This is a genomic window from Luoshenia tenuis (genome assembly GCF_014384745.1).
Lineage (GTDB): Bacteria > Bacillota > Clostridia > Christensenellales.
On the sequence record NZ_JACRSO010000003.1, the window covers coordinates 288,358 to 344,972 of the forward strand.

Below are 56,615 nucleotides of genomic sequence, written 5' to 3' on the forward strand. Positions count from 1 at the left end.
GCTGCACGCGCAGATCGAGCCGGGGCTGCGGTTGCCTATATCCGCGCTGAACAGCCTGCGCAAGGCGGCTTTAGAGGAGCTGGAAACGCTGCTGGGGCAGCCGCCGGTGCGGGAGATCATCCCCCTGCGGCTGGAAAAGGCGCCCTGCGCGCGGGTAGAGGATGGAGAGGGCGCGCCCCGTCTGCGCATCCGGCTGGAAAAGGCGGAGCAGCTTTCACAGGAGTTGGTTATCGCGGCGGAGCGGTTGATCCTGCCGCTTAACGAACTGGCGGCGCACCCGGAGCTGTTGGACGCCCTGGGAGATAAGTTGATCGGCGAGATCCCGATGGCGGTGTTCCCGAATGATGAGGAGCGGACAGCGGCGCTTTTGGCGGCGCTAAAGCGCCAGGGACTGGCCGGTGCGCAGGCCGAGAACCTGGGGGCGCTGTGCATGGCCCGGGAGTTGGGGCTGCGCGTACACGGCGGCTATGGGCTGAATATCCTGAACAGCTTGGCGCTGGAAGAGGCGGGGCGCTTGGGCGTGGCGGATCAGACGATCAGCTTTGAGGCGAACCTGCGGGATATCCGGCATTTGCAGCGCCATGTTCCCTGCGGCGCGATCGCCTATGGGCATCTGCCGCTGATGACGCTGCGCGCCTGCCCGATGCAGGGCGCGCGGGGCTGCGGGGATTGCGATGGACGCAGGGCGCTGACCGACCGCAAGGGCGAAAAATTTACCGTTTTGTGCCGGGAAAGGCGATATTCCCAGTTGCTCAATGGCCACGTATTATCCCTGGCGGACCAGCAGGCGCAGCTGCAGGGGCTGGATTTTGCGACGCTGTACTTTACCCTGGAGGATCAGCAGGCCTGCCGGCGTGCGCTGGAGGATTACCTAGCCGGGCGCATGCCGCAGGGGCAATATACCCGCGGGCTGTACCTGCGCCAGCTGCAGTAAAGGGGCTTTGCCTTTCGAACCGTAAAGGACTATACTTTGGATATAAAACGACAAACGACAGCGCAGGGCGGCTGCCCTGCCTGAAGAAGGGTGGTTTTTGATATGGCACTGGATTTTGACCGCGTGATCGAGCGCCGGGGCACGGACGCCGCCAAATTTGCCGGCCTGGCCCAGGAGTATGGCAGGGAGGATGTGATTCCGCTGTCGGTGGCGGATATGGACTTTGCGGTCTTCCCGCCGATCCTTGAGGCCATGCAGGCCCGGCTTTCGCAGGAGATATTTGGATACCATACCCTGGAGGAGCCGGCTAAAGAGGCGGTATGCCGCTGGTATGCGGCGCGGCATGCCCTCAAAGTCGCCCCGGAAGCGGTGGCGATGCTGACCAACGTGGTCTCCGGGTTCAACCTGGGGGTGCAGGTCTTTTCCCAGCCCGGGGATCAGATCGTGGTACAGCCGCCGGTATACGGCCCCTTTTATCTAGGCCCCCAGCATGATAGGCGGGTGGTGCACAACCCCTTAAAAAAGGTGGGGGACAGCTGGAAGATGGATTTTATCGATCTGGAGCGGCATTTTAAAGCGGGCGCCAGGGTGATGATCCTGTGCAACCCCCATAACCCGGTGGGGCGCAGCTGGCGCCCGGAGGAGCTGGGGCAGCTAGCCAAGCTGTGCCAGCAATACGGGGTGTTGGTGCTGTCCGACGAGATACACGGGGACCTGACCATGCCGGATTACCGGCATACCCCGATTCTGTCAGTCCCCGGGATGGAGCAGCATGCGATCCTTTTTTCCTCGGCATCCAAGACCTTTAACCTGGCGGGGTTGAGCACGGCCTTTGCCGTCATCCCGGACGAGGGGCTGCGCAAGCGCTTTACTGATGCGCTGCGCGTAGTACACGCGGGCAGCAACATTTTTGGCCTGGTGGCGCTGCAGGCCGCCTTTGACCGGTGTGGCCCGCTGCTGGACGAGCTGCTGCAATACCTGCATGAGAACCTGCATAGGACTTGCGTGCGGATCAATGCCATCAGCGGTCTACACACCCGCATGCCGGAGGCCACCTATCTGCTTTTTATCGACTGCGCAGGGTTGGGCGTACAGGACCCCCACAGGCTGATCGCCCAGGCGGGCGTGGGGCTGAACAAGGGCAGCTTTTTTGGGGAGGACTACAGCCAGTATGTGCGGATGAACGTAGCCTCGCCCCGGCCGGTGCTGATGGAGGCGCTGGACAGGCTGAGCGCGGGGCTGGTTCGGAATCGATAGGACGATAGGGAGGTTGAATACGATGGAACCACAGAATATATATAAGGTAGAGCTGCATGCCCATACCGATGAGACCAGCCTTTGCGGGCACGTACCGGCGGCTGGCCAGGTGGAACTTTATCTGAAGGGCGGCTACCAGTGCCTGGTGTTGACGGATCACTACTTTCCGGACTTTTTTACCAAGTTTTATCCGGGCAAAAGCTGGGATGAGTATGCCGATATGCTGCTGGCCGGATACCGGGCAGCTAAAAAGGCGGCCGAGGGCACGGCGTTGACCGTTTTGCTGGGCTTTGAGCTGCGCTCCTATGAGGGGATGGAGGACTTTCTCTGTTATGGGATGACCGAGGAGGACGTGTACCGGTATCCCATGATCTGCCAAAAATCCGTCAAAGATATGTGCGACTTTGCCCACGAAAAGGGTTGGTTGATCAACCAGGCCCACCCGTATCGGGATGACTATGCGCAGCTCCACCCGGTCAAGGATCCGACGCTGATCGACGCGGTGGAGGTGTATAACGGGACCCCGTATGTGCACAATCACAACGAGCTGGCGCTGGAATGGGCGCGCAAGCACCATGTGCCTGCGCTTTCCGGCTCGGACGCACACCGGGATTACGGCGCTTGCCGGGGCGGCATCGCCTTCCCATATCCGATCTACTCCTCTCAGGCATTGATCGAGGGCATTAAAAAGCAGGATTATACCCTGCTGCGCACCCAGGACGAGATGCAATATTAAAGAGAAATAGGAGGGAAGCTTATGCCGCTTTACGAGCTGTCAAACGCGGTCCGCCGCTGCCAGAATTTTGAATACCGTAGCGACCGGCCGGGCGACGGCGCCCGGGAAAACCGGGGCTTTAAAGGCCACGCGTATGACCGGCTGCCCGCGGGCGAGCGGGTGACGCTGCTGGATGCTGCCGGCCCGGGCGTGGTGGATCATATCTGGATCACCTTTAAAAACCGGGAGGAGATCGCCCCGGCGCATTTGCAGCGGGCGCTGCGTCTGGAGGCCTATTGGGATGGGGCAAAGACCCCGGCTGTGGCCTGCCCGTTGGGAGATTTTTTTGGCGGCGCCTTTGGCGAGGCGGTTTCCTTTGAAAACGAGCTGTTCTCTTCGCCGGGGGGCAAGTGTTTTAACTGCTTTATTCCTATGCCGTTTTTAAAGCGGGGGCGGATTGAACTGGTCAACGAATCGGATGAGGATATCAACCAGCTCTTTTATACGGTCAATTACCGCAAGCAGGCGCTGGAGGGCGAAAAAATCGGCTATTTCCACGCCTATTGGTCCCGCACCATGCCCCCGGTGGGGCAGGATGTGACGATCCTGCCGCAGGTAGAGGGCGCGGGCCGCTTTTTGGGCTGTGCCATGCAGGTGGCGACTCACCCGCGCTATGGCGGGGCCTGGTGGGGCGAGGGCGAGGTAAAGGCTTTTATCGATGGGGACGGAGATTATCCCTCCTGGCTGTGTACGGGGACGGAGGACTATCCGGCTACCGCCTGGCTGCTTAACCCCTTTGCCCACCGGTATACCGGGTGCCTGTTGTGCGACGAGGCGGGGGGACGCTTCCAAATCTACCGGCTGCACGTGCCGGACCCGATATATTTTAACCAGCGCATCCGCGTGCAGGTCCAGCAGATTGGCGGCTGGCAGCGCGAGAAGCTAAAAGAACTGTTTACGCCGCAAAACCAGCCCCAGGTGATAACCGCGATCAACATGCAGGATGGTTCCTGGCGCAACGCCTTTGCGCCGGAGCAGACCCTTTCCCTGTTTGACGAGGACATCCCCGGGGACAGCTGGATGAACTTTCTGCGCCAGGACGACTGGGCCTGTACAGCCTGGTTTTATCTGGACCGGCCGGAAAATGGCCTGCCCGCTTTGCAAGCCTACCCGGAGCGGAACCAGAGCCTGTTTGAAAAACAATGAGGCTGTAAAGCAAAAGCCCCCGCCAAACGCGGGGGCTTTTCTAGACGAGATGGCCCAAAAGTGTAAAAAAAAAGGCGATCTCCTCAGCCAAATGCTGATGGTTCACGCCAATGAAGGGGGGACAAAATCAAATCTCACCGCGCCGGCCGAGCCGGACAGGGGCGAGAAGGCGTAAGGCCCGAGAGCCGAACGCGCTCCCCCAACGGATGCCAGGCATCGAGGGGGAATCATTTGCAAACAAACGAAACAAACGTTCGTTTTTCCTTTGCACGCTTATCATACGATATTTGTCGAATCCTGTCAACAGAAGGCGAGGCATTTCACAAAAGTTTCACAATTATGTGACAAAGAAACTTCACATTCCTGTTTGTTTTAAGCGTTTTGGCGATATAAAAGGCATATAATCAGCCAATATAGCCGAATGTTCAGTTTTGTGTGCGCATTTGAGCACAGGCCATCCCCAGCGCTGCGCACAGCGCCTGCACGGTTTGCTCCAGCGTTTGTCCTGCGCAATCCACCGTTAAATCCGCATATTTCTCATACAAGGGGATGCGGATGCGGTACAGGTCCGCAAGGGTCTGCCCCGGGCCCATGGCGATGCCTCGGGTGGCGATATTTTGCACCCGCCGCTGGATTTCATCTAAGGGCAAGCGCAGATAGACCACTTTGCCGCCTTTTTTAAGGTGGGCCATGGCCTTTTCGCTGTACACCGCGCTGCCCCCGGTGGCGACGACCTGGCCGCCGGGAGCGACGGTCAACAGGGTCTGCTCCTCCTGGCGCAAAAAGGCGTCGATCCCATCCTGATCGACGATCTGCTGCAACAGATGCCCAGAATGGGCCTGCAGCAACAGGTCGGTATCCACAAAGCCGCGCCCAAGGGCTTTGGCCAATAGCACGCCTACGGTACTCTTGCCGCAGCCTGGCATGCCGATGAGTACGATATTCTCCTGATCTGTCGATTGCATATTACCCTCCCCTATAAACAGCAAGCCCTTGCGCTTAAAGCGCGGAAACCCTGCCAATATGCGGCCGCAAAACCCCGCCCGGCAGGGACGGGGGCGCGGAACCGGCAATGGCCGCCCATTATTATACCATATATTTGGGCAGGCAAAAAGGCGCCTTACAGCGCCTTTTGAAGTGCCCGCTATTCGGCCTTTGCGCCAGCCTCTTGCACGAAAATGGCAATGGCCTGCTGCATAAACGCCGCTAGCCCGGGTGCGAACCGCTCATAATAAGCGGTAAACCGCGGATCGCAGGCGTACATCTGGCCCAGGCCCGCGTACATCTCGTAGGTATAATGGATGCCGAAGTGCGCGTTGAGGTAGGCGTAGTGCCGCGCGATGGCGGCCTGGGTCTCCTGCGCGCCCGCGCCCTGGGGCATGCAGGCGGCAATGGCGGCTGTTATCGTCTCGCCCTCCTGCATCATGGCCTGGTATTGCGTTTTGTTGAGCTTGGACAGGGCGGCGTTGCTTTGATCCACTGCCTTATCGCCATATTTTTGGCGTATCTCACGGCCATAGTTTTGTTCGTTTTTCTGGGCGGCCGCCTGGCCGAGGCCCTCGAATCGTTCCTGATCGGACATGATTTCTCCTCCTTTCCATTCTTGCAGGGTCCTGTCGATATTGCCGATCAGCTTTTCCAGCGCCGTTAGCTTGCGGCATAGCGATTGGCGGTGGCAAAGCAGGGCGGCGGCCCGGTCAAACTCCGGGTCGTCCAGCAGCAGGGCGATCTCCTTTAGGGGGATGCCCATCTGCCGGTAAAACAGGATCTGCTGCAGGCGGGCGACCTCGGACGAGCCATACCGGCGGTAACCGTTTGGCAAGCGCTCCGGGCATAGCAGCCCCAGGCTGTCGTAGTAGCGCAGCGCCCGCTCGCTGACGCCCGAGAGCTTAGACAGGCCTCGTACGGTATATTCCATCTTTCGTTCGCCTCCTGATAATAGAATTGTAAGGGATGACGTAGCGTCAAGGTCAAGGGTTTTTAAATAAAAAAGCGGCGCATCGCGCCGCTGGTATCAGATTCAGAAATTACGCTTCGGGTTTATTGGAAGGATCGATCATATGGTCGAGCGCGTAACGGCAGCACTGTGCCACCAACGCGTTCATGGATATTTTGTGTTCGGAAGCGCATTTGGCCAACTCTTCAACCAGCGTTTTGTTGAGCCGAAAGGTTTTATTCACAAACTCTTCGCGCTTTACCTCAAACATGCCCTATCCTCGTTTCGCTTATTTACAAATATTATACTGCTCATTATAATTGCTATATACACCATAAAATTGCACTGTGATTAAAGAGCGTAAATGAACTGGAGGCGTATGACATGCGCTGTGACAATTATTTTTGTGCTTATTGGCGCGAGGGTCACTGCATATCAAAGGAGATCGCCCTAAATATTCAGGGTATCTGTCAGGAATGTATCTACATAGAATTTCCAGATAAAGTGCTGGAAGAGAATAGAAAAAAGACGCTGGAGCATCTATAAAAAACGGGCAAGCTTAAATGCTTGCCCGTAAAGCCATAAGCGAATTTTACAACCGCCCATTCTCGTCCTTTTGCAAGGCCTCATCCAGCAGGTGGGTAAAATCGAAAGTGGCAAAGTAATCCCGCGGGGTCTCGGCCCGGCGGATGAGCGTGGCCTGTCCGTCCGCGCCCAGCAGCACCTCGGCTGAGCGCAGGCGGCCATTGTAGTTATAGCCCATGGCAAAGCCGTGCGCGCCGGTATCGTGTATAACGACCAGATCGCCGATCTCCGTCTTGGGCAGCATCCGGTCGATAGCGAACTTATCGTTATTCTCGCACAGCGAGCCGGTCACATCATATTTGTGGTCGCAGGGCGCAGATTCCTTGCCCATGACGGTGATGTGATGATAGGCGCCGTACATGGCCGGCCGCATGAGGTTGACCGCGCTGGCATCCAGGCCCAGATAGTCTTTATGGGTCTTTTTCTCATGGATCACCCGGGAAATCAGGTACCCGTGGGGCCCGGTCATAAACCGGCCAAGCTCGGTATTGATGGACACCTGGTGCAGCGGCGAGGGGACGATGACCTCTTCATAGGCCTTTTGCACGCCCGCGCCGATCTTGAGGATATCCGCGCCCGGCTGATCCGGCAGGTAGGGGATGCCCACGCCTCCGGAAAGGTTGATAAACGTTACCCGGCCGCCGGTTTCCTCGTAAAGCTCCACCGCGGTCTGAAAAAGCAGCCGGGCCAGCGCCGGATAATAGCTATCATCGGTGGTATTGCTGGCCAAAAAGGCGTGCAGGCCAAACTCTTTTACCCCTAAGGCCATCAGCTTTTTAAACCCTTGGGTCAGCTGGGAGCGGGTAAAGCCGTATTTGGCCTCGCCGGGGTTACCCATGATGGTATTGCCCAGCTTAAAGTCCCCGCCGGGATTAAAGCGGCAGCTGATCTTGTGGGGGATGCCGCCGTTTTCCTTTAAAAAATCGATATGGCTGATATCGTCCAGGTTCACCGTGCCGTCCAGTGCGCGGACCTTGCGAAAATCCTGGGCGGGCATATCGTTGGCGGAGAACATGATCTCCCCGCCGGCAAAGCCGCAGCTCTCGGCCAGCATCAGCTCCGTATAGGAGGAGCAATCCACCCCACAGCCCTCTTCGCGCAGGATCTTCAAAATAAAGGGGTTGGGCAGGGCCTTGACGGCGAAAAACTCCTTATAGCCCTTATTCCACGCAAAGGCTTTGTGCAATTTGCGCGCCGTATCGCGGATGCCGCGCTCATCATACAGATGGAAGGGCGTGGGATACTGGGCGACGATTTTCTCCAGCTGTGCTTTTGTAAAAGGTACCGTCTTCATTCTCTTTAGCTCCTTGCCTGGTGCAAAGCCCCGTATATTATAGAAGGGCCTTCTCCTATGATGGGGTTTATTTTAAAGGGTTTGGCCGTGCGTGTCAATCATCTTTACGCGCCCGTAAGATAAAAACCGGCATTTTTTCGCCATTTTTACGGTCACAGGGCCGCAGGCGAATTGACAAGATACGCAAAAAAGATTAAGATAAATAAAATTGAATTTTGCGGGGGGACCATTGGTTGAGAAGGCGTAAGAGCCTGACCCTTTGAACCTGTCAGTTAAGACTGTCGTAGGGAAGCAAACATTTGTTTAGGCCTTGGCCAAACGGATTATTTGCCGCTCATCTGCGAACCGCAGAATTGTGAGCGGCTTTTTTGCATCCCCCCAGGCGGGCTTTAAAAAGGAGGAATTATGATGCAGCAGTACACCACGCAGATGGACGCGGCCAAAAAGGGCATAATTACCGAACAGATGAAGGCGGTGGCCGAGAAGGAAAACCTGGATGTGGAAGTGATCCGCGCGCGGGTGGCCGCGGGCACCATCGCCATACCGGCCAATAAAAACCACAAAGCTTTGGATGCGCAGGGGGTAGGGCAGGGCCTGCGCACCAAGATCAACGTGAACCTGGGCGTTTCGGGCGACCTGGCCGATAACGAGATGGAGTGGCAAAAGGTGCAGACCGCCATTGAGCTTGGGGCCGAGGCGATCATGGACTTAAGCAACTTTGGCAAGACCCACGCCTTCCGCAAGCGGCTGATCGACGCGGCCCCGGCCATGATCGGTACCGTACCGGTATATGACGTGGTGGGGTATACCGGCAAAATCGTAAACGATTTAACGTATAAAGATTTTTTGGCCGTGGTGGAAAAGCATGCCAAGGACGGGGTAGATTTTGTGACCATCCACGCGGGGCTGACCCGGCATACCGCCCAGAAGGTGCTGGACAACCCCCGGCAGACCAACGTGGTATCCCGCGGCGGATCGGTGCTTTTTGCCTGGATGGTGCACACCGGCAACGAGAACCCCTTCTTTGAGCATTACGACGAGCTGCTGGATATCCTGGCCAGGTATGATGTGACGCTCAGCCTGGGGGATGCCTGCCGCCCCGGCAGCATTGCCGACGCCACCGACGCCGCCCAGATCGAGGAATTGATCACCTTGGGCGAGTTAACTCGTCGCGCCTGGGAGAAGAACGTGCAGGTCATCATCGAGGGGCCGGGGCATATGGCGCTAAATGAGATACAGGCCAATATGATCTTACAAAAACGGCTGTGCCACGGCGCGCCCTTTTATGTACTGGGGCCCCTGGTCACCGATATCGCCCCGGGGTACGACCATATCACCTCGGCCATCGGCGGGGCCATCGCCGCGGCCAGCGGGGCGGATTTCCTTTGCTATGTGACCCCGGCCGAGCACCTTCGGCTGCCGGATGTGCAGGATGTGCGCGAGGGCATCATCGCCAGCCGCATCGCAGCCCATGCGGCCGATATCGCCAAGGGCGTGCCCGGCGCGCGGGATTGGGATAACGCCATGAGCCGCGCTAGGCAGGAGGTCAACTGGGAGAAGATGTATGAACTGGCGGTAGACCCCAAAAAGGCCCGGGAATACCATGATTCCTCCCGCCCGGCGCAGGAGGACACCTGCACCATGTGCGGGGAGATGTGCGCCATGAAGACCATGAACCGCATCCTTTCCGGCGAGGCGGGGTGCGTGAAGCTCTAATGGCTAAGATCGTAACGGCTTTAAGCATCGCGGGCAGCGACTGCAGCGGCGGCGCGGGCATCCAGGCGGATCTCAAGACCTTTGCGGCGCTGGGGGTCTATGGGATGAGCGCCATCACCACCGTAGTGGCGGAAAATACCCAGGCGGTTTTTTGCCGTCAGGACATCGCGCCGGATGTGCTGGCCGCGCAGATCGAGGCGGTGCTGGGCGATATCCCACCGGACGCCGTCAAGATCGGCCTGCTGCCCAGCGCGGCAGCGGTGCGCACGGTGGCCGCAGCGCTGAAGGGCACTGCCCTGCCCGTGGTTTTGGACCCGGTAATGGTGGCCTCTGCCGGGCAAACGCTGCACGGGGCGGATATGCTGGAGGCTTTAAAGGCAGAGCTGCTGCCTCTTGTGACGTTGATCACCCCTAATTTGGCCGAGGCGGCCGCGCTGAGCGGACTGCCGGTAGAAAACCACTTGCAGCGGCAGGCCGCGGCGCTGAAGTTAAAAGACCTGGGGCCGCGGGTGGTATTGCTTAAAGGCGGCCACCTGGATGGGGCGGCTGAGGACCTGTACTACGATGGGGAGGGCTTTTGCGCCTTTACCAGCCCGCGGATCGACACGAAAAACACCCATGGTACCGGCTGCACCCTGTCCTCGGCCATTGCGGCTTACCTGGCGCGGGGCTATGCCCTGGCGCAGGCGGTGGAAAAGGCCAAGGCGTATATTACCGGCGCCATCGCCAACGGGCTGGCGCTGGGCAGGGGCGCGGGCCCTTTGGGGCACTTTTACTTGCAAGATGGAAAACAGGAAGAAGGCAGTTAGATGGCAAATGAATATACGCAAAGGCTGGCGGCGCTGCTGGGCGCAGTGAAGGAGAAGCGGCCTTTGGTGCACCATATCACCAATTATGTAACGGTAAACGACTGCGCCAATATCGCGCTGGCGCTGGGGGCCTCCCCGGTGATGGCGGACGATATCGGCGAGGCGGCGGAGATGACGGGCGCGGCCCAGGCGCTGGTGCTCAACATCGGCACGCTGAACGCGCGCACGGTGGAGGCCATGCTGGCATCTGGCCGCAGGGCCAACGAAAAGGGCATCCCCATCGTTTTGGACCCGGTGGGCGCGGGGGCGACTGCGTTGCGCAACCGCACGGCGGAAAAGCTGCTGGAGCAGCTTAAAATATCCGTGGTGCGGGGCAACCTTTCGGAGATCAAATTCCTGCGCGGCCTGGGCGGGGAGACCCGGGGCGTGGACGCGGCGGACCAGGACGGGCTGCCCGCGCGGGTTGCCCTGGCAAGGGAATTGGCGCAGATGCTGCACAGCGTGGTGACCATTACAGGGCCTACGGACGTGGCCTCGGATGGGGAAAAGGTGCTGCGGGTGGATAACGGCTGCGCGCTGCTCTCGGGCGTGACGGGCACGGGCTGCATGTCTACCACGCTGGTGGCCGGATTGTGCGGCGCGGCGCAGCCGGAGGATACCCTGCTGTGCGCCGCCGGCGGCGTGGCGCTGATGGGCCTGGCGGGCGAGCTGAGTTTGGAAAGAGAGGACGGCCGGGAGCTAGGGCACTTCCATATGGGGATCATCGACGCGATTGGCCGCATGGACGAAAAGACGCTGCTGGAGAGGGTGAAGATCGATGAAGCCTGAGGTGGATTATACGCTCTACCTGGTGACCGACCGGGAGCTGATGAGCACAACAACGCTGGATGAGGCGGTGGCCCAGGCGGTAAAGGGCGGCTGCACGCTGGTACAGCTGCGGGAGAAGGATTGCACCTCGCTGGAGTTTTACCAGCAGGCCCTGCGGGTCAAGGCCATTTGCGATGCGGCGGGGGTGCCGCTGATCATCAACGACCGGGCGGATATTGCCCAGGCCGTGGACGCGGCGGGGGTGCACCTGGGCCAGAGCGACCTGCCCTGTCAGGTGGCGCGGCGCATGCTGGGGCCGGATAAGATCATAGGCGTATCCGCCGGGACGCTGCCCGAGGCTCTGAAGGCCGCGGCGGACGGGGCGGATTACCTGGGGGTGGGGGCCATGTACGCCACCGCCACCAAGCAGGACGCGGACGTGACCACGATGGAGGAATTAAAGGCCATCCGCGCGGCGGTGGAACTGCCCATCGTGATCATCGGCGGGGTCAACGAAAGCACGCTGCCCCGCTTTGCCCATACGGGCGTGGATGGGGCGGCGGTGGTCTCGGCCATCATCGCCCAAAAGGATATTGCCTCTGCGGCGCGCAGGCTTTATCCTTTGGCGGCGAAACTAAAGTAGGAGGGCCGGATGATAGTAGATTTTAAGGGCGCGATCTTCGACCTGGATGGAACGATACTGGATTCCATGGGCCTTTGGGGCGAGATCGACGAGGTATTTCTGGCCCGGCGTGGCATCCCCATGCCGGTGGATTATAAGCAGGCGCTCCAGCCCATGAGCTATGCCCAGGCGGCGGATTACACCATCGCCCGGTTTGGGTTAAAGGAGGAGCCGGCGGCCATCATGGCGGAGTGGGACGAGATGGCCCAGGAAGCCTATGCGCACACGCTGGCGCTCAAGCCCTTTGCGGGGGAATATATCCGCCGGCTAAAGGCGCTGGGGGTACGGGTCGCGCTGGCGACGGCCTCCGCCCGCAGCTTGTACGAGCCGGCGCTGCGCCGCCACGGGCTATATGGGTGCTTTGACGCGCTGACGGATCTAAGCCAGGTGCGGGGGGATAAGCGCGGGCCGGGATTGTTCTGGCTGGCGGCGGAAAAGCTGGGCGTGGAGATCGCGGACTGCATGGTTTTTGAGGATTCGTTACACGCGGCGCAGGGGGCCAAGGCCTCCGGCGCGAGGTTGACCGTGGTGCAGGATGCCTATGCCAAGAGCGATGAGGCCGCCCTGCGCAGGCTGGCCGACCGCTACGTGGCAGATTTTGGAGAGCTGCTGGAAAAAGGCGTTGAGGCCTGAAACCCGATGTTTGTCGAATGGAGTATAACACCCGCCCCGGGTACCCGGGGCGGGTGTTTGATTGTAAGGGATTGCAAGGGCTGCGCTCTTGTGGAGGCGCGCGCGGGCAGTAGAAAACGCAGGAGGTTTATCGCGCAGGATTTATCCTGTGCGGTGAATGACAAGGAAGAGTGAGTGATAGCGTATGGGGTTTTGTTCAATGGCATCTCTCCCTCCGGCGCACCCAACGGGTGCGCCACCTCCCTCGTCAGAGGGAGGCAAGAGAAAGGGGAATCGAGCCGTGAAACAAAAGCGAAACGACTGGAAAATATATCTGCCTATCTGCATCGGAGAGTTTGGGCAACTTCCGTCCCCACCATGGAGTGCGGTGGGCAGCGATGGGGGCAGCCGCCACGATTTTGGATAAAGCCGCTTACCCTGCAAACCGCGCAAAGGGCAGCCCGGCCACCGGCAGATGCACCGCGAAGATATCCCCGGCCGGGGAGGCGGCGGGCTCATCGGGCCGGCGGGCGGTGGTGATATACAGGGTCTTGAAATCCGCCCCGCCAAAGACGCAGCTGGAGGTACAGTGGGCGGGCACATCCACCTTGCCCAGTTTTTCGCCGGTCTGGGGATCATAATGGCCGACCTGCCAGCCGCCCCATTGGGCCACCCACAGCTTGCCCTGACTGTCGATGGTCATGCCGTCGGGCACGCCTTCCTCAGGACGGATGCGCACGGCCACCCGCCCGCCGGAAAGGGCGCCGGTAGACGGGTCGTAATCGTAGGCGCGTATCTCCTGCGTGGGAGAATCGGCATAGTAGAGGGTGCGCCCATCCTGCGTCCAGCAAAGGCCGTTGGGGCAGCGCAGGCCCTCCAGCAGCGGGGTGGCCGTCTGCCCGGCCAGGCTGTACAGCACGCCCACCGGGGTCTGCGCGTTATGCATGACGCCGGCCAGAAAGCGGCCCGCAGGGTCGCACTTGCCATCGTTAAAGCGGCGGTTCTCGCCACGGGCGGGTACCAGGCAAATGCGCCGCGGCTTGGCCAGCCATGCGGCGCGGTAAAAGCCGTTTTCCCCGGCCAGCACCAGCTCGTCGCTGCCCTGGCAAAGGGCAAAGGCCCCTACCTGAAAACCGGGACGCATCACCTCGCAGGCCCCGCTTACGGGGTCCAGCCGGTGCAGCGCTTTGCCGGTGATATCCGTAAAGTATAACAGCCCCGCGCGCTCATCCCAGACCGGGCCCTCGCCCAGCGCACAGCGGCTGTTTAGCACCACGCGTGCCAAATAATCCATATCTATCCCCCCTATTTTATTTATGGTTGCAGCGCCGCAAGGCGGGCCAGCGCCTCGTCCCACTGGGACGAGGGGTGCGGCGCGTAGGTGACCGGCGCAAAGGAGCGGGCCACCATCTCCCGGCCCTGGGATAGATCCGCAAGCTCTCCCAAGGCGATGAGCTGTACCATCAGGTTGCCGGTGGCCGTGGCCTCTACCGGCCCGCAGATCACCGGCAGGCTGCAGGCGTCCGCCGTCCATTGGGAGAGCACCCGATCCTGACAGCCGCCGCCCACGATGTGGATGGCCGGATAACGCGAACCGGTCAATTCCTGCAGGGTGCCAAGGGTGAGGGCGTACCGGGCGGCCAGGCTCTCGTAAACGCAGCGCAGGGTCTCGCCGATCGTTTGGGGCGGCGTCATCCCATGGCGGCTACAATAGTCCGCGATGCGTGCGGGCATGTTGCCCGGGGCCATAAAGCAGGGATCGTCCGGATCGATGATGCGGGCAAAGGCCGGCGCGGCAAGGGCGGCCTGGGCCATATCGGCAAAGGAGAGGTCCTGCCCCTCCTTGCGCCATTGGCGGCGGCACTCTTGCAGCAGCCACAACCCGGCGATGTTTTTCAGCAGCCGGATAGAGCGCCCGTAGCCGCCTTCATTGGTCACGTTGGCCTGGGCTGCCGGGGCGGTCAGCAGCGGCGTGCGCCTTTCCACCCCCATCAGCGACCAGGTGCCACTGGAGATGTACAGCGCCTCGCCCTGGGGCTGGGGCACCGCGGCCACGGCCGAGGCGGTATCGTGGGCGCAGCAGGCGATATACTCCGCCGGCGGTATGCCGCACAGCTCACAGGTTTCGTCCGTCAGCGCGCCCAAGCGGGCACCCGCATCCACCAGCGGGCCTAAAAGCCGCGATGGCAGGCCCAGCTGCGCCAATAACCCGGTATTCCACTGCAGCGCCCCCGGCGAGAGCAGCTGGGAGGTGGAGGCGATGGAAAACTCGCTGTACTTCTCCCCGGTGAGAAAATAGGCCAGTAGATCCGGCATAAACAGCAGCCGGTCCGCCAGGGCCAGCAGTTGGGGCTGTTCGTTTTGGGCCACGGTCAGCTGGAACAGGGTGTTAAAATTGATCAGCTGTGTGCCGGTGCGGGCATACAGCGCCTGCCTGGGGATGCGCGCGCAAACTTCCTCGATGGCATGGGCCGTGCGCCCGTCCCGGTAGTGCACCGGGTTTTCAAGCAGGCGTCCCCGGGCGTCCAGCAGGCCGTAATCCACCCCCCAGGTATCGATGCTAAAGGAGGCGTAGGGCGCCGCGGCATAGGACTTGGCCAGACCCTGGCGGGTCTCATGCAGCAGGCGCAGCACATCCCATTGCAGACGGCCCTGCGCCTGCACCGGCTCGTTGGCAAAGCGGTGGGTCTCCTGCAGGGTGATTTTATCCCCGTCAAAGCGGCCCAAAATAGCCCGGCCGCTGGAAGCGCCAAAGTCAAAGGCCAGTACGTTGCGGGTAGCCAAAGCGTTCCCCCCTTTTTTTGATCAAAAATTTTAGCGGTACTTTTTAATGCCCGGGTGCCTTCCCTTTAACCCAAACTGGGGCCGCATGGCGATCAGGGTCTCTTGCTGCTCTTGTGTCAGCTCGTGCTCGCCGCCCAGCAGACGCGCAGTCAGGGTGATCTTGGCGAAGAACTCCAGCGTTTCCATGCGGAAGTAGGCGTTCATCAGATCCACGCCCACGGTCACCGCGCCGTGGTTGGCCAGCATGATGGCGTCGTGCTCCTGCAAAAACGGGGCTATCGCCTCCGGTATCTCCTGGGTGGAGGGGGTGCCGTAGGGGGCGATGGGCACCGAGCCGATGGTCAGCACCGCCTCGGGCATGGTGTAGCTGTCCAGCGGAATGTGGGCGATGGCAAAGCCGGTGGCCGTGGGCGGATGGGCGTGCACCACGGCGCGCACGTCCGCACGCTCGGCATAGCAGCGCAGGTGCATGGGGAACTCGGAGGAGGGACGGTAACCGCCGCTGGCCTCCAGCACCTGGCCCTGCCCATCCACCAGTACCAGCTTATCCGGGGTGACCATGGACTTGCTCACCCCGGTAGGGGTGGTGATGTACAGATCATCCTCTAATTTGACGGAAATGTTGCCGTCGTTGGCGGCTACAAAGCCCAGCTGCCACAGGCGGTGGGCAATATCGCAGATCTCCTCGCGGGTTTGCATGTAAGATAAGGCCATGAGAATCGCTACCTTTCTATAAATGAATGATGAATGTTACTTGCGGTTGGCCAGGACATCCGCCTCGTAACGGTAGATGGCGGCCATAAACTGGTTGCCGGCGGCCAGGTCGTGCCGGCGCAGGTACTCGTCAAACACGATGCCGCTGGGATAGCCTTTGAGCGCCTCCAGCAGGGCAAGGCGCCCGGCCAGGTCGCCCCGGGCCTCCATTTGGCGCAGGTTTTCGGTCGGCTCCAGCAGGGCCTGGAGCAGCGCGCGGCGGGTGTTGCGCATGCCCACCACCCAGGCGGCGATGCGGTTGATGGAGGCGTCGAAATAATCCAGCGCCAAAACGATGCGATCCAGCGCCTGCAGGCGCACGACCTCGCGCAGTGCATCGCAAAGGCTGTCGTCATAGGCCACCACGTGGTCGCTGTCCCAGCGCACGGGGCGGCTGGTATGCAGCAGCAGGCGGTTTAGGAACAGGCTCAGCGCGCTCAGCTTGGCGGCGATGGACTCGGTGGGGTGGAAGTGCCCCAGGTCCAGCGTGAGCGCCAGCTCCGGGTGGGCCATGCAGTAGCACAGGTAAAACTCGTGCGAGCCGGCCACATAGCTTTCGCTCCCCAGGCCGAACAGCTTGGATTCCACCGCGTCCAGCACCAGATCCTCGGGGATCTTTTGGGCGTAGATCTGATCCAGGCTGTCTTTGAGGCGGGCGCGGGGCGCAAGGGCGTCCACCGGGAATTCCTTTTCCCCATCCGGGATCCACAGGTTGACGACGCAGCGCTGCCCGGTCGCCTCGGCCATGGCCCGGCCGATGCGGCGGCAGCAGATGCCATGCTCGATCCAGAAACGGCGGATGCCCTCATCCCGGCTGGCCAGGGTATACCCGTTGGCGCTGTTGGGATGGGAGTAAAACGTGGGGTTGAAATCCAGCCCCAGGCCTTGATCCCTGGCCCAATCGGTCCAGTAGGTAAAGTGCTCCGGGCCGATCTTGTCCCGGTCCACATCTGACCCGCCCACGCGGTAGTTGGCGTGCAGGTTGACCTTGTGCGGCCCGGGCAAAAGGGAAAGGGCCATCTCCAGGTCCTCGCGCAGCTCATCCGGGGTGCGGGCCGCGCCGGGATAGTTGCCGGTGGCGGCGATGCCGCCGGTCAGCCCCCCATCATTGGGTTCAAAACCGGCTACATCGTCCCCCTGCCAGCAGTGCAGGGAGATGGGCACGGCATCCAGTTTGGCGATGGCTGCCTCCGTATCCACGCCGATATCCGCATAGCGATCCCGCGCGTAACGGTAGGCGTCTGCAAAATTGGACATAAATTAACACCTCTTTTGTGAAAAATCGTGAATTTCTATTGCTCTTAACGGCATTTTTTATTATTATAAGTCGTGATGTTTAGGAATGTCTATCCCGGCGCTTAATTTCTCATTTGGACACAGGTGATGAAAATCGTGAACGAATTTACTCATAAACAATCAAAGGAGCCAATGGTATGTTAGCGGTTGAAAGAATGCAGGAGATATTGCACTGGCTGCGGGAGCGGCGCGTGGCTACGGTGGAGGAGCTGGCGGAAAAGTTTGACGTCAGCGGCGCGACGATCCGCCGCGATTTAGAGCGCATGGAGCGCAACGGGCTTTTGCAGCGCACCCACGGTGGGGCGGTGTTGATGGAGGGCAGCGGGCAGGATGCGCCGTTTTTGCTGCGCCAGGCCCAGTCCCGCCAGGCGAAAGAGCGCATTGCCCGGGCGGCGCTGACCTTTGTACAGGACGGACAGACGGTGCTGATGGACTCCTCCTCCACGACGTTGCAGCTGGCCCCGCTATTGGGGCAGCGCAGCGGCCTTACGGTGGTGACCAACGGGCTGCGCGCCGCCGAGATGCTGGGCGAGTGCGGCAATATACAGGTGCTTTGCACCGGCGGACGGCTGCGCGAAAATGCCGTGTCGCTGGTGGGCGGCACGGCGATGGCGTTTCTGGCCAATATCCAGGTGGATGTGGCGTTTATCTCCTGCCGGGGCTTTAGCATCGAGGCCGGGGCGACGGAGGGTTCCATCGAGGAGGCGGAGCTTAAGCGCGTAATGCTGGCCCACGCCCGGCGCAAGGTGCTGCTTTGCGATTACTCCAAGGTGGGCGAGGTGTTTTTGCACAAGCTGATCGACGCCAAGGAGCTAAGCGGGCTGATCTGCGAGAACGTGCTGCCCGAGGATGCGCGCGCGTATTTAGAGCAGCACGGGGTACAGGTCATTCAGGCCTAGTGGGCGCGGATGTTATCGATCTTATAGCGCGAGGCGTCGTCGGCATGGCTGGCCCAATCCAGCGTCAGATAGCGCATGGTGCGTAGGCCCCCCTGCAGGGGTGAGGCCAGGGCGAAGGTATCCTCGGGCGTGAAGCCGCCGAACTTGGGCGCGGCGATAAAATCGAAATCCCCGGTAAATTCATAGACCATGGACTGATCCAACCCTGTGCGCAGCGCAGGGTTGATGTATTTTTGGGCTTCCTCCCAAAGCCCCAAGCGCAGCGCATCAAAAAAACAGCGCGCGGTTTCCTGGCGGGTGGTGGGTACCCGCAGATAGGGCTGCTGGGCCGAGACCTGGGCACGCTTGACGCCGCCGGCCGCGGAAATGGAGCCGGAAAGCTGCCAGCCGCGGAAGGTATCGCTGTACGTATGCCAGGTAACGGCGTTGGGAACCTCCCCGTCCTCTACCGTCAGCTCGTCGGCCGGGGTATCCACAAGGGTGGCAAACCGGCCCCGCGCGCAGGTAATCACCAGCAGCTGGGTGCGCCCGTCGTACCGCTTGAACTGGCAAAGCAGGTCGTCCCCCACCTCATGGGTGAAGGTGGCGGGCGTAAGGGTGTATTCCGCGCTGCAGCCGGGCAAAAGGCGGTTATAAACGGTATGGCCGCCGGGCAAACCGGCAATACTCAAATGGATGCCCGCCGGCGTCCATTGCAGGGTGATGAGATAATCGCCGCTGCCAAAATCGTGGCGCAGCTGGCTTAGGATGCGTACGTCCTCGGGCGCGGGCGGCAGCACCATGGGCGATAAGCAGACCTCGGCCACGTTGCCCGGCCAGAGGGTGACCTCCATGCCTTCAGCGGCGCCGGGAGGCATCAGCGCCCCATCCCGGAAGCTAAAGGCGCAGCTGCGCGCGACCAGGCGCTTGCCCTCGACCGGCGCGGCGGGCAGCGCCTCGATAAAAGCCTCGCCGTTTTCCGGCAGGGGGAAAACCGTGGCGCCAGGGGGCACGAAGCGCCCATTGACCCGGTAGCGGGTGGGGTATTCCGGATGAGCGATAAGGGACAAGATGGGCAGCGCCGTCGTTTGCATCTTAAAACCTCCTTGTGTTTGAGCGTGGAACTAGTACAGCATACGCAGGGCGGGGTGAAAATATGTTTCATCACGCCTATATGGGGCGGCGGGCGCTTGCGCTTTGCATGGGGCAAGGGTATAATATTGCAAGTGACGAAAAACAATATCTTCCAATTATAAATGAGGAACCGACAAAGATTGATCCCGGGGGAGCACCCCGGGTTTAGAGAGGAGCACCTTTGCTATGACCAAGACCACCGTGGCGGCGTTGAAGAACACAGCCAGCCAATTGGACGGGCAAACGATCACCTTGAGCGGATGGGTGCGCACCGTGCGCGACTCCAAGGCCCTGGGCTTTATCGAGCTCAACGATGGGAGCTGCTTTTCTTCCATCCAGATCGTCTTTACGGAAGAAAAACTGGAGAACTTTAAGCAGATCGCCAAGCTCTCCGTGGGCAGTGCCATTACCGTAGAGGGGACGCTGGTGCTGACCCCCGGGGCGCGCCAGCCCTATGAGGTGCAGGCCGAGTGCATCGCCATTGAGGGAGATTGCCCGCCGGATTATCCGCTGCAAAAAAAGCGGCATTCCTTTGAGTTTTTGCGGCAGATGGCGCCGCTGCGGCCCCGCACCAACACCTTTGCGGCGGTGTTCCGGGTGCGCTCGCTTTGCGCTTACGCCATCCATAAATTCTTCCAGGAGCGGGGCTTTGTCTATGTGCACACCCCCATCATCACGGCCAGCGACTGCGAGGGCGCGGGCGAAATGTTCCAGGTGACCACGATGGACCTAAACGACATCCCCAAAGACGGGGAGGGAAACGTGGATTACGGCCAGGACTTTTTCGGCAAGCAGGCCAACCTGACGGTGAGCGGCCAGCTCAACGTGGAGCCGTTTGCGCTCTCCATGCGCAGCGTGTACACCTTTGGCCCCACCTTCCGGGCGGAGAATTCCAATACGCCCCGGCATGCGGCGGAGTTTTGGATGATCGAGCCGGAGATCGCCTTTGCCGACCTGGACGACGATATGGCCCTGGCCGAGGACATGGTAAAGTACATCATCAACTACGTTTTGGAGCAGGCGCCCGACGAGATCGCCTTTTTCAACCAGTTTGTGGATAAGGGGCTGCTGGAGCGGCTGAAAAACGTGGCCGGGTCCGATTTTGGCCGCGTGAGCTATACCGAGGCGATCGAGCTGCTGCAAAAGAGCGGCCGCAATTTCCAGTACCCGGTGGCGTGGGGATGCGACCTGCAGACCGAGCACGAGCGCTACCTTTCCGAGGAGGTATTTGCCCGGCCGGTATTTGTGACCGGTTACCCCAAGGAGATCAAGGCCTTTTACATGCGGATGAACGAGGATGGCAAGACCGTGGCGGCCATGGATCTGCTGGTGCCGGGCATTGGCGAGCTGATCGGCGGCAGCCAGCGCGAGGAGCGCGAGGAAGTGCTGGTTTCCCGCATCGAGGAGCTGGGCATGCGCAAGGAGGACTATACCTGGTACATCAATACCCGGCGCTACGGCGGCTGCAAGCACGCGGGTTACGGCCTGGGCTTTGAGCGGATGATCATGTACTTAACGGGCATGAGCAATATCCGCGATGTGCTGCCCTACCCCCGCACGGTGGGTACGGCGGAGTATTAAGCGATGAAAAAGGCGCGCAGGGGTTTGCCTCTGCGCGCTTTTTCTGTACAATGCATCGATATTTCAGCGCGCAGGTGAGATTGCGCGCCGGGCCGCCGGAATGATAATATAAGGATAGAAAAAACGGGGGAGGACGAAAGATGGCTGCGGACAGGACTATACTGCATTGCGATTGCAACGGCTACTACGCATCGGTAGAGTGCCTGTTCCGCCCGGAACTGCGGGAGGTGCCCATGGCGGTGTGTGGCGACCCGGATAGCCGCCACGGCATCATTCTGGCAAAAAACGAGCTGGCCAAGCGCTATGGCGTGGTAACGGCGGAGACCATCTGGCAGGCAAAGCGCAAGTGCCCGGAGCTGACGTTGGTGGCGCCCCACCACGATGCATACAGCCGCATCTCAAAGCAGATCAACGAGATCTACGGCCAATATACCGACCGGGTGGAGGCCTTCTCCATCGACGAGAGCTGGCTGGATGTGACGGGCAGCCTGCACCTGTTCGGCACCGGACGCCAGATCGCCGACGAGCTGCGCCGGCGCATCCGCGAGGAGATCGGCGTGACCATATCGGTAGGCGTTTCCTTCAATAAAGTATTTGCCAAGCTGGGCAGCGATTATAAAAAGCCGGACGCCACCACGGAGATCACCCGGGAGAATTACCGGGACATCCTCTTTCCCCTGCCGGTGCGGGATATGATCTTCATCGGCCATCGCGCGGCGGAGACGCTGCAAAAGGTAGGCGTCAAGACCATTGGCGACCTGGCCGGGACGGAGATGGAGAAGCTGACCGCGCTTTTGGGCAAGGCCGGGCAGACGATGTGGCGCTACGCCAACGGCCTGGACGATGCGCCCGTACTGCGGCCGGATGAACAGGAGGCGGCCAAGTCCATCGGCAATGGGATCACGTTCGCCCACAACCTGGAGACCGAGCAGGATGTGCGCGCCGGGATACTGGCGCTGGCCGATACGGTGGGCAGGCGCCTGCGCCGCCACAAGGTCAAATGCACGGTGGTACAGCTGCAGATCAAGGACCCTGACCTGAAAGTGATCTCCCGCCAGCGCAGCCTGGAGCGCCCCACGGACCTTAGCGGGGAGATCGCCCGGGAGGCTATGGAGCTGCTCTGTGAGGCCTGGCCCAAGGGTAAGCCCATCCGCATGATGTCGGTCACCGGGGCGGGGCTGGTGGGCGAGGGGGCGGCAGAGCAGCTGAACCTGTTTGACAGCGGGGAGGACCGGGCGCGCCGGGGGCAGCTGGAGCAGGCGCTGGACGCCATCGAGGGCCGGTTCGGAAGGGGAACGGTGCGCCGCGGCTCGCTTTTAAACAGCGATATTATGAGCGACCGAAAGCGCCCGGGAGAGGACCGGTAAGCGGTATAACTTATAAAGCGCTCCCGTGGGGGCGCTTTTTTTGTCGGCGATGGACAGAGAAGCGCGTATTTGTGCTATAATATCTGCATTCAGCGCAGCGTCGTGCGCGTCCGGCCTTTGGCGGGCATTTAAAGCAAAATGGTGAGGGTATGCCATGGCGGCATCCGAACAGAAATAACAGGGGGTAAGACCAATGGCGCAAAAGAAGAGAAGACCGCAGGGCCGTTTTTTTGTGATCCTGCTGCTGCTCCTGGCACTGATCGCCGGGACCGTATGGGCGGCCAGCGGCGGTATGTGGCAGCTGATGCGGGGCGAACAGGCGCAGGCCACGCCCAGCCCGGAGCCGACAGTGGAGCAGGCGCAGGCCACGCCAACGCCCGAGCCTACGCCTCAACCGCCGGTGGATATCCAGATCAGCGTGGTGGGGGATGTGATGACCCACGATAACCAGATCAAATCCGCCAAAAACGAGGATGGCACTTATTCCTTTGAGGACGTATTTGCTACCATTGCGCCCACCCTCTCACGGGCCGACCTGACCCTGGCCAACCTGGAGACCACCTGCGCGGGGGAGGCGGCCCGGGGCTACACCGGATATCCGACCTTTAACAGCCCCGAGACCTTGTTGGACGCGCTGAAAGGCGCGGGGGTAGACGTGCTGACCCTGGCCAACAACCATATCTGCGACCGGAAGAAGGACGGCATCATTAATACCGTGCAAAATGTGGCTGACCGGGGCTTTATGCAGACCGGCGCTTTTGCCACCCAGGAGGATGCGGAAAAGATCCTGATCGCGGATGTGAAGGGGGTAAAGGTGGCCATACTGGCGTACAGCTATGCCTTTAACGGCATGGAGGAGACCATCCCCCAAGAGGACCGGAGCTGGATGCTGAACCAGATCGACATGGGCAAGATCAAGCGGAACATAAAAAAGGCCAAGGAAGAGGGCGCGGACGTGGTGATCTGCTGCGTGCACTGGGGGGAGGAATACACCCGCCAGCCCAACGCCACCCAGAAAAAGCAGGCCGATGAGATCCTCTCCCTAGGATGCGATATCATCTTTGGCAGCCATCCGCACATGCTCCAGCCCATCGAGCGGCGCACGGTGACGAACAGCGACGGCAGCACCCGGGAGGCGCTGGTGGTATGGTCCCTGGGCAACTTCCTCTCGGACCAGCGGGCGCAGTACAAGGACACCGGCATGATGGTGGAGGTAAACCTGCAAAAGGATATGCAGACCGGCGCGATCACCATTGGCGAGGTGGGCTATACCCCCACCTATGTGGCACGCACCCCCCGGAGCGACGGGCTGTATAACTACCGCATCGTCCCCTCCGGACAGTATGACCAGGAGGAGATCCTCCAGCTGATGGACGCGGAGGGGAAAAAGCGGGTGGCCCAAACCTGGAGCGAGGCCACCACCCTGATCGGCAGCGAGGCGGCCGAGCCGCGCAAGGATTAGCGGGCTTAAAATGCGGTAAGGAGGGAAGAACATGGCCAAGGACCGGGCACTGGGCATCCGCATACGGGAGCTGCGCCGCCGCCAGGGGCTGACCCAGCGGGCGCTGTGCGAGGCGTTGGAGCTGAAGGCCTCCACTCTCTCCCAGTACGAATCCGGCCAACGCACGCCGGACGATGCCATCAAGGCCAGGATCGCGGACTTTTTCGGCGTGAGCCTGGATTACCTGCTGGGCCGGGACGAATTTATCCAGCCCGCGCTGGAAAAGGGCGAGCCGTTCCCCGTAACGGTAATGGACGACAGCCTGAAAAACCTAGGCGTGGTGCGCTTTAGCCGCCTACAGGTGCAAGAGGGCGCCCCTGTGGAGGATGGGCAGCTGGCGCTGGTAGCGTTTAAGGATGGCCGTACCCTGGTTAGAAGGTTGGAGCGCAAGAACGGCTGGGTGCTGCTGATCGCCGAGAACGGGGCTTATGAAACGCTGATGGTCCGCCCGCGGGACGTGGAGATCCTAGGCCGGGTGACCCATGCGCTGCTGCCGCTGGGCAGGGAAAAGGGTAAAAAATCGGAACATTGACAGGGCGTTAATGCTGCCCTATAATTTGAGGTAGAGGGCCCGGATGGGAGGGCCCTATGAAAAGCGATTGAAGGGGGAAATACCGATGCCGAAATTTGCATGCCAATGTATCACCTGGGGCCCGGCCAATAACTCCGAAAACAAGGAGCTGATCTTTAGAGAGGTCAAACAGGCGGGTTTTGCCGGCCTGGAGATGGGCGCGCGGAACCTGCGCCCGGAATTTGTGGATTTTTATAAGGAGATGCTGGACAAGTACGAGCTCGAGCTGGCGGCGCTGCACTGCGGCGGCGAGTTCACCTCGGATGCGGCGATCGAAAAGAACTACGCTTCCCTGCAGGAGGCTATCACCATTGCAAAGGCCATGGGGCTTGATAAGCTGTTCTTCTCCGGCTTTCCCAACGGCTGGCCGGATTTTAAGCGGGATGACGAGAGCGAGTTCCGCTGCGAAGCCAAGGTGCTGGAGCGCTTTGGCAAGGAGTGCTTGGACAACGGCATTACCCTTTGCTACCATAACCACCACTGGGAATTTTTAAAGGATAAGATGGGGCTGAACATCATCTTTGACGTGAACCCCGATTACCTCAAACTGGTGCCGGATGTGGGCTGGGTGACCCGCGGCGGAGACGACCCGGTGGAATTTGTGAAAAAGTATGCCGACCGCATCGTGGCGCTGCACTTTAAAGAGTTCACCGCCCAGGGCGACTTTACCGAGCTGGGCACGGGCATTGTCAACTTCCCCGGCGTGTACGAGCTGTATAAGGACGACCCGGATATCTGGATCGTTGCCGAGCAGGATCAGAGCAAGACCACGCCGCTGGAGAGCGCCACGGCCAACTGCCGCTACCTTAAGACGCTGGCCGGCATCTAATTGCCGCTAAACATAAAACCCGGACCGTGCCCTTAGGCGGGCGCGATCCGGGTTTTTGCTACTCGTCCTCCCAACCCTCGCCGCCGGAGCCGCTTAGGGGCGGAGCCGATAGCAGCAGCGCCGCCAGCACCAGGGGAAATGGAACGGGGTCAAAACCTCGGCGTAGGTTGATAGAAAGGGTTATGGCCAGTAGCACCATGCATGGAAGACAGGCGTTTCTGCCTTTAGGGGGCGCGCCGGACATGGGAAAGCCTCCTTTCGCGGCCAGAAACCGGTCGTAATCAGTATATGCCGCCGGGCGGGGAAGGTGCCTTCCCCCTAGGCGTTGGGCGGGTACAAAAGGCGAACGTTTGAACAAATATTGGCAGAAAAGAACGGTTGACTTGCTCATCTTTTCGTGATAGAATTCATGAGGTTTTGGGCGGGGGACGTAGTTAAGGGCGTCCCCTTACCTATGCCCGGAAAAGGCAAAAAGATATTGGGGGAGAATTATGGGAAATCAATTTGACGTGATCATCATCGGCGCGGGGCCGGCCGGCATCTTTACGGCGCTGGAGCTGACCAAATGCAAGCCCGGGATCCGGCCGCTGATCCTGGACAACGGCCGCACCATCGACAACCGCCGCTGCCCGGCGCGCACCACCGGCAAGTGTGTGAACTGCAAGGTCTGCGCGATCATGAACGGCTGGGCCGGGGCGGGCGCTTTTTCGGACGGCAAGCTCTCCCTCTCCCACGAGGTGGGGGGCAACCTGACCGATTATATGACCCAGGATGAGGCGCAGGCGCTGATCGATTACGCCGATACCGTCTATACTGGCTTTGGCGCGCCGGATACCGTGCATGGCTTGAACGACCGCAAGGTTGAGGAGATCGCCTACGAGGCGTCCAAGCATAACATCAAGCTGATCCCCTGCCCGGTACGGCATATGGGTACGGAGCTGGCTTTTGAGGTGCTGCGCAATATGTACGTACACCTGATGGAAAAGACCCAGACCGTATTTTGGGAGCAGACCTCCGCGCTGGATCTGATCGTGGAGGACGGCGCCATCCGCGGGGTGAATGTGGAAAGGGCGGATGGGAAGCAGGAGGCGGTCTACGCACCTTACGTGATCGCCGCGCCCGGCCGGGGCGGCGCCCAGTGGCTCAGCGGGGCGGCCAAGGCCGCGGGCATCCATACCATGAACAACGAGGTGGACATCGGCGTGCGGGTGGAGGTGCCAAACTCCGTAATGGATCACCTGACCAAACATCTGTACGAGGCCAAGCTGGTCTACTACTCGGATACTTTTGAGAACAAGGTGCGCACCTTTTGCATGAACCCGGGCGGCCTGGTCAGCGAGGAGCACTACGAGGGCGGCATCGCGGTGGTCAACGGCCACAGCTATAAAGAGGATAACCGCAAGACCGGCAACACCAACTTCGCCATGCTGGTATCCACCCGCTTTACCCAGCCCTTTGACCAGCCCATCGAATACGGCAAGTATATCGCCCAGCTTGGGAATATGCTCACCGGCGGGGGCATCATGGTCCAGCGCCTGGGTGACCTGCTGCAGGGCCGGCGCACGGATGAATCCCGTCTGCGCAAATCCACCACCGTGCCCACGCTTAAGACCGCGGTTGCGGGGGACTTAAGCTTTGTACTGCCCCAGCGGTACTTGACCTCCATCGTAGAGGCGCTGCGGGCCTTTGATAAGCTGGCCCCGGGGCTCTACTCCAAAAACACCCTGCTTTATGGGGTGGAGGTAAAGTTCTACTCCTCTAAAGTAGAGGTGAAGCCCAACTTTGAGACCCAGGTGCAGGGTTTGTATGCCATTGGGGACGGCGCGGGCATTACCCGGGGGCTGATGCAGGCCTCGGTCACCGGCGTGGTGGTGGCGCGGGATATCGCCGCCAGGGGATAGTGGGCGCGCGGAAAAGCCCTTGCGGCGCAGCGCCTTTGCGTGTATAATGATAAAGTCCGGTTTTTGCCGGGCGTTGATGCAGGCCGGTTGCCGGGCCCCGTGCAACAGACCGCCGTGAACCCTGTCAGGACCGGAAGGTAGCAGCAGTAAGCGGATGTGGCTGTGTGCCGCGGGTCAACCTGGCAGCAGGCCTACACCAGCGCCCGGAAGGATCGGGTTTGGAGAGAGAAAAACGGTATGTGCTCAAATGGCGCATGCCGTTTTTGCATTGATTTAAGGGACTCCGGGGCGGAGTATGCGAATCTACATTGAATGTGATATAATAATTTTGAGTATATGCGGCGCGGTACCGACGCGCCGCCAGATTGGGAAACGGAGCTGAAAAAGACTATGCCGGCGTTTTTTGCACACTGGTCCTGCGCGCAGCGGGCGATTTTTAAACTGGATGATGCCAAGGCCTCGACCCTGATCGCCCGGCACCCCATGGCCTTTACCCTGGGGGCGCAGGGCCCGGATATTCTGTTTTACTACCACCTGCTGCCCACCAAGGATAACGAGGGAATGCGGGAGCTGGGCAGCCGGATGCATAAGGAAAAGACCGGCGCGTTTTTCCGGGAGATGCTGACCTACGTGGCCAAAGAGGCGCCGGAGCGCGCGCTTTTGACCACCTACCTGCTGGGCTTTGCCAGCCACTGGGCGCTGGACGCCATGGCGCATCCCTTTGTCTACTACCGCGCGGGCTTCCCCGGGCCGGAGGCGGATCAAGACGAGATCATCATGACCAATGCGCGCCACCGTTTTTACGAATCGGCGCTGGACGTGGCGCTGCTTAAAGAGGATGGCTGGCACCCCAGCGACAACAACATCCACAGGATGATCCGCATGCCGGCCTGGCAGCGACAGGCCATCGCCCGTACGTTTGCGAATGCCGCGGCGAAGGTGTATGAGGTAAAAATCACCCCGGAGATGGTGGATGAGACGATCAAGGAGATGACCCACTGGCTCAAGTTCATGCGGGACCCCCACGGGCGCAAGGCCAAGTGGGCGGCCAAAATGGAACACAAGTATAACATGCCCGGGGTGGCTACGGCCAGCCTGTGGCCTAAAAAGGTGCCCGAGGGGATGGACCCGTTGAATCTCAACCACGTGGATTGGGCCGTGCCCTGGGACGAGGGGCTGCACTCCCGCAGCGACTTCCTCTCGATTTTTGACCGGGCGGTGGACCAGGGCAGCGCCATGCAGCGGGCCATTTTGGGCGCGGTGCGCGGCCAGTGGGGGATTGAGGAGGCGATGAACGTGCTGGGTAACCGCTCTTATTCAACGGGCCTTGACAGTGACGAGAAAGTGCAGATGCGCTACAGCAGGTCCGTTTTTACCGGCGAGTTGGAAAAGGCCTGGCCGCTGCACCCCAAGGGACTGGAAACGGGCAATTTGAAATAACGCAGTTTGGAGGGAAAACAATGGAGATCCGCATCCCTTATGGCAAGGAGACCATCGGCGCGCAGCTGCCGCAGGAAAATCTGATGGGGGTATATCACCCTGCAAAATATACGGGCAACCGGGATGAGGGCGACAAAATCGACACGGCGCTGGACTGCCCGCTGATGGGGCCGGATTTAAAGACGCTGGCCGCGGGGAAGCAGCATATCGTGATCATCACCTCCGACCATACCCGGCCCTTGCCCAGCCGCCTGACCATGCCGCGTATTTTAAAGCGGCTGCGGGAGGGGAACCCGCAGGCCAAAATCACCATACTGGTGGCCACCGGGTGCCACCGCGCGATGACCGAGGAGGAAAAAAGCGCGCGCTTTGGCCCGGAGATCGCCCGGAACGAACGGTTTGTGATGCATAACGCCTTTGATGAGGAACAGATGGTTGCCCTGGGCAACCTGCCCTCGGGCGGGGAACTTAAGGTAAACTGCGTGGCCGCGCAGGCGGACCTTTTGATCGCCGAGGGGTTTATTGAGCCGCACTTTTTCGCCGGCTTTTCCGGCGGGCGCAAGGCGGTGCTGCCCGGCATCGCCAGCGCGCAGAGCGTGCGCTACAACCACAACGCCGCCTTTATCGACAGCCCCCTGGCGCGGGCCGGGGTGCTGGAGGGCAACCCCATCCACCGGGATATGCTGTGGGCGGCCAAGGCGTGCAAACTGCAGTTTATCTTAAATGTGGTATTGGATGCGGATAAAAAGGTGATCCACGCGGTGGCGGGCGAGCCCGAACGGGCACATTTTTCCGGCTGTACCTTTGCGGCCCGGCATGCGATGCTGCCAAAGTTCCGCGCGGACATCGTGATCTCCTCCAACGGCGGGTATCCGCTGGACCAGAATGCCTACCAGGCGGTCAAGGGGATGACCACGGCCGCCCAGTGCTGCAAGGATGGCGGGGTGGTGATCCTGGCGGCCCAATGCAGCGACGGGCACGGCGGGCAGGCCTTTTACGAGGCGCTGCGGGATGCGGATAGCCCGGAAGAGCTGCTGGCCCGCATCCGCCAGGTGCCGGCGGAGCAAACGCCGCCCGACCAGTGGCAGTACCAGATCCTGTGCAAGATATTGACCCGCTGTCAGGTGGTACTGGTCAGCGACCTGCCCCGAAAGATGGTGGAGGATATGAAGCTTTGCTGGCAGCCAGACCTGCAGGCGGCTGTGGATTACGCCCTTGAAACCATGGGGGCCGGCGCACAGATCGCCGTGGTGCCCGACGGGGTATCGGCCATCGCCCTATAGGGTAGATAGGGGATGGGGGAAGAAAATCGTCAATTCTCAGTAATCATCCGGCGCGGGGGCCGGGGCATAATATCTCATAGCGCCCCGGCCGGGGAGCGCCGCTTGCGCGGACGAAATGCGCAAAAATAATTTCTCCTTTTGGAAACAGGACAATTTAACAACGTTATAGGAGGGCCTTATGAAACAAGCCCGAAAGAGCAGCTTTCGCCGGAACTTTGGCGATTTAAGAGGCATGCTGGCCCTGACCCGCGGCAACCGCCTGCAATACCTGTGGGCGATCATCAGCGTGGGCGTAGCCAGTCTGATGGGGTATGCCATGCCGCTGATCGTACGGGTCACGGTGGACAGCGTGATCGACACCCAGCCCTTTGACCTGCCGCAAACCTTGGTGAACTGGATCGAAATGGCCGGCGGGCGGGAGGCCTGGCGGCAGAACCTGTGGGTCAGCGCGGTCATACTGGTGGCCATGGCGCTGATCGGCGGGCTATTTACCTATTTCCGCGGCCGGTACACGGCCAAAGCGTCGGAAGGGATCGCCCAGCGCCTGCGGGACCGGCTTTACGGCCACCTGCAGACCCTCTCTTACGATTATCACGTCAAGGCCGAGACGGGAGACCTGATCCAGCGGTGCACCTCGGATGTGGAGACCATACGCCGCTTTTTGGCGGTGCAGGTGATCGAGCTGGTGCGGGGCGTATTTATGGTGGGCATCGCCGTGGCGATCCTGCTGCCGATCAGCCCCAAGCTGACGGGGATATCCCTTATCATGGTGCCGCCTATGTTCCTGTTCTCGCTGATCTATTTTGTAAAGGTGCAGCAGCGCTTTCGCCGGGCGGACGAGGCCGAGGGCGAGATGAGCACCGTGCTCCAGGAGAATCTGACGGGGATGCGGGTGGTGCGCGCCTTTGGCCAGCAGGCCTACGAGGTGGAAAAGTTTGACCGGTACAACCGCACCAACCGGGATCTATATTATAAACTGATGAAGCTGATGGGCTTTTACTGGGGCTTTAGCGACTACATGGGGTTTTTGCAGATCGGCATCTCGTTGACCGCGGGGGTCGCCATGACCGTCAGCGGCGAGATCACCCTGGGGTCGATGCTGGTGTTTACCTCTTATTCCAGCATGATGCTCTGGCCGGTGCGCCAGCTGGGGCGCATCCTGGCGGATATGGGCAAGGCCATGGTCTCCTTTGAGCGGCTACAGCAGATATTGACCCAGCCTTCCGAGCCGGACGACGGGGTGCAGGACGAGCAGGCCGTGCGGGGCGACATCGTATTTGACCACGTGTGGTTCGGCTATGAAAAGGATAAGCCGGTGCTGCGGGATGTATCCTTTACCGCTAAGGTGGGGGAGACCATTGCCATATTGGGCGCCACCGGTTCGGGCAAAAGCTCGCTGGTGCACCTTTTGCAGCGCCTGTACGATTACGATAAGGGCGAGATCACCCTGGGTGGGCGCCCGATCCGGCAGCTGAATCGCAAGTGGCTGCGCCGCCGGGTGGGCATCGTCCTGCAGGAGCCCTTCCTCTTCTCCAAGACCATACGGGAGAATATCGGCATTACCAAGCGGGGCGCGGGAGAGGACGAGATCATCGAGGCGGCGCGCATCGCCGCGGTGCACGAAGTGATCACCTCCTTTGACCAGGGGTATGAGACGCCGGTGGGCGAGCGCGGGGTCACCCTCTCGGGCGGACAGAAGCAGCGGGTGGCCATCGCCCGGATGCTGATGCAAAATGCGCCCATCCTGATCTTTGACGATTCGCTCAGCGCGGTTGACACCCAGACGGACGCCACCATACGCGCCGCACTGCAAAAACGGCGCAGGGGCGTCACGACCTTTATCATCTCCCACCGGATCAACACCCTCTCGGAGGCGGACCAGATTTTGGTGTTGGAGGAGGGGCGCATCGTCCAGCGGGGTACGCACGAAACGCTGTTGGGAGAAGAAGGGCTGTACCGGCGCATCTGGGCGCTACAAGAGGGCGCCGCGCAGGAGGCGTAAGACCAATAAAATAAAGGAATTTAAAGCCTATGCAAGGGTTTAAAGAAAAAGATTTTGACGAGAAGATCGGCTTTTCCATCTGGCGCAGGCTGCTCAAGTTCGCCCTGCCCTACCGGCGGGACCTGATCGCCATCATTGTGGCCATGGTGTTTACCGCGGCGGCGGATATTGCCCTGCCGCTATTGACCAAGTACGCCATCGATACCTATATCGCAAGCAATTCCCTGCAGGGGCTGCCCGGGTTTATGGCGGTGTATGCGGTGATCTTCGGCATCCAGGGGGCGCTGGTGGCGTTTTTTGTGCGCAAGGCCAGCAAGGTGGAGATGTACGTCAGCTACGATATCCGCAAAGAGGGGTTTAAGCGATTGCAGCAGCTCTCCTTCTCCTTTTACGACCATACGCCGGTGGGATATATGATGGCCCGGATGACCAGCGACGTCAACCGCTTGAGCGAGACCATCGGCTGGAGCTTAACGGATGTGGCCTGGTCCATCTGCTTTGTGCTGGGCGTGGCGGGGGCCATGCTGGCCATGAACTGGCGCCTGGCGCTGCTGGTATTGGTGGTGCTGCCGCCGCTGGCGGTGGTCAGCCTGTATTTCCAGAAAAAGATTCTGCACTATCACCGCATCATCCGCCGCACCAACAGCCGGATCACCGGGGCGTTTAACGAGGGGATCAGCGGGGCCAAGACCTCTAAGACCCTGGTGCGGGAGCAGGCCAACCTGGAGGAGTTTCAGGTGCTGACGGAGGAGATGTACCGTTCCTCGGTCAAAAGCGCCACGTTTTCGGCCATCTACATGCCCATCGTCATGGTGCTGGGCTCCATCGGCACGGCGCTGGCCTTGTGGCAGGGCGGCAATATCGCGCTGCTGACCGGGTTCGGCACGCTGGCGGCCTTTTTGAGCTATACCACTCAGTTTTTCGATCCCGTCCAGCAGCTGGCCCGCATCTTTGCCGAGCTGCAAAGCGCGCAGGCCGCGGCCGAGCGGGTGATGAACCTGGTGGAGACTCAGCCGGAGATCACCGACAGCCAGGGCGTGGAGGCCATCTACGGGGATGTGTTCGCCCCCAAGCGGGAGAACTGGGAGCCCATCAAGGGCCGCGTGACCTTCCAGCACACCGGCTTTGCCTATCAAAGCGGCGAGCGGGTGCTGGAGGATTTTAACCTGGATGTGCGCCCGGGCGAGCGCATTGCCCTGGTGGGGGAAACGGGGGCGGGCAAGTCCACCATCGTCAACCTGCTATGCCGGTTCTATGAGCCTACGGAGGGCAAGATCCTGATCGACGGGAAGGACTACAGGGCCCGCTCGCAGCTTTGGCTGCAATCAAACCTTGGATACGTGCTGCAATCCCCCCACCTGTTCAGCGGGACCATTGCGGACAATATCCGCTACGGCAACCGCTCGGCTTCCCTGGAACAGGTCAGGCGTGCGGCGCGGCTGGTGCACGCGGATGGATTTATCGAGGCGCTGGAGAAGGGCTACGATACCCAGGTGGGCGAAGGGGGCAATCTGCTTTCCACCGGGCAAAAACAGCTGATCTCCTTTGCCCGGGCTATCCTGCCCGATCCGCAGCTGTTCGTGCTGGATGAGGCCACTTCCTCCATCGATACCGAGACCGAGGCGTTGATTCAGCAGGCCATCTACAACGTGCTGGAGAACCGCACCAGCTTTATCGTGGCGCACCGGCTTTCCACCATCCGCTCGGCAGACCGGATACTGGTGATCGACGGGGGAAGGATCGTCGAACAGGGCAGCCATCGGGAGCTGATGGGACAAAAGGGGCATTATTACGAGCTTTACACCCGCCAGTTCATGCAGGAGCGCCAGGACGACCTGCTGGGCGGCCGGGAGGGGGCGGGCTAAAATACAAAAGGCCCGGCAGCATACTGCCGGGCCCCCTTTGTTATGGCTTGGGTTTTTGACTCCGCCCCAAAAGATAATCTACCGTTGTATCATAAAAATCTGCCAGCTTGAGTAGTATCTGCGTGGGTATGTCATTTTCACCGGTTTCATATTTGGAATAGCCTGTCTGGGACATGCCAAGCATTTGTGCAACCTGCTTCTGGTCCAGATCCCGATCCTCCCGCAGCTCTCGGATACGTCTATACAACGTTCTCACCTCAGCGTTTTAAGATGTTTCAGGTTGTTGCAAGCGAACCTAAACAGATTATAACCTATTCTGCGGTGGCGGATATAGCCTTTTCTCGGAAATAGAAAAAACCTTAGTTCAACTGTTTTGGATTTATTTGCAGGTGAAATATAATAGAGATTAAGCATAGCGGCCGCTTTACAGGGCTTCCCCAGGCAGGGTATAATCGAGATAAAGAGGGCTAAAACGATATAGCTATCAAATAAGGGGGAGAAGAGATGATCGTTGAAACGACATACGGCCGGATAGAGGGGATACGCGAGGGGCGCTTTGAAGCCTATAAAAACATACCCTTTGCCGCGCCGCCGGTGGGGCCGCTGCGCTTTAAGCCGCCCCAGCCGCCACAAAAGTGGGACGGCGTGCGGGATTGCACCCGATTTGGCCCGCGGGCCATGCAAAATCCGGCGCATCCGGATAACGCCGGCGCGCAGATGAGCGAGGCGGACTGCCTGAACTTAAACGTTTGGACGCCTAAAGCTGATGGCGGCAGGCGCCCGGTGGTGGTGCACATCCATGGCGGCGGGCTTTGCTTTGGATGGAACAGCGAGGATTGTTTTGACGGGCAGCACTTCGTACAGGAGCGTGAGGTGGTGCTGGTGGCCATCCAGTACCGGCTGGGCATTTTGGGCTATCTGTACCTGGGCGAGTTGCTGGGGGAGGAGTATGCCCAGTCCGCCAACTGCGGACTGCTGGATCAGCTGGCCGCGCTGCGATGGATCCGCGAGAATATCGCCCGCTTTGGCGGTGATCCGGAAAACGTGACCATCATGGGCGAATCCGCGGGCGGCCGCTCGGTGGGCGGACTGCTGGCGCTGCCCGCGGCGCAGGGCCTTTTCCACAAGGCTATTTTGCAAAGCGGGGCCATCCAGTCCATCCGGGACCGGCACACGGCGTCGGTCTTGGCGCGTAAAACGCTAAAAGAGGGTTTTGGGCTGGAGAGTAAGGACGCAAGGCAGCTTTTGACCCTGCCGGCCGAGGCGATTATCGCCGGGCAGGCGCGGCTGGAGGGCGGGCTTTACCTGCCGCACACCTTCGGGCCGGTGATCGATGGGATCAATCTGAAAGAGCCGCCCCAGGAAACTATCGCCCGCGGGGCGCTTAAGGATATTCCGGTGCTGATCGGCTGCAACCGGGATGAGCTGCGCACCCCGGTGCAGCCGGATGACTTTACGCCGGCGTTTATCGACCATTGCCTGGCTAATTTTGGCCTTAACCGTCCGCATGTGGAGGCAGAATACCTAAAGCGGCTGGAAAGCATGGATGGGCCGGACGCCATGGCGGATATTATGACGACCTATGTTTATGGTAACCATACTCTGGCATTAGCTGCCCTTTTGGCAAAAGGGGGCAGCCCGGTATGGCTGTACCGATGGGATCACGACCAAAACAACGTACCCTTGGCCGCGCACTTTACCGAGATGCCCTACATTTTTGATTTTGATGAAAAGGAATATCACAAGGGCTTCCCCGATACGGCGCAAAATCATGCGCTGGCCAAGAGGATGAACGCGATCTGGAACAACTTTATCCTCAATGGCACGCCGCAGACATGTGGCATGCCCGATTGGCCGGCCTACCGTCAGGCGGGGCCAGGGGTGCGGATGCACCTGTGCGCACAGCCCTATGGCGAGGCGTTCGATCTTGCCCGGGATTTTGACCGAGAGATGCCCTATCAGGTGATCCGGCTTTGACCGTTATGGAGGAGCATATAATGGACGCGAACCATTATCAGGTTTTTGGGATTGGCGAAAAGAGTTGGCGGATCGACGAGGATTGGACGCGATTTTTCCTGTTCGAGGGCAGCGAAAGGGCGCTGCTGGTAGATACCGGCTTTGGCCAGGGGGATATTCGCGCCCTGGTGGAAGGGCTGACAGAACGGCCGGTGATGGTGGTCAACACCCATGCGGACTGGGATCATTGCGGGGGCAACGCGGCCTTTGCCTGCGCCTACATGCATCCGTCGGACTTCGAGCATTATCACCAATCCGATGCGGGCAGAGGCCGGCAGGCCCTGCCATTGTGGGAAGGGGACGTGATCGACCTTGGTGGCCGCTGTTTTGAGGTGATCCTGATCCCGGGGCATACGCCGGGCAGCATCGCGCTGCTGGATGCTCAGGAGCGGATCCTGCTCTCGGGCGACAGTGTGCAGGCCGGCTCGATCCACCTGTTCGGGCGCTGGCGGGATATGGACGCCTACCAGGCCAGCCTGGAAAAGCTGATCGGCCTGCAGGCGCGGTTTGACACCATCTATCCCTCCCACGGGCCGGCGACGGTGGGGAAAGAATTGCTGCCCCGGCTGCTGGAAGGGGCGCGCAGGGCGCAGGCGGGGCAGATCAAAGGCGTCCCCTCGCCGGACCGGCCGGCGGATATTTACGATATCGGCGAGGCGGAGTTTTTATACCGTTAATCATAAAAGGTGATGGCTTAGGCCATCACCTTTTAATGGTTCATATTGGGCGGACAGGCTACATAGAAATAAAGGGATCAACCAAGCCTATGGGTCCATGCGGAAAAGGATCTTGTCATACCGGCGCAGCAGGTATAGCAGCGGCAGGCCCAGCACATAGCAGGCTGCCAGCTGCCCCAACCCTACATAGCCCACGGTGGGCAGCATGGGGAAGCCCGTAACATAGCTGAGCATGGGCCCGACGATGGCCGCGTTAAACAGCACCGAGGGCAGCGGCACGAGAAAAGGCCAGCGGCGCAGCTTGCGCGCCGCCAGTGCAGCCAACAGCGTGGCCAGCGAGCCAAAGACGATATCCAGGATGCCGTAGCCGCCGATCAGGTTGGCCAGCAGGCAGCCTACGAATAACCCGGGCACGGCGGCCGGGGTGAAAAAGGGCAGCACGGTCAGCGCCTCGGAAACGCGCACCTGGCCGGTGGCTGAAAAGCTGATGGGCTGCAGCGCAAGGGTAAGCGCGGCGTACAGCGCGGCGATCAGCGCTGCCTGGACGAGATAGCGTACGGATTTTTTCTGCATAAAAAAGACCTCCCGCGGGCATGCAAAATAAAAGGGCCTTGTTGCCAGGCCTTTTATCCCGTCCGCCCGTAAAGCGGCAGGTTTGCCCGTAGTTTTGTTTTAGGACAGGATGGTTACGAACTGTCCGATTGAATTTTAAGTTATTTTAACATATTTATTGCGTACAGGCAATCAATCACCGGCAATATTTTACACAATAGATATTAAGGTTGAGGCGCAGTTATGTTATAATAACTTTGTTATTGTAAAATTTTACGCGACAGATGAGAAAATAGGGGAATGGAGTAAGGGTATGAAAAAAGTATCGCTACTAATGGTAATTAGTGTGATTTTGTGCTTGGCATTGCTTGCAGGCGGGTGCCAACCTGCCGTGCAGGACGCGCTGGTGCCGATGGATTCTGATGCCGCGCAGCAGAGTGCTGAACAGCGTCAGGTATCCGTACCTAAGATCAATGTGCCGGAGGGGTATGTGATGGACCCCGCGCTGCAATACATCTCGGGCGCCATGGTGCCGGCGGATTCACTCAGCCCAAACATGGTAGGCGAGAATGGAGAGCTTCTCTATAAAGTAAAGGCGGGCGCATCCGCGTCAGCTTCTGCAACAGCTACGCCCTCTGCGGCACAGGCTACGCCCAGTGCAAACCTGCCTGCGGGGTATAACGGTGGGTACCTGATCCGGGTCAACCTGAAGGGTCAGGTGGTCACCGCCTTTGCCAAGGACGATTCGGGCAACTTTACCATCCCTGTTCGCAGCATGATCTGCTCCTCGGGCGCGGGTGGAAAGACGCCTAAGGGCACCTTTAAGACATCCGATAAGTACCGCTGGCATCTGCTTAATGGCGGCGTATACGGGCAGTATTGCACGCGGATCACGGGACATATCCTGTTCCATTCGGTTCCGTTTGCGGCGCCGCGCAACGATACGCTCAAGTGGAATATGTATAATCAGCTGGGCAGCGCTGTATCCGCCGGATGTATCCGCTTGCGGACTATCGACGCCAAGTGGATCTATGACAACTGCCGCTCCGGGACGACGGTGGAGATCGTGGCCAGCGGCTCCTGGCCGGGCGTGCCTTCCCGTTTGAGCACGGGTAAGGTTGCCGCGGGAACCAAGTGGGATCCCACAGATCCAGACCCGAAGAATCCCAACCGGGACGAGACCATCCCGGTGGAGACGCCGACGCCGAAACCCACCCCCACGCCAGAGCCTTCGGAGGAGCCTACGCCTGTTGTGACGCCGACGCCCCCCCCGACGCCGACGCCTACCCCCACGCCTACTCCGACGCCGACGCCTACCCCGACGCCGACCCCAACGCCCACGCCTACCCCGTCTACGACGACGGAGCAGCCTGCGGCATAGGGAAATACTGAACTGTGATGGAAGAAGCCAGCCTGGCAAAGGCTGGCTTCTGTTTTTTTATTTAGACCAATGCGCGGTTCAGGTATGGCGAATAGGGGTGAGAAATATCTAAAATAGGGCTTGCCAATCGGCATTGTGGATGCTATAATATTGCTTGCACCACGGATATAAAGTGGTTGTGGTAACTGAATATCGCCGTGGGGGTGTAGCTCAGTTGGCTAGAGCGGTTGCTTCGCATGTAACAGGCCAGCGGTTCGAATCCGCTCATCTCCACCACATCGCCGTAAGCTGCATTGCTTACGGCGTTTTTTTATGTTGCGCAGCATCATGGCGCAGAGTGTGGACAAAGCGACGGCATGCCGCTAGCTTATTGCGAAAATTCAGCACCAACATTCTATAATAAGATTTTATAGCGCCTAAACGGCGGCAAGCTCTCGCACCCAAGTTCGCAAACCGATGATATGGTTTGCGAATTTTTTTGTTTGGCAGGATCATCAAAAAAACGCTGCGCAGCCGCAATGCCGAGGTGCGATGCGGGGGTTATAGTTCTACAGAATGCTGGGCCGATGTTTAAAACGCGAACCTGTTGATGAACATTCATGCAAGCGTGGGGGAGGCGCGTTTCAAAACTTGGCGCGCAGCTCCACCACCTTGCCCAGGATGCGAACCGGCAGGGACTCGATCTGGGCGTTGGTGTAAAACATTGGCTCATAAGCCGCATTGGTGGGGATCAGCATGATCCCCTCGGGGCTGAGCTTAACGCGCTTGATGGTCGCGTCGTCGCCATTGACCAGCACGATGGCGATATCCCCGGTCTGCACCGTATCCTGCTGGCGAACGATGACCACGTCGCCCGCGCTGAACTTGGGCTCCATGCTGTCCCCGGTGATCTTTAGGGCGAAATACTGGTGCGCGGCGGCCATTTCCTCGGGGATCTCCTCGTAATCGATCACCGTTTCGATGGCTTCCATAGGGATGCCGGCGACTACGCGGCCCAATACGGGAATCTGAACAGCCCCTTTTGCTGGGGAGGCCATGGGCCTTCCCAGCAAAAAATCGGCACTGACGCCCAGTAGATGTGCGATGCGCCCCAACATCTCCGGATTGGGCGAGGATGTGCCGGCCTCATACCGTGCATAGGCCTGTTGGGAAATGGATAGCTTTTCGGCCACCGCGCGCTGGGAGTAACCCAGCTGGCTGCGCGCTGCCCGCAGACGATCTGAAAACATTTATTCGATCCCTCCTGCATTTAATATACCACAATAAGTTGTAAAATCATAGAAAAATAGTTAAAAACCACCTTGACTACAACATAATAGCGTACTATAATTACAAACACAACGATATGTTGTTGATAAACCGCACGACAAGAATAGGTTGTATAAATGGGTTGAGGGGGGAGCAGATGAGCCAGACGAAATATAAGATGCCAGAAGATGTGCGCAGAACGGTGATGGGCTATATTCAAGGGTATCCGCGGCGCAAGATGTGGTACCAGCAGCAGCGCGAGGAGATCCTACACCAGGGTAGCAAGCGGTTTGAGGAATACGTAATGGCGGACGGACGCGGCGGCCGGGTATATTTTCCGCGCAGTGGCAGTACGGGCGATAACACGGCCAGCCGCGCGAACCGGCTTATCCAGCTGGAACAGCACCCGAACGTGTGCATTATGCGCGCTATCGAGGAGGCCCAGGAGGACGCCGGCGCGGATATTCCCTCCGAAGAGGAGCGGCGCAGGGTGCGCCAGGCCGTGTTGGACAGCTGCGTGCTGGGGAGAAACTTTACCTTTGAGTACAGCGCGCTGCCGCTGGGTAAAACTAATTTCTATGAGCGGAGAAGGCGGTTTATCTGGATCGTGGCAAAAAAACTGAGATTGATCTAAAGGCGAACAGAGACGCGAAAACAAGACGTATAATGGTATCATCGGGAAGCGGGCAGGAAAAAGAGCGGTTGCTTGCCGAATAGTCCACAAAATGTACTATTGGAGGCGCGAAACCTCGTAAAAAACGCGTAACGGAAGGGGGAGAGCGGGATGAACCGTAGTTTTTTGCAGGCTTTTGGCCTGAACAAGGATGCGATCGACCAGATACTGGACGCTTGCGGCGCGCAGATCAACGCATTAAAAAAGCAGCTGACGAAGCTCAGCGAACGGAACCGGGCCCTGCAGGCTGGGCTGGATGCGGCAAACGCACGGCTGGCCGGTTACGAGGCCATGGATCTTGGCGGGCTGCAACAGGAGCTGATGCGGGAACGGGCGCTGCGTAAACTGGAGCAAAGGCGCCGCATCCTGGCCCGCAACCTGATGATGGCGGGATGTATGGACGCCGATTACATTCTGCTGGCGATGGGTGAGGCGCAGCCATCCGAGGATTGGCTGCTGGACGACCCGGAGGCGTTTACCCGGGCGGCGCGGAGGAAGTATGGCGCCTATTTCGCAACCGAACCGCAGGGGCGGCCCTTAAAAACCGCGGGCAACGAGCCCGGGCCGCGATAATCCATGGCAAAGGCAGGCGGGCGCGCGACCCTGATGGGGTTGCATAACCCAAGAGAGAAGAGCAGGCGGCACCGCGCCGCGCCCTCCTTTTAGGCCATGGGAATGAGAACAAGTGAGCGATCGAACCAAAACAAAAGATGAAAGGAAGATTATATTATGGCAACGACTACGCCGGTAAAAGGCACTGAACGCGCAATGATCGATTGCAGCATGATCGTAGTGACCACCAAGGAGGAGACGCCGCGCTGCATCGCCATCACCTCTGGCACCAAGCTGGGCGTGGAACCCCAGATCGAGACCAAGGAGGCGGTTAAGCTCATCATCAAAGGGGCGCTGAAGGCCCAGAAGAAGGAGAGCAAGACCATCACCGGCCATATCCTGACCCTGACGGACAACATGACCATTTTGGAGCTGCTGGAGATCCTGCAGGGCGGCACGGTGACTAAGGATGAGTCGGGCAAAATCACCGGCTATACCCCGGAGGTATCCGGCTCCGCCTTTGAGCCTGTAGTCTTCAGCCTGGATGCGTATTCCGCGCAGATGTCCGGCTCTGAAGTGGTGGGCTATGAAAAGGTGAGCTATCCTGGCTGCACCGGTTCCCCTGTGGGCCTGGGCAGCGAGGACGACGTATTCCGCGTAACGGAGTATTCCATCAACTCGGCGCCCGGCAACGGCGAGGCCCCTTATACCATCGCCTACGTGGACGCGCTGCCCACGGTGAGCGACCCGGTGGTCACGCCTGGCGCGTAATCCCAATAAATAAAAACTAAGGAGGAAAGGCAATATGGCTGTAACGTCGATGCAAAAGTTCAAAAGTTATCAGGACGGGTGCGAGGTCACCCTCCCGGGCTTCGTGGCGGACGAGCCCATCTGCGTGAAACTCAAACGGGTCTCCATGCTGGCGATGGCGCAGGCGGGGCGGATCCCCAACGCCCTGCTGACCGCCGCTGCGGAGTTGTTCAAAAACGGCATCAACCTGGAAAAGGCTCAGGACGGAGAGGATTTTAAGCAAATCGCCGAGACGATGACGGTAATCGCTCGGGAGAGTCTGGTGGAGCCCACCTATGAGGAGCTGGAAGAGGCCGGCGTAGGGCTGACGGACACCCAGCTGCTGTATATCTACAACTTCTGCCAGACGGGGGTGGATGCCCTGAAATCCTTTCGTAAAGAGCAGGAAAGTGATGCCGATCATCGGGATGGCGCGAGCGTACCGAAGAAGGCCAAGCGAACTAATGGGCATTGATGAGGACAGCTATACAGCCTATTGCCTGGACGAGGCCTGCTATTTCATCCAGCGGCAGATCGAAGAGGGATTTACCCCGGTGTTTGAGCAGCGGGTCCAAAGCCTCCGCAAGTTTTACGGCGAACTGATGCAGACCTAAAGGCCCTGCGCCGTACAGGCGGGCACAGTTTGGGCTGCCCGGCGCGGGATAGGCTGCGAATATGGGAGTGGAGAAAAGCACGTATGAAGATGCGTGCTTTTCTGTTACCCCGGTGTGGCTCCATGAGAAACGATTGATTACCTGAATACGGGTAATGATGGCGCGCGGACAATCGTTGTATCTCCCCGGCTGTGTACGGTATAATAAATAATAAGGGGGGATACAAAGTGAGAGGAAATAAAAGAGCCGTATGCTTCGTGCTGGCGGTTTTGTTGGCGCTGGGATGCCTGGGGATGGCGGGGTGTAAAGAGCCAGAGCCGCAAATGTATGTCGTAAGGAACCTTGTGGTACAAGACATTCCAGGTAATTGGAAGATGATTGCAGATTACCGAGAATTAGCAATCCCTTCTATTACTCTGGAGATTGATGCTGATACTAGATTTGTAGCTTCGTTTTATCCACAATATTGGCTAGTAGATAGTAAAATAAAAGCAGATAAGAAAGAACTGGAGGAAGGGGAAAAATACGAAGTATTAGATACTGTGGAGCTTACGAATTTTATGGCAACGCATATAAAACGGACAAAAAGAGAAGATGTTAAATTCAGGTATATTGAGTGCTATACATTTAAATGTGGAGATGGTGTTGGGTCCATAGCAATTCAAAAAACTCCTAATAGCCAATATGATATAAATGGTGAACAATTTCAAGGACTTTTGAATTCAGCAGAAAAGCTTAGCTTTGAAATTGGCGAAGATAGAGATGTTAGCGATAAATGATATAAGGCATGAAAAAGCCACTACAGCAGTGTAGTGGCTTTTTTAGACCCCAAGTAGGAGGTGCAAATTTAATGGCAGAGACCATCAAGATGGTGATCGAGTCCTCATCCTGGATGAGTGAAGCCCTAAAAATGACGGAGGGACTGGAAATTTATAAGTGGAAAGGAGGGTGGTATATGGGGGGCTGCTATTGTAACCAAGCGGTGGCATACGGTATAATATGAAAAGAGAAAGGGGGATAAAAATGAGAGGAAACAAAAGAGCCGTATGCTTATTACTGGCAGTTTTGTTGGCGCTGGGATGCCTGGGGATGGCGGGGTGCAAGGAGCCGCATCCGGAAAACTATTATGTAGGACGCTTGAAGATTGGCTATATGCCCGACAATTGGGAACTGACGGATGTTATTGATGATAAATATGACGGAAGTACCGCCAAGTGGTTTAAAATTGATGAAGAGACAACTTTAAGATTAATATTTAAAGATACTCACGAATCATTAGAAGAGTACTATCAAAATGAATCTAATGCTACTATGCCCAAATATAAGCGGAGCGAAATGCTTGGAACGCGAACAATTGCTGAACAAGAAGCAATTCATTATATGGTTTATTATGAAGAGGATTGGGGGACTACAACTGAAGTATATGCACTAAAGTTAAAGGATGGAATTGGCGCTTTTCGTATTGAGAGAACAGCAGATAGCCAGTATGTGGCAGGGGAAGAATTAGAACGTGTATTAGATAGTGCAGGTATAGCGATGTCAGTACTTGACCCGTAATAGACGAAACGCAAATGGGGAATATTTTAGGGAATAATAGGCAAATAATGCCAATACTTGAGTGTTGGATCGCTATTCAGATAAAGCCGCAGGCAAAATGCCGGCGGCTTTTATTATGAAAAAAGGAGGTATATAAGATGGCGGAAACAGTAAAATTTACGCTGGAATCATCGTCGTGGATGACGGAGGTTGGAAAGCTAACTGATGGATTGAAGGACATCACGTTGCGATCGGGCGAGACGAAAACCGCGCTGGAAATCGTAGCCATCAATGCGGACAAAGTTAGTTCATCCATGAAGAATATGGGAAAGGAGGCCAAAACTGCAGGAGAGACGGCAAAAACTGAAATGGGGAAGCTGGGAACGGCGGCAGTTGACGTAGCGAAACTATTTACGGATACCGAAACCAAGTATAAGGACGCCGCCTCATCTGTAGCGAACGTCGGCGGAGCGATTACCTCTGTCGCGGGAGCCATCAATCCGGTCGCAGGAGCTGTGGCGGGATTGGCTACAGCGTTTGGAACGATGGGCACATGGGCGGCGGAGGCGTTTGGCAAAGCCCATGAAGCCAGCGTACAGGCCAACTTAGAACAACAATTTGGTAAGGCCAAATGGGCCGCAGAAGATCTGGAGGCGGTGGCGAAAAGGCTGACTACTACGGACTGGACCATTCAGATTTCCACTTACATGGATGCGAAAGGCAAGATGGACCAGACGGAGAATGAATTGAACGAAGCTTTGGCCAAGTTAAACCAATACGACTGGAAGGTTCAGGTAGGCATTGGGTTGACCCCGGAGGAACAGGAAGATTACAAAGCGACGATCGATAGCTATATCGCATCGGCACAACAGTATGCCGAACAACAGCACTACACCATGACGCTTGCCCTGGGCGTCAGCTTTGGGCAGGATTCAAACTCCAGTTCGCAGCTTTTAGCCTTTACAAACGCTTATTATGGCAGCGCTGAAAATGAGTTAGCGGCCCTGGGACGGGATTTGGCCGCCGTAATCAGCAAAGCTATGGAAGAAAATGATTTTGAAAAGTATCAGCCGGATATTCAAAAGCTGCAAGGTAAATATAACGATGCCTTGAAGGAACTGCAAAGCAAAAAATTTGAGGCGACCATCGCCAATTTGGATGTTGTTTTGGGTAGCGATAACCTCAAACCCAATAAAGAAAGCTATGATAAGGTGATGGCCAGAATCAAGGAGGCTACCGACCAGATCGAGCAGGAGGCCAGCCAGGCCAACGCTATTACGATGCAGTTGATTCTGGACAACTACGATGCGATGATCGAGGCCGGGGTATCTGAAGAAGTAGCTGGCCAAATCAAACAGCAGGCTGTGGACGAGATGACGATGAACCTTTCGCAAAACAAAGCGGAGGTATCATTAGGCGCCTTTGAATATACCACGGGTATTTTAGAGGATAGCTTCAAAGATCAATTTACTGGTTCAATGGATAAGATCAAAGGCATCACCAGCATGGGGTTCAGCGATCTGAACACCAAATTTGGCGGTTCTCTTAAAGAAATGGCTAATCAAGTGAGAATCGATACGGTGAACAACGGCATGCTGATGGACGAAGCCGCCCTTAAAGCGACCCAGGATTACGTAGACAGCATGAAGCCCGAGGTGGATAAATGGGAGGCCCTGGCCGAGGAATATAAAGAGAAGGGCATGCAGGTGCCGGAAAATTTGAGTAAAGGTATTACGGATGCGAAGCGCCTGCAGGCGATGACGGGCGATACCGATGCTGCAATGTACTTGCTTGGGCAACAATTGGCTAATTCGCCAGAGCTTGATGCCATGCTAAAACAGGCTAAAGAAAATGGCGAGAAACTGGATGAAAGCTTGGCTGCAGGAATTGCATCTCAAACAAACCAAATATATGATGCTGAAAGTGGCTTGTTCCGAACTATGCAAAACACCAGCCAGGACGCCTCCGCCCTTGTTGCGCAGGAGATGAATAGACAGGGGATGAAAGTTGGGGACGCGGCGGCAGACGGCTTGGCACAGAGTTCCGGCGTGGTCTATGACGAAGTGAACAAAATGTGGGTCACAGCTGAATCGGTCGCCCAGGAAAGCGCACGGCAGACAGGCATGACGAACCAGTATGAAGGGCAACTGGTCACCCATGCGCAGGCGGAAGGTATCCGCAGCGGGGAAGGAGAGGTCGTAGGCGCAGTACAAGAAGTAAATGCCAGCGGTGCACAAGCGGCGCAGGAAGACCAGCAGTTGCCAGAGGCGCTGAAAAATAAGGGCAGCGAAGGGGCGCAGGCCGAGGCACAGGGCCTACAGGAAAACCAGGGCGTACTAAATCAGACGGTGACCGACCAGCAGACCGGCGTGGCGGAGGCGGTAAACAACGATCAGCAGGTACCCGAGGCCATGTACGGCTCGGGCGCTAACGCGATGATGGCCTATTTAAACAGCTTGATAGAAAATGGAGAGGGACCAAACGCGCAGATGCAGGCCTTTTTGATGGGGCTGGGCGGAATGTTGATGCTATCCAACCTGCCGATGCTGGCCTATATGCTGGGCGGCAACATGGGTACACAGCTAGGCGGCGGGCTGGGAAGCCAAAGCTGGTTTGCCAACGGCCAGATGCAGGCCATGATGGATCAGATGAACGCGACCGCCAGCTCGAACGCATATGACCCGAGATGGAGCGGATACGGTGCGAACCCCATCTCGATGATGGCGGGCGGTATGTATAGCCAAATGTACGCTATTAACGCGCAGGCGGATAACGTAAACAGCGCGATGAATCCCTTGGGAAGCTTCCCCGGTTATATGTGGGGCCATGATTTTGGCTTTGGGTTCTATTCGGGCTTGCACGATACGAGAGAATTGATCATTATGGAAGCCAATGGCATTGCCAGCGCCATCCGGCGCATCATGCATTTTTCCCGCCCGGACGAGGGGCCGTTGCGGGACTATGAGACCTGGATGCCGCACTTTGTGGAAGGGCTGGCAGAGGGGATGGACGAAAACCGTTATCGGGTGATGCAGGCGGCGCGCAGGTTGTCGCAGAGCGTGAGCGACGAGATGGGATTTTCCAGCGACTTCGACTTCTCGGACTTTGCGGCACCGGACTGGCAGGGCTCCATTAAAGTACAAAGCGACAAGTTCTTTGACCCGGAGGCGATCATGGAGGCGGTATCCCGGGCGATGAGGGAGAACCCCGTGGTGGTGGAGAACCGCATCGACAACTACACGACTTTGGAGCTGGACGGGGACGTGCTGGCGCGCAAGACGGAGCCGGCGATCTCGCGGTTGATGCAGAAAAAGAGCCAGCTGGCAAAATAAGGACCTTTAAAACGTTAAGGATGAGCGGCGCGAAAGCGGCGCTTTTTTTGACGCCGTTTTGCCGGCTGATCCGATAACGATGGAGAAGGACAGAAAAGACTTTCAAGGAGGGATGAGGATTGAAGCAAAAGCATTACAGACGCCCGCCAAGAGTGGGCGAGCGGTGCTTGGTGGACGGGGTCGAGACCTATGCGGCTTTTGACGCAGATCTGATCGATTTCCGCATTCTGGCGCGCAGCGTGGACGCCCACTACGGGGAGGTGCCGCCGGAGGAGCCGGCGTACTACTACACCCAGATGTCCGCCAAACCGCTGGAGGCCGAATTTTACGTGGGCGGCGCCAGCGACGATGAGGCGCAGATCAACCTCTCGCGGTTGGTGGAGGCCAGCAAGCACTGCGTGCTGCGCAAGGAAGGGTCGGACTTTGAGTATCCGGCGATCCTGACGGGGTACGAGATGGAACACACCGGGGTGGAGCATTACCTGCTGGTGACGATGAACTTTACTGCCCGGCTGCGCAAGCCTTTGGTGGACTGCGAGCTGACGGGGAGCGGCACGGTGTACAACGAGGGCAATCTTGCTTCGGGATACAGGCTGACCGTACATCCGTACCAGGATATGGCAAGCGTGACGGTAGCGGGGATGACGCTTAAAAACCTGCATGCGGGCAAGGACTTTACGGTGGACGGGATCGAATACCGGGTGACGGAGGAGGGGGTCAACCGCTTTGCGGATACGGACATCACGGCTTTCCCCCAGATGCTGCCGGGCGAAAACTATATCGAAATACCGGACGGGGTCAAGGTAACGATCGCCTTTTACCCCGCCTACCTGTAAGGAGGAATGGCGTTGCTGAAAATTTACGACCGGGATGGGGTGCAGCAGTACGCGCTGGCCGGAGTGGACTACTGCGTGACCCATGCGTTTGACGGTGAGGACACGCTGGAGTTCGACCTGCCGGCCAGCCATGAGGCCTATGACGCCCTGATGGAAGAGATACGGGTGGAAACCGGGGACAATCGGTTTGTGATCAAGGCGCTGGACGAGTACGCGGACGGCTGCACGGTGGACTGCCAGCTGGACCTTGACGAATGGAAGAACCGGTTCTACAAAAACTTTGCGATGACGCAGCGTACGCTTACGGAGGTGATGGCCGCCATTGCGCCGCCGGGATGGACGGTGACCGGCGCGGCAGGCATCTTGCGCACGGGGACAGTGGAGGCGGAATACGCCACGGATTACGACCTGCTGGGGAAGACAGCGGAGGCGTTTGGGGTGGTATTCAACTACGACGTGCCCGCGCGGCGGGTAACGGTGATCGACCCGGAGGGGATCGCGCCGGGCGGCGTATACCTGGTAGAAGAGCTGAACCTGAAAAAGATGAGTTACAAAGGGATGAGCACGGAGCTGGTCACCCGGCTGTACGCATACGGCAAGGATGGATTGACGTTTGCGGACATCAACGGCGGCAAGGAATACGTGGAAGATTTGAGCTATTGCGACAAGGTGATCTCGGCGGTTTGGAAAGCTAGCGATTACACCGACGCGGCGCAGCTCAAGGCCGACGCGGAAAAGCAGCTGAAAAGCCTGGCCTATCCGGTGCGCAGCTATGAGTGCGACGTGGTAGATCTGGCGGCGGTGAACCCGGACTATGCATTTTTAGGCAACTGGATGTATCAGGTGGTCACGCTGATGGACAAGCGACGGGGCACCCGCCAGCAGCACCAGGTGGTGGAATACAAGGAGTATCCCCTCAGCCCGGAAAACAATGTGGTGACCCTCTCGACCGCGGTGCCCAAGATCGAAGGGAGCATCAAGCAGATCAAAAACCAGCTGGAGGATGTACGCGAGGGGGTAGCCGGGCAGGGCGAGGCGATTGAGAACGCGACGGCCCTGATCACCGGGGCCAAGGGCGGCAACGTGGTGCTGCGCATGGACGCCCAGGGCAAGCCCACCGAGATATTGGTGATGGACGCGGAGGACATCGACGCGGCGCGCAAGGTGTGGCGCTGGAATATGAACGGATTGGGCTTTTCAAAAAACGGCATTGCCGGACCTTATGAAACGGCGATGACCATCGACGGGGCGATCGTGGCGGATTTCATCACCGCGGGGACGATGTCGGCGGATCTGATACGAGCCGGAAAACTGATCAGCCAGAATGGCACGATGGATATCAGTTTAGATGATGGCAGTATCACCATGACAACGGGCGAATATAAAGCCAGGATGTACGGATCGGCCTTTTATTTGAGCCGTGGCGGATCAGACACACTTGAAATATACAGCAACGCGGAAGAACCCTTTGGTGTTATTACACTAAAAGGTGCAGATGATACGCAAGCGACAATTATCAAGCACAGCGCGGTCGATACGCCAAATGTTTACCTGTATTTTCCAAGTGGAGAGACCGCAAGGTGCTTATATGTTGTGAATAGCAATACACGCGCTCTGGACATAGACCAAATCAACGGCTTAGATGTGGACTGGGTCTGGAGCACGGAGATGAACCGGTATGTGCTGGCAGAGAAACAATAGGAGGGAGTAACAGTATGGAACATGTACAAAAGTTGACGCTGGACATGGGGCTGCGGGTAACGCCGCCTAAACTGTATGCCAAGCAGGGAGACAGGGATACGCGCAAGATCAACTGCGAGATGGTAATGGATGGGATGCCCTATGCGCCAGGGGAGGGCGTGACAGCCCTATACGCGCTGCGCAAGCCGGATGATACGCAAGTGATCGAAAATGCACAGCTCTCGGGCAGCGCGTGCAGCCTGACACTGTCAGAGCAGTGCTTGACGGTACCGGGCGTATGCCTGTGTGAGGTGATCTTATACAAGGGCGAGGCGGTGCTGGCCAGCGCCACCTTTGAGTTGGACGTGGCGCCCAACGTGTATGACGAGGACGGGGTGATCAGCTCGGACGATTACGGCGCTTTGGTGGCGGCTACTGCAGAGGCCAACACGGTGACGCAGGAGGCCAACAGCGCAGCCGCTCTGGCAAATGAGAAAGCCAACCTGGCCGGGCAAAAGGCGGCGCAGGCCCAGGAGCAGGCCCAGGCCGCCCAGACCCAGGCGAGCGCGGCTCAGGCCGCGGCTGCGGCGGCCAACACCGCGAAGACCGCAGCGGATACGGCGGCGCAGGCCGCGAACACCGCCGCGCAGAACGCCCAGACCCAGGCGGACTATGCCCAGCAGCAAGGGGACGCCGTGGCGGACATCATCGAGCAGGGCGGGTTTGCCAGCGTGGGGCACAAACATGACGCCGCTGATATGACCAGCGGGATTTTGCCGGTGGCGCGCGGCGGAACGGGGGTAGCCTCCCTCTCTGAGATGGGCTTTTCAAACCCCAACCTGCTGGTCAACGGTGGGTTTGATGTGTGGCAGGAGCTGGAGAGCTATACATTTAAGGGTAATAGCTTGGTTGGTTACTGTGCGGATCAGTGGATGTTTTGGAGTTATGGCGCAGGGTCGGAAGCAGCAACGATCACTCGTACAGAGGATGGTTTGCGCGTACAGCATAACGGGTATACCGGGGGTACGTATGTTCATCAGACGTTCCCGGATGCGGAGTATAGCAAAAAACTGGCTGGGAAAACAGTCACGCTATCGTTTGAGGCCACGATTGCATCCGGATCAAGGATTAGGGCTATACTGCGCAACAGTACACAGTTTGGAAAATTTAGCGGCGGAAGCGGCACGGATATTACGTACAAAAATATAAACGGAGACGGGACAAGGCAAGTGTACAGCGTATCTGGCATTGTGCCGGATGATGTTACTGACTTATGCATTGGTTTTAACGGGGCATCAAATTACTCAACCAATGATTATACCCTGCACTGGGTCAAGCTGGAGGTTGGCGGCGCGGCCACGCCGTATGTACCGGCAGACTATGCAACGGAGCTGATGCGCTGCATGCGGTATTACTGGAGGCCTTTTACCTATTTATATACTCACCATGTACCTGCGGATCGGGATAGCTGGTATTTGCTAGCCGGTATTACCTTTCCTGTCAGAATGCGCGTTGCTCCGACGACGACTATATACGAGCCGCATAACGTAATGATCGACGAGGCCGATTATGGCGGTTATAAGTTTGGCGCGGAGGATTGGGGGGCGCCAAATCATATTTGGGTTAAGGGTGATAGCGATAGAACGAATTATGAACGTCTAAAAGAGTGGGGCGTGAAAGTTGACGGGTTAACTGAATTTTTGATTGAAGATTTTGGCAATACCACACCACCAGACAATGACCGATGGGCTTATTATTTCCATGCGGAATTTGACGCACGGCGATATTCATAGGAGGGGAAACGATGAAGGTATACGCAAGATGCAACGATGAGGGACTGGTAAAACGCATTTTCTCTGAGGTTTTTGAAGCGCCGGAAGCAACGGACCGCCTGCTTAAAGAGGGCGAGGGTGACGAATATGTCCACGTGCAAAGCCAATACCAGCTGTATGACCAGTGGGGCCGGCACAACTATATCTGGGACGAGGAGACAGGCGGCATGCGGGAGCTGACGGAGGAGGAAAAGCCTCCCAAGCCAGAGCCGCAGCCCAGCGAAGTAGAGGTTTTGCGCCAGCAAGTGGAGTTGATGCGCAAACAGATCGAAATCCTGACGGGAGGTGCAGAGTAATATGGACGCTTTGGAGAGAGCCCGGCAGACGCGCCGGGCTATTACTTTATACGCTAAAGAGTTGCCGGACGAGCAGGCGGCGGGGATGCCCAGCCTGTTTGAGGCGTGGGACGGAAACGATGTTACCTACAAGATGGGGGACCGGGTGCAGTACAATGACCTGCTGTACAAATGCCTGACGGATCACACGTCACAGGAGAGTTGGACGCCGGATGCGGCAGTAGCGCTGTGGGTGCGCATTGACGATCCGGCGGTTGAATGGCCGCAGTGGCAGCAGCCGACCGGCGCAACGGATGCCTATGACAAGGGAGACAAGGTCAGCCACAATGGCAAGCATTGGATCAGCGATGTGGACGCAAACACATGGGAGCCGGGCGTATCGGGCTGGACGCAGGCGGATGAATATAAGGAGAAATTTTGATGCAAACAATCAAACGAGGCAGCAAGGGCGAAGCGGTCAGAAAGATGCAGCGGCTGCTCATCGCGGCGGGGTACAGTCTGCCCAAGTATGGGGCGGACGGGACGTTCGGCGCGGAATCAGAGAGCGCGCTGCGCGAGTTCCAGTCGGACAACGGCCTTAGCGCGGACGGGATTTGCGGCCCCAAGACCTGGGCGGCGCTGCAGGCCAAAGGCGCGGGCGAGACGATCAGGCGAGGCAGCAAAGGCGAAGCGGTCAGAGAGATGCAGCAGCTGCTCATCGCAGCGGGCTATGCCTTACCTAAGTATGGGGCCGACGGCAGTTTTGGCGCGGAGAGCGAGGAGGCCTTGCGTAAGTTCCAAGAGGCAAACGGCCTGGCGGTGGACGGTATCTGCGGCCCCAAGACCTGGGCGGCGCTGCAGGCCGGGGATGAGCCGGGCACGGAGCACTTTAAACTACGGGAGTTTGGCTGCCGGGATGGATCGGCGGTACCGCGGGAGTACTGGGGCAACGTGCGGGCGCTGATGGCGGAGCTTGAGAAGATCCGCGCGGTGTGGGGAAAGCCCATCATCATCAACAGCGGATACCGCACCAAGACCTACAACCAGCAGTGCGGCGGGGCGAAAGCCAGCCAGCACTTAACGGCAAATGCGGTTGATATCTCGGTGCAGGGGGTGGCGCCCTCTACGGTGTACAACAAGCTTAACGCCATGTACCCGGACCAGGGCCTGGGCAAATACGCGGGCTTCACCCATCTCGACCTACGCGGCTACCGGGCACGGTGGTAAGGAGGGCGAAGATGGAAGCGGAGAGCGAGCGCTTTATGCAAGAGATCGTCGATCTGCGTGAGGCGGTAGCGATGTTGCGCACGGATGTAAAGATGGCCTTTAAGCGCATCGACGAACAACACGAAATGGTAGAAACGGTACATAACCTGGCGCTGAGCCTGCGCGATATGGCAGGAGAGATCAAGGCGATGCGCAAGGATGTGGACAGCCTGCGGCGAGATATGGACGCCATGCAGGCACGACCGGCGGAACATTGGCAAACGCTGGTAAAAAGCGCGCTGTCGGGCGTGGCGGGCGCTTTAGTGGGCGCGGGCATGCTGCTGATTTTAAACCGATAGAGGGATACTGTAAAAAGGGACGGGGGCGATTGGCCCCCGACCCTTTTTCTTTTTACCCTAAAGGCGAAATAGAGGAAACCGGCTATAATTAAAAAAATGAAATGGATCAAAACAGGCCGATCTGGTTCAGCAGGGCGATACCGTCGCGCAGGCCGCGGCTATAGCAGGAGATATAAGGTTCCAGATCGGGCTGGGAGGAGGTATGAAAGTAATCCTGCAGCTGTTTGCGCTGTTCTGGCGTTAGCGTCAGAACGCCCTCATCCTCGAACAGGAAGTCAAAACGGGCGGCGTCCTCCTGACAGGCGTTTGCCGGAGGGCTGGCGAGCAATACTTCGTTACAGGCTTGGGCGAACAGTTCTTGCAGTGCGTCTTCAAAATTCCACTGTGTTTCCATAAAAATTCCTCCATCGTATTAAGATTGGGATAGGGAGTGGATAAGGGAAAGGACATGGGCGCCAAACGAGTTTATTTTCCCCAGGGCCCGATGGATATTATACGAAACAGTATGAGCGGATGGGGCAGTATGATAAAACGATTTTTAGGGGGTAATTTGTCTAAAATTGCGGCTTATTATGATGCTAACAATTGATCCTTCCATTTGATATTCTTTGAGGATGAGAGGTGAGCAATCATGATGAAACGCAAGACCCCACTTCCCTTTCCTGAATCCGGATCCTGTTTGCGATACTATAGAGAATTAAGAGGCTATACGCAAGAGCAGCTGGCCGAGATGGTGGGAATGGCCCCCAGCTATTATGGATATATCGAGCGCGGACGGCAGATGGCGACGATCGCCTACTTTTATAAGCTCTCTCAGGTACTGTGCGTGCCTATCGAGGCGCTGCTGCTGCCGGAATACCGCGAGCAGGAGGAGGATGGGCTTAAGGGCGTACTGATGGCGCAGATCGGCCAGCTGACGCCGGAAGAGTGCAAGATTGCGTATGAACTTCTCTGCCGGATCGTACCGATGATCCGAGAACAGCAGATCAAATCAAAATAAAAAGCGGCGCTACCGGCGCCGTTTTTTATTTTATATATCGGACAAGACCTGGGGCCTGCATGCTTAGTAGTATTTAACCAGGCGGTGCATCCAGCCGGAAAAGTGCAGCGTTAAAGAGCGCAAAGGCGCTGTGCTTTAACGCACGTAAGCACGCCGTAGCAGCGGCCCCCGCATTTCATGCCGCAAAATCACCTGTTTTTATCCAGAGTCGCCTTGGTCGCCAAAAGAATATCCGTCATAATGCAGATATCCCGCGCCGAACAGTGCTCAAACAATTCGGCGATCCTGTTCAGCGTAACGGGGCTGAGCGGTTGCGCTTTGCCAAAGAGCAGTTCATCCGTGCTGGTATGGAGAGCCCTTGATATTTTAGCCAATACGGGAAGACTCAATTTAGTCGAGCCCGTTTCGATATGGCTCATGTGCGTAAGGGAGATATCCACGATCTCGGCCAGCTTTTCCTGCGTCATGTTTTTGGATTTACGTATATTGCGTATCCGACGGCCTATCTGTATATAATCCATTTAAACCTGCCCATCCAATTAATTTATACTTGAATTGTAAAGGCGTATATTTTATAATTTAATAACGTGCATAGGCATAAAAATGCCTATGTAATTCATATAATTGCCGGCGGATACGATGCTATGGGGGATCGCCGGCCAGTAAGTCAGCGCTGAAGCATAAAAAAAGGGTGACGATTGACCTCATAATCAGTGTGGACAAGACCCGATAAGTTAATACGTACTGTCTGCTATTTCCATGTAAAAGGCTGCCATGGATGTGCAGGTGCGTTGACAGAATACAATTAATATGTATAATTGTGAAGGGTAGATAACTCGTCAAAAAGTGTTAAAATACGACCGAAGATGTGACTGATTTAAACGATCGAAGGCCGTATGAGCGCTGTAAAACAGTGTGATGACCGGTTTACATCTTTAAGATTTTGCACTTCTACAGGGATCGGACCTTCGAGCGCAAAGACAGGAGGGCGAGTGGAAAGCCCGCGAATAAAAGCTTGAGGCATACAAAGAAACGCAGGTCAACTGATAGTAGCAAATACATGTGGTTGCCGGGGGTAGTATGGAACGAAAGAAAAGATTTGGACGTCCCTTGAAAACAGCTTTTTGCGCGCTGATGGCCCTGCTGGTGGCAGGGCTGTGGGGAGCAACCCCGATAGGGCGGGCGGCGCAACTGCCGGTAAAGCTAACGGGCGTGTATGGAGATGCGGCAGGATTGACCGGACAGCAGGGGTTGACCCGAGCCAGCACCCTGGATGTGGATACGGGGATGCTGCTTGGCGGCCTGAATGACGAGGCGCAATTTACCCCTACCGGCGGCGCGGTGACCATGATGACGGCGGACCTGGTTTTGCAGGAGCACGCGCTGGACGAAGTGGTAGAAATCACCGCCGAGATGCTGTCTGCCGTGCCGGAAAACGCGATGAAGGCGGGACTAAAAGGCGGGGACAAGGTTACGGTGAAAGACCTGATCGCCACGATGACCCTGACCGGCGCGCAGGACAGCGCGCAGGCGCTGGCGGTTTATGCGGCGGGAAGCCCGGAAGCCTTTGTGCAAAAGATGAATGCCCGGGCGGACGAGCTGGGGATGATCCACACCCACTATACCAACGCCACGGGTATTTACGATGGGGCACAGAAGACCGCCACGCAGGATCTTCTTCGCCTGGCGTATAGCTTATATAAGGAAGAAAAGGCGGGCGATCTGTTCAGTCAGGCCAGTATTCCGCTGACGGCGACGGGGACCGCCCTGAAGAGCGAGGCTGTAAACCGCGTGGAGATGATGGTAAGCGGCAGCGCGGCTTACGATGAACGGGTAAAGGCGGCCTTTGGCGCGGGCTCCAGCGCCCAGGAAGGATACAACACCGTGGTGGTAGCCCAGGTGGAGGGCATACAGGTGATCGCCGTGTGCTGTGGAAACGGCAATGGCGCCCAGGTTTATCCCGCCATCAGCAGCTTGCTAGATACCCTGGGCGAGCAGTACCAGCGCGTGGACCTGGCTGAGCCCATTGCACAGATGCTGGAAGGCGTAAAAGATGGGGACCGGGAATTGACCGCGCAGATCGAGGGGAATATCTTCGTCAGCGCCGCAAAGGACTGGCAGCCGGAGAGCGGCGCGCTGGCCTATACGCTGGTGGACCGGGTAGACCCGCCAGTGGAAAACGCGCTGTACGCCTATGCCGCGGTGACGCTGAGCGGCGAGCCGGTCGCCCGGGTCCCGCTGGCCTATGGCAGGGTAACAGAGCCGCTGCCCCCGCAGGCCGAGCAGGACGGCCAGACGGCGGACAGCTTAGCGACCCAG

The 56,615-nt window shown here is 58.3% G+C and carries 55 protein-coding genes, 1 tRNA gene, 1 other RNA gene and 1 riboswitch (2 of these 58 only partly in view); of the genes, 43 read left to right on the plus strand and 14 right to left on the minus strand.

Features of this window, described 5'->3' with window-relative positions:
• From H8699_RS08685 to H8699_RS08700, 4 genes are all read left to right on the plus strand, one after another.
• A protein-coding gene (locus tag H8699_RS08685) for a U32 family peptidase (RefSeq protein ID WP_249285469.1) crosses the window boundary here: on the plus strand, positions 1–934 show its final stretch. The gene continues 1,172 nt to the left of window position 1, outside the view; the window shows 934 of its 2,106 coding nt (coding positions 1,173–2,106); its start codon lies off the left edge, out of view; the stop codon is at positions 932–934.
• A gap of 102 nt (positions 935–1,036) precedes the next feature.
• Positions 1,037–2,191 carry a MalY/PatB family protein gene (locus H8699_RS08690; RefSeq protein WP_249285336.1) on the plus strand — a complete coding sequence of 385 codons (1,155 nt, stop codon included), beginning with the start codon at positions 1,037–1,039 and terminating at the stop codon, positions 2,189–2,191.
• A 22-nt stretch (positions 2,192–2,213) separates the two neighbouring features.
• Positions 2,214–2,927 (plus strand): PHP-associated domain-containing protein, encoded by a 714-nt coding sequence (locus H8699_RS08695; protein WP_138294543.1) that lies wholly within the window; start codon positions 2,214–2,216, stop codon positions 2,925–2,927.
• A gap of 21 nt (positions 2,928–2,948) precedes the next feature.
• Positions 2,949–4,112 carry a glycoside hydrolase family 172 protein gene (locus tag H8699_RS08700; protein ID WP_249285337.1) on the plus strand — a complete coding sequence of 388 codons (1,164 nt, stop codon included), beginning with the start codon at positions 2,949–2,951 and terminating at the stop codon, positions 4,110–4,112.
• 425 nt (positions 4,113–4,537) lie between these two features.
• Here the strand turns inward: H8699_RS08700 and H8699_RS08705 are convergent, their stop codons facing one another.
• From H8699_RS08705 to H8699_RS08720, 4 genes are all read right to left on the minus strand, one after another.
• Positions 4,538–5,077 (minus strand): shikimate kinase, encoded by a 540-nt coding sequence (locus H8699_RS08705; protein WP_249285338.1) that lies wholly within the window; start codon positions 5,075–5,077, stop codon positions 4,538–4,540.
• Positions 5,078–5,256: 179 nt separating this feature from the next.
• Positions 5,257–6,030, minus strand: a complete 774-nt coding sequence (locus tag H8699_RS08710; protein ID WP_249285339.1) for a MerR family transcriptional regulator — start codon at positions 6,028–6,030, stop codon at positions 5,257–5,259.
• Positions 6,031–6,139: 109 nt separating this feature from the next.
• Positions 6,140–6,319, minus strand: coding sequence for a hypothetical protein (locus H8699_RS08715; RefSeq protein WP_138294539.1), 180 nt, complete (start codon positions 6,317–6,319; stop codon positions 6,140–6,142).
• Positions 6,320–6,640: 321 nt separating this feature from the next.
• Positions 6,641–7,927: a diaminopimelate decarboxylase gene (locus tag H8699_RS08720; RefSeq protein ID WP_249285340.1), complete on the minus strand. Its 1,287-nt coding sequence runs from the start codon at positions 7,925–7,927 to the stop codon at positions 6,641–6,643.
• 209 nt (positions 7,928–8,136) lie between these two features.
• A riboswitch (TPP riboswitch) is annotated at positions 8,137–8,235 on the plus strand.
• Positions 8,236–8,335: 100 nt separating this feature from the next.
• Here H8699_RS08720 and thiC point away from each other — a divergent pair.
• From thiC to H8699_RS08745, 5 genes are read left to right on the plus strand one after another with little or no spacing between them, the layout of a single operon-like run.
• On the plus strand, positions 8,336–9,643 hold the full coding sequence (thiC, locus tag H8699_RS08725) for a phosphomethylpyrimidine synthase ThiC (RefSeq protein ID WP_249285470.1): 1,308 nt from the start codon (positions 8,336–8,338) through the stop codon (positions 9,641–9,643).
• A gap of 8 nt (positions 9,644–9,651) precedes the next feature.
• Positions 9,652–10,452, plus strand: coding sequence for a bifunctional hydroxymethylpyrimidine kinase/phosphomethylpyrimidine kinase (gene thiD, locus H8699_RS08730; protein ID WP_407943998.1), 801 nt, complete (start codon positions 9,652–9,654; stop codon positions 10,450–10,452).
• Positions 10,453–11,280 carry a hydroxyethylthiazole kinase gene (gene thiM / locus H8699_RS08735; protein ID WP_249285342.1) on the plus strand — a complete coding sequence of 276 codons (828 nt, stop codon included), beginning with the start codon at positions 10,453–10,455 and terminating at the stop codon, positions 11,278–11,280.
• Positions 11,270–11,902 (plus strand): thiamine phosphate synthase, encoded by a 633-nt coding sequence (thiE, locus tag H8699_RS08740; protein ID WP_249285343.1) that lies wholly within the window; start codon positions 11,270–11,272, stop codon positions 11,900–11,902. Before thiM ends, thiE begins: the two co-directional genes overlap by 11 nt.
• A 9-nt stretch (positions 11,903–11,911) precedes the next feature.
• Positions 11,912–12,574 carry an HAD family hydrolase gene (locus H8699_RS08745; RefSeq protein WP_249285344.1) on the plus strand — a complete coding sequence of 221 codons (663 nt, stop codon included), beginning with the start codon at positions 11,912–11,914 and terminating at the stop codon, positions 12,572–12,574.
• A 412-nt stretch (positions 12,575–12,986) separates the two neighbouring features.
• Here H8699_RS08745 and H8699_RS08750 read toward each other — a convergent pair whose 3' ends face one another.
• From H8699_RS08750 to H8699_RS08765, 4 genes are read right to left on the minus strand one after another with little or no spacing between them, the layout of a single operon-like run.
• Positions 12,987–13,847 (minus strand): SMP-30/gluconolactonase/LRE family protein, encoded by an 861-nt coding sequence (locus H8699_RS08750; protein ID WP_249285345.1) that lies wholly within the window; start codon positions 13,845–13,847, stop codon positions 12,987–12,989.
• A gap of 20 nt (positions 13,848–13,867) precedes the next feature.
• Entirely contained in the window at positions 13,868–15,337 is a 1,470-nt protein-coding gene (locus H8699_RS08755) for a rhamnulokinase (RefSeq protein WP_249285346.1), read from the minus strand.
• Positions 15,338–15,367: 30 nt separating this feature from the next.
• Positions 15,368–16,051 carry a class II aldolase/adducin family protein gene (locus H8699_RS08760; RefSeq protein WP_249285347.1) on the minus strand — a complete coding sequence of 228 codons (684 nt, stop codon included), beginning with the start codon at positions 16,049–16,051 and terminating at the stop codon, positions 15,368–15,370.
• Positions 16,052–16,087: 36 nt separating this feature from the next.
• Entirely contained in the window at positions 16,088–17,347 is a 1,260-nt protein-coding gene (locus tag H8699_RS08765) for an L-rhamnose isomerase (protein ID WP_249285348.1), read from the minus strand.
• A 176-nt stretch (positions 17,348–17,523) separates the two neighbouring features.
• Between H8699_RS08765 and H8699_RS08770 the strand changes: the two genes are divergently transcribed.
• A complete protein-coding gene (locus tag H8699_RS08770) occupies positions 17,524–18,285 on the plus strand; it encodes a DeoR/GlpR family DNA-binding transcription regulator (protein ID WP_249285349.1) in 762 nt (253 codons plus the stop codon).
• On the opposite strand, the gene H8699_RS08775 is transcribed toward H8699_RS08770, so the two are convergent.
• Positions 18,282–19,358: a hypothetical protein gene (locus tag H8699_RS08775; RefSeq protein ID WP_249285350.1), complete on the minus strand. Its 1,077-nt coding sequence runs from the start codon at positions 19,356–19,358 to the stop codon at positions 18,282–18,284. The two genes, H8699_RS08770 and H8699_RS08775, sit on opposite strands and share 4 nt — an antisense overlap.
• 226 nt (positions 19,359–19,584) lie before the next feature.
• Here H8699_RS08775 and asnS point away from each other — a divergent pair, with 226 nt between their 5' ends.
• The 11 genes from asnS (at position 19,585) to H8699_RS08830 (ending at position 33,738) form a co-directional block, all read left to right on the plus strand.
• The gene (asnS, locus tag H8699_RS08780) at positions 19,585–20,979 is read left to right on the plus strand and encodes an asparagine--tRNA ligase (RefSeq protein WP_249285351.1); all 1,395 of its coding nucleotides are present in this window, start codon (positions 19,585–19,587) and stop codon (positions 20,977–20,979) included.
• A gap of 140 nt (positions 20,980–21,119) precedes the next feature.
• Positions 21,120–22,346, plus strand: a complete 1,227-nt coding sequence (dinB, locus tag H8699_RS08785; RefSeq protein WP_249285352.1) for a DNA polymerase IV — start codon at positions 21,120–21,122, stop codon at positions 22,344–22,346.
• A 193-nt stretch (positions 22,347–22,539) separates the two neighbouring features.
• Complete coding sequence (locus tag H8699_RS08790; protein ID WP_249285353.1) at positions 22,540–23,808, plus strand: CapA family protein; 1,269 nt, start codon at positions 22,540–22,542, stop codon at positions 23,806–23,808.
• A gap of 31 nt (positions 23,809–23,839) precedes the next feature.
• On the plus strand, positions 23,840–24,379 hold the full coding sequence (locus H8699_RS08795) for a helix-turn-helix domain-containing protein (RefSeq protein WP_138294521.1): 540 nt from the start codon (positions 23,840–23,842) through the stop codon (positions 24,377–24,379).
• 85 nt (positions 24,380–24,464) lie between these two features.
• Positions 24,465–25,247 (plus strand): sugar phosphate isomerase/epimerase family protein, encoded by a 783-nt coding sequence (locus H8699_RS08800; RefSeq protein WP_249285354.1) that lies wholly within the window; start codon positions 24,465–24,467, stop codon positions 25,245–25,247.
• Between the two features lie 491 nt (positions 25,248–25,738).
• Entirely contained in the window at positions 25,739–27,148 is a 1,410-nt protein-coding gene (locus H8699_RS08805) for an NAD(P)/FAD-dependent oxidoreductase (RefSeq protein ID WP_249285355.1), read from the plus strand.
• Positions 27,149–27,236: 88 nt separating this feature from the next.
• Positions 27,237–27,336: signal recognition particle sRNA small type (gene ffs, locus H8699_RS08810), an RNA gene on the plus strand.
• A gap of 148 nt (positions 27,337–27,484) precedes the next feature.
• Positions 27,485–28,588, plus strand: coding sequence for a zinc dependent phospholipase C family protein (locus H8699_RS08815; protein ID WP_249285356.1), 1,104 nt, complete (start codon positions 27,485–27,487; stop codon positions 28,586–28,588).
• Positions 28,589–28,608: 20 nt separating this feature from the next.
• The gene (gene larA / locus H8699_RS08820) at positions 28,609–29,871 is read left to right on the plus strand and encodes a nickel-dependent lactate racemase (RefSeq protein WP_249285357.1); all 1,263 of its coding nucleotides are present in this window, start codon (positions 28,609–28,611) and stop codon (positions 29,869–29,871) included.
• A 178-nt stretch (positions 29,872–30,049) separates the two neighbouring features.
• Positions 30,050–31,873, plus strand: coding sequence for an ABC transporter ATP-binding protein (locus H8699_RS08825; protein WP_249285358.1), 1,824 nt, complete (start codon positions 30,050–30,052; stop codon positions 31,871–31,873).
• Between the two features lie 29 nt (positions 31,874–31,902).
• Positions 31,903–33,738 carry an ABC transporter ATP-binding protein gene (locus tag H8699_RS08830; protein WP_249285359.1) on the plus strand — a complete coding sequence of 612 codons (1,836 nt, stop codon included), beginning with the start codon at positions 31,903–31,905 and terminating at the stop codon, positions 33,736–33,738.
• A 40-nt stretch (positions 33,739–33,778) separates the two neighbouring features.
• Here H8699_RS08830 and H8699_RS08835 read toward each other — a convergent pair whose 3' ends face one another.
• Positions 33,779–33,985, minus strand: coding sequence for a helix-turn-helix domain-containing protein (locus tag H8699_RS08835; RefSeq protein ID WP_249285360.1), 207 nt, complete (start codon positions 33,983–33,985; stop codon positions 33,779–33,781).
• Positions 33,986–34,242: 257 nt separating this feature from the next.
• Between H8699_RS08835 and H8699_RS08840 the strand changes: the two genes are divergently transcribed.
• Positions 34,243–35,715, plus strand: a complete 1,473-nt coding sequence (locus tag H8699_RS08840; RefSeq protein WP_249285361.1) for a carboxylesterase/lipase family protein — start codon at positions 34,243–34,245, stop codon at positions 35,713–35,715.
• A 20-nt stretch (positions 35,716–35,735) separates the two neighbouring features.
• On the plus strand, positions 35,736–36,431 hold the full coding sequence (locus tag H8699_RS08845; protein ID WP_249285362.1) for an MBL fold metallo-hydrolase: 696 nt from the start codon (positions 35,736–35,738) through the stop codon (positions 36,429–36,431).
• Positions 36,432–36,518: 87 nt separating this feature from the next.
• Here H8699_RS08845 and H8699_RS08850 read toward each other — a convergent pair whose 3' ends face one another.
• Positions 36,519–37,004 carry a QueT transporter family protein gene (locus H8699_RS08850; protein WP_249285363.1) on the minus strand — a complete coding sequence of 162 codons (486 nt, stop codon included), beginning with the start codon at positions 37,002–37,004 and terminating at the stop codon, positions 36,519–36,521.
• Between the two features lie 292 nt (positions 37,005–37,296).
• Between H8699_RS08850 and H8699_RS08855 the strand changes: the two genes are divergently transcribed.
• Both H8699_RS08855 and H8699_RS08860 read left to right on the plus strand, forming a co-directional pair.
• Entirely contained in the window at positions 37,297–38,364 is a 1,068-nt protein-coding gene (locus tag H8699_RS08855) for a L,D-transpeptidase (protein WP_249285364.1), read from the plus strand.
• Positions 38,365–38,563: 199 nt separating this feature from the next.
• A tRNA-Ala gene (locus H8699_RS08860) sits at positions 38,564–38,640 on the plus strand.
• Between the two features lie 347 nt (positions 38,641–38,987).
• Here the strand turns inward: H8699_RS08860 and H8699_RS08865 are convergent.
• Complete coding sequence (locus H8699_RS08865) at positions 38,988–39,593, minus strand: LexA family protein (protein WP_249285365.1); 606 nt, start codon at positions 39,591–39,593, stop codon at positions 38,988–38,990.
• Between the two features lie 176 nt (positions 39,594–39,769).
• Between H8699_RS08865 and H8699_RS08870 the strand changes: the two genes are divergently transcribed.
• The 16 genes from H8699_RS08870 to H8699_RS08945 all read left to right on the plus strand — a co-directional run bounded on the left by H8699_RS08870 (position 39,770) and on the right by H8699_RS08945 (position 53,296).
• Positions 39,770–40,246 carry a hypothetical protein gene (locus H8699_RS08870; protein WP_138294471.1) on the plus strand — a complete coding sequence of 159 codons (477 nt, stop codon included), beginning with the start codon at positions 39,770–39,772 and terminating at the stop codon, positions 40,244–40,246.
• 150 nt (positions 40,247–40,396) lie between these two features.
• Positions 40,397–40,858, plus strand: a complete 462-nt coding sequence (locus tag H8699_RS08875) for a phage scaffolding protein (protein WP_249285366.1) — start codon at positions 40,397–40,399, stop codon at positions 40,856–40,858.
• A gap of 156 nt (positions 40,859–41,014) precedes the next feature.
• The gene (locus tag H8699_RS08880) at positions 41,015–41,608 is read left to right on the plus strand and encodes a hypothetical protein (protein WP_249285367.1); all 594 of its coding nucleotides are present in this window, start codon (positions 41,015–41,017) and stop codon (positions 41,606–41,608) included.
• A 34-nt stretch (positions 41,609–41,642) separates the two neighbouring features.
• Positions 41,643–42,101, plus strand: a complete 459-nt coding sequence (locus tag H8699_RS08885) for a hypothetical protein (protein ID WP_249285368.1) — start codon at positions 41,643–41,645, stop codon at positions 42,099–42,101.
• Positions 42,091–42,240, plus strand: coding sequence for a hypothetical protein (locus H8699_RS08890; RefSeq protein ID WP_249285369.1), 150 nt, complete (start codon positions 42,091–42,093; stop codon positions 42,238–42,240). The genes H8699_RS08885 and H8699_RS08890 overlap by 11 nt, the downstream gene beginning before the upstream one ends.
• Before the next feature lie 227 nt (positions 42,241–42,467).
• Positions 42,468–43,019, plus strand: a complete 552-nt coding sequence (locus tag H8699_RS08895) for a hypothetical protein (RefSeq protein WP_249285370.1) — start codon at positions 42,468–42,470, stop codon at positions 43,017–43,019.
• 71 nt (positions 43,020–43,090) lie between these two features.
• Positions 43,091–43,243, plus strand: a complete 153-nt coding sequence (locus H8699_RS08900; RefSeq protein WP_249285371.1) for a hypothetical protein — start codon at positions 43,091–43,093, stop codon at positions 43,241–43,243.
• A 20-nt stretch (positions 43,244–43,263) separates the two neighbouring features.
• Positions 43,264–43,797, plus strand: coding sequence for a hypothetical protein (locus H8699_RS08905; RefSeq protein WP_249285372.1), 534 nt, complete (start codon positions 43,264–43,266; stop codon positions 43,795–43,797).
• A 137-nt stretch (positions 43,798–43,934) separates the two neighbouring features.
• Positions 43,935–47,108: a hypothetical protein gene (locus H8699_RS08910; protein ID WP_249285373.1), complete on the plus strand. Its 3,174-nt coding sequence runs from the start codon at positions 43,935–43,937 to the stop codon at positions 47,106–47,108.
• Positions 47,109–47,227: 119 nt separating this feature from the next.
• Positions 47,228–47,944, plus strand: coding sequence for a phage tail family protein (locus tag H8699_RS08915; RefSeq protein WP_249285374.1), 717 nt, complete (start codon positions 47,228–47,230; stop codon positions 47,942–47,944).
• 12 nt (positions 47,945–47,956) lie between these two features.
• Positions 47,957–49,645 carry a phage tail spike protein gene (locus H8699_RS08920; protein WP_249285375.1) on the plus strand — a complete coding sequence of 563 codons (1,689 nt, stop codon included), beginning with the start codon at positions 47,957–47,959 and terminating at the stop codon, positions 49,643–49,645.
• A gap of 14 nt (positions 49,646–49,659) precedes the next feature.
• Complete coding sequence (locus tag H8699_RS08925; protein ID WP_249285376.1) at positions 49,660–51,417, plus strand: BppU family phage baseplate upper protein; 1,758 nt, start codon at positions 49,660–49,662, stop codon at positions 51,415–51,417.
• A gap of 11 nt (positions 51,418–51,428) precedes the next feature.
• On the plus strand, positions 51,429–51,752 hold the full coding sequence (locus H8699_RS08930) for a hypothetical protein (RefSeq protein WP_249285377.1): 324 nt from the start codon (positions 51,429–51,431) through the stop codon (positions 51,750–51,752).
• 1 nt (position 51,753) lies between these two features.
• The gene (locus tag H8699_RS08935) at positions 51,754–52,173 is read left to right on the plus strand and encodes a carbohydrate-binding protein (RefSeq protein WP_249285378.1); all 420 of its coding nucleotides are present in this window, start codon (positions 51,754–51,756) and stop codon (positions 52,171–52,173) included.
• Positions 52,173–52,958, plus strand: a complete 786-nt coding sequence (locus tag H8699_RS08940) for a peptidoglycan-binding protein (RefSeq protein WP_249285379.1) — start codon at positions 52,173–52,175, stop codon at positions 52,956–52,958. Before H8699_RS08935 ends, H8699_RS08940 begins: the two co-directional genes overlap by 1 nt.
• Before the next feature lie 11 nt (positions 52,959–52,969).
• Positions 52,970–53,296 carry a hypothetical protein gene (locus H8699_RS08945; protein WP_138294458.1) on the plus strand — a complete coding sequence of 109 codons (327 nt, stop codon included), beginning with the start codon at positions 52,970–52,972 and terminating at the stop codon, positions 53,294–53,296.
• A gap of 106 nt (positions 53,297–53,402) precedes the next feature.
• On the opposite strand, the gene H8699_RS08950 is transcribed toward H8699_RS08945, so the two are convergent.
• Positions 53,403–53,690, minus strand: a complete 288-nt coding sequence (locus H8699_RS08950; RefSeq protein WP_138294457.1) for a hypothetical protein — start codon at positions 53,688–53,690, stop codon at positions 53,403–53,405.
• Positions 53,691–53,927: 237 nt separating this feature from the next.
• Here H8699_RS08950 and H8699_RS08955 point away from each other — a divergent pair, with 237 nt between their 5' ends.
• Positions 53,928–54,296 carry a helix-turn-helix domain-containing protein gene (locus H8699_RS08955; RefSeq protein WP_138294456.1) on the plus strand — a complete coding sequence of 123 codons (369 nt, stop codon included), beginning with the start codon at positions 53,928–53,930 and terminating at the stop codon, positions 54,294–54,296.
• 188 nt (positions 54,297–54,484) lie between these two features.
• On the opposite strand, the gene H8699_RS08960 is transcribed toward H8699_RS08955, so the two are convergent.
• Positions 54,485–54,817 carry a helix-turn-helix domain-containing protein gene (locus H8699_RS08960; protein ID WP_249285380.1) on the minus strand — a complete coding sequence of 111 codons (333 nt, stop codon included), beginning with the start codon at positions 54,815–54,817 and terminating at the stop codon, positions 54,485–54,487.
• Positions 54,818–55,406: 589 nt separating this feature from the next.
• Here H8699_RS08960 and H8699_RS08965 point away from each other — a divergent pair.
• Positions 55,407–56,615 carry the 5' portion of a D-alanyl-D-alanine carboxypeptidase family protein gene (locus H8699_RS08965; RefSeq protein ID WP_249285381.1) on the plus strand. The gene runs 129 nt beyond the window's last position, so only the first 1,209 of its 1,338 coding nucleotides appear in the window; its start codon is at positions 55,407–55,409; its stop codon lies off the right edge, out of view.

Excerpts from the sequence above, each read along its gene's own strand:
- H8699_RS08960 (WP_249285380.1), bottom strand. The coding sequence starts at position 54,817 with ATGGATTATATACAGATAGGCCGTCGGATACGCAATATACGTAAATCC.
- H8699_RS08870 (WP_138294471.1), top strand. The coding sequence starts at position 39,770 with ATGAGCCAGACGAAATATAAGATGCCAGAAGATGTGCGCAGAACGGTG.
- H8699_RS08950 (WP_138294457.1), bottom strand. The coding sequence starts at position 53,690 with ATGGAAACACAGTGGAATTTTGAAGACGCACTGCAAGAACTGTTCGCC.
- H8699_RS08715 (WP_138294539.1), bottom strand. The coding sequence starts at position 6,319 with ATGTTTGAGGTAAAGCGCGAAGAGTTTGTGAATAAAACCTTTCGGCTC.
- H8699_RS08710 (WP_249285339.1), bottom strand. The coding sequence starts at position 6,030 with ATGGAATATACCGTACGAGGCCTGTCTAAGCTCTCGGGCGTCAGCGAG.
- H8699_RS08830 (WP_249285359.1), top strand. The coding sequence starts at position 31,903 with ATGCAAGGGTTTAAAGAAAAAGATTTTGACGAGAAGATCGGCTTTTCC.
- H8699_RS08910 (WP_249285373.1), top strand. The coding sequence starts at position 43,935 with ATGGCGGAAACAGTAAAATTTACGCTGGAATCATCGTCGTGGATGACG.
- H8699_RS08705 (WP_249285338.1), bottom strand. The coding sequence starts at position 5,077 with ATGCAATCGACAGATCAGGAGAATATCGTACTCATCGGCATGCCAGGC.
- thiC (WP_249285470.1), top strand. The coding sequence starts at position 8,336 with ATGCAGCAGTACACCACGCAGATGGACGCGGCCAAAAAGGGCATAATT.
- larA (WP_249285357.1), top strand. The coding sequence starts at position 28,609 with ATGGAGATCCGCATCCCTTATGGCAAGGAGACCATCGGCGCGCAGCTG.
- H8699_RS08940 (WP_249285379.1), top strand. The coding sequence starts at position 52,173 with ATGCAAACAATCAAACGAGGCAGCAAGGGCGAAGCGGTCAGAAAGATG.
- asnS (WP_249285351.1), top strand. The coding sequence starts at position 19,585 with ATGACCAAGACCACCGTGGCGGCGTTGAAGAACACAGCCAGCCAATTG.
- H8699_RS08885 (WP_249285368.1), top strand. The coding sequence starts at position 41,643 with ATGGCTGTAACGTCGATGCAAAAGTTCAAAAGTTATCAGGACGGGTGC.
- H8699_RS08760 (WP_249285347.1), bottom strand. The coding sequence starts at position 16,051 with ATGGCCTTATCTTACATGCAAACCCGCGAGGAGATCTGCGATATTGCC.
- H8699_RS08805 (WP_249285355.1), top strand. The coding sequence starts at position 25,739 with ATGGGAAATCAATTTGACGTGATCATCATCGGCGCGGGGCCGGCCGGC.
- H8699_RS08840 (WP_249285361.1), top strand. The coding sequence starts at position 34,243 with ATGATCGTTGAAACGACATACGGCCGGATAGAGGGGATACGCGAGGGG.
- H8699_RS08695 (WP_138294543.1), top strand. The coding sequence starts at position 2,214 with ATGGAACCACAGAATATATATAAGGTAGAGCTGCATGCCCATACCGAT.
- H8699_RS08770 (WP_249285349.1), top strand. The coding sequence starts at position 17,524 with ATGTTAGCGGTTGAAAGAATGCAGGAGATATTGCACTGGCTGCGGGAG.
- H8699_RS08955 (WP_138294456.1), top strand. The coding sequence starts at position 53,928 with ATGATGAAACGCAAGACCCCACTTCCCTTTCCTGAATCCGGATCCTGT.
- H8699_RS08795 (WP_138294521.1), top strand. The coding sequence starts at position 23,840 with ATGGCCAAGGACCGGGCACTGGGCATCCGCATACGGGAGCTGCGCCGC.
- H8699_RS08875 (WP_249285366.1), top strand. The coding sequence starts at position 40,397 with ATGAACCGTAGTTTTTTGCAGGCTTTTGGCCTGAACAAGGATGCGATC.
- H8699_RS08850 (WP_249285363.1), bottom strand. The coding sequence starts at position 37,004 with ATGCAGAAAAAATCCGTACGCTATCTCGTCCAGGCAGCGCTGATCGCC.
- H8699_RS08775 (WP_249285350.1), bottom strand. The coding sequence starts at position 19,358 with ATGCAAACGACGGCGCTGCCCATCTTGTCCCTTATCGCTCATCCGGAA.
- H8699_RS08880 (WP_249285367.1), top strand. The coding sequence starts at position 41,015 with ATGGCAACGACTACGCCGGTAAAAGGCACTGAACGCGCAATGATCGAT.
- H8699_RS08845 (WP_249285362.1), top strand. The coding sequence starts at position 35,736 with ATGGACGCGAACCATTATCAGGTTTTTGGGATTGGCGAAAAGAGTTGG.
- H8699_RS08690 (WP_249285336.1), top strand. The coding sequence starts at position 1,037 with ATGGCACTGGATTTTGACCGCGTGATCGAGCGCCGGGGCACGGACGCC.
- H8699_RS08945 (WP_138294458.1), top strand. The coding sequence starts at position 52,970 with ATGGAAGCGGAGAGCGAGCGCTTTATGCAAGAGATCGTCGATCTGCGT.
- thiM (WP_249285342.1), top strand. The coding sequence starts at position 10,453 with ATGGCAAATGAATATACGCAAAGGCTGGCGGCGCTGCTGGGCGCAGTG.
- H8699_RS08790 (WP_249285353.1), top strand. The coding sequence starts at position 22,540 with ATGGCGCAAAAGAAGAGAAGACCGCAGGGCCGTTTTTTTGTGATCCTG.
- H8699_RS08855 (WP_249285364.1), top strand. The coding sequence starts at position 37,297 with ATGAAAAAAGTATCGCTACTAATGGTAATTAGTGTGATTTTGTGCTTG.
- H8699_RS08815 (WP_249285356.1), top strand. The coding sequence starts at position 27,485 with ATGCGGCGCGGTACCGACGCGCCGCCAGATTGGGAAACGGAGCTGAAA.
- H8699_RS08935 (WP_249285378.1), top strand. The coding sequence starts at position 51,754 with ATGGACGCTTTGGAGAGAGCCCGGCAGACGCGCCGGGCTATTACTTTA.
- thiE (WP_249285343.1), top strand. The coding sequence starts at position 11,270 with ATGAAGCCTGAGGTGGATTATACGCTCTACCTGGTGACCGACCGGGAG.
- H8699_RS08745 (WP_249285344.1), top strand. The coding sequence starts at position 11,912 with ATGATAGTAGATTTTAAGGGCGCGATCTTCGACCTGGATGGAACGATA.
- H8699_RS08865 (WP_249285365.1), bottom strand. The coding sequence starts at position 39,593 with ATGTTTTCAGATCGTCTGCGGGCAGCGCGCAGCCAGCTGGGTTACTCC.
- H8699_RS08930 (WP_249285377.1), top strand. The coding sequence starts at position 51,429 with ATGAAGGTATACGCAAGATGCAACGATGAGGGACTGGTAAAACGCATT.
- dinB (WP_249285352.1), top strand. The coding sequence starts at position 21,120 with ATGGCTGCGGACAGGACTATACTGCATTGCGATTGCAACGGCTACTAC.
- H8699_RS08890 (WP_249285369.1), top strand. The coding sequence starts at position 42,091 with ATGGGCATTGATGAGGACAGCTATACAGCCTATTGCCTGGACGAGGCC.
- H8699_RS08905 (WP_249285372.1), top strand. The coding sequence starts at position 43,264 with ATGAGAGGAAACAAAAGAGCCGTATGCTTATTACTGGCAGTTTTGTTG.
- H8699_RS08720 (WP_249285340.1), bottom strand. The coding sequence starts at position 7,927 with ATGAAGACGGTACCTTTTACAAAAGCACAGCTGGAGAAAATCGTCGCC.
- H8699_RS08900 (WP_249285371.1), top strand. The coding sequence starts at position 43,091 with ATGGCAGAGACCATCAAGATGGTGATCGAGTCCTCATCCTGGATGAGT.
- H8699_RS08700 (WP_249285337.1), top strand. The coding sequence starts at position 2,949 with ATGCCGCTTTACGAGCTGTCAAACGCGGTCCGCCGCTGCCAGAATTTT.
- H8699_RS08825 (WP_249285358.1), top strand. The coding sequence starts at position 30,050 with ATGAAACAAGCCCGAAAGAGCAGCTTTCGCCGGAACTTTGGCGATTTA.
- H8699_RS08800 (WP_249285354.1), top strand. The coding sequence starts at position 24,465 with ATGCCGAAATTTGCATGCCAATGTATCACCTGGGGCCCGGCCAATAAC.
- H8699_RS08925 (WP_249285376.1), top strand. The coding sequence starts at position 49,660 with ATGGAACATGTACAAAAGTTGACGCTGGACATGGGGCTGCGGGTAACG.
- H8699_RS08750 (WP_249285345.1), bottom strand. The coding sequence starts at position 13,847 with ATGGATTATTTGGCACGCGTGGTGCTAAACAGCCGCTGTGCGCTGGGC.
- H8699_RS08765 (WP_249285348.1), bottom strand. The coding sequence starts at position 17,347 with ATGTCCAATTTTGCAGACGCCTACCGTTACGCGCGGGATCGCTATGCG.